Here is a 56,418-nt window from a genome sequence, read left to right on the forward strand (position 1 = left end):
AAAGGCGACTTGATCAGCCTGTCTGATGGGCGCATTCCACATGACAAAAATGGAATCGCCGAGATATTGAACGACCGTGCCGCGGTGGCGCTCGGCAATCTGGTTCAACAGTTCGAAGTAGGTGGACAGGATTTCGACGACGTCTTCGGGCGGGTGCTGTTCGGAGATCGTGGTGAAGTCGCGAATGTCCGTGAACAGGACCGTCACATCCTGCCGAGCCGCCTTCGTCGAGGTGTCGGCAGGGTCGACGATCCGTCGGACCACTTCCCTGGGAACGTAGAGGGCAAACTGAGCTATGGCACGCCGTGAGGCGGCCAGCGCACCTGCGCGCGTATTGATCTCGCTGATCCAGGAAGGCGACGTTCCCTTTCCGGCGAAATCCAGATCCCCGATCTTCCGCGCTTCGGCGGCAAGCTGATAGAGAGAAGCACTGATCAGGCGCGCGAGAACAATAGACGCACCGACGCCCGCGATGACAAAGATCGCAGCCATCACGACGTTGCGTACGAGCTGTCTGTTTGCCTGGCTTACAAGATCGTCGAACGGCACGACGACGGCGACGGAGGTGCCTTTGAACAGGTCCGAGAAGGTGACTGGAGCGATCTCGACAAGATAGGGCTCACCGTCGAGCTCAAACCGGGCCAGGTCCCCGTTTGCAAGCTTGGCGTCCCGGCGGAGCCGGATCACCGTGTCGACAGTTCGGTCCAAGGCCTTTGCCGCTCCATCGTCGGCCTCGCCGCGCTGCGTCCACAGGCCCAGTATCCTGCTCATCATCGCCGGGTCCGAATGTGCCACCAGCCCGTCTTGTTCATCGAGGATGTAGCTGCGGGCACGCGGCGATATCTCGCGCGCGTCGAGCAGTCGGCTAACGGTCTCAAGGTGTATGTTGACGCCGACCGCGATCTGGCCGTTGTCCTTCATAGGCGCTGCGATCGTGAGGGTCGGCACCTTCAATGTTCCGCTGACAAAGGGGCCAACGGAAACAGGCTTCTGATGCTGCAGAACCGCGCGATACCAGGGACGCTGTCGCGGATCGAATGTCGTTCCTTCGGATCGGCGTTCGGTGATGAAGCGGCCCCCGGCATCGAGGAACCTCATGATCTCGATGTTTCCAGCATTTTCATGCGCCACAATTCTGATGGCAAAACCTGTGCCTTCGGGCGCCGAAAGTGTTGTTCGGACATAAGGATTGGCAGCGTTGATTGCCTGGATGTAGGATCCGTCGGGATATCCGGCCAGCATGCTCGTTGCATTCGGAACGTTTCGAAGGACCTCAAGGAAGAACGCTTGCTTTTCTTCCAATTCGAGGGGTGGACGAGAGACGACGTGCTGCAAGGTGGAGGCGACGGCGACGGCCTCGTATCCTCCCGTCAGCGCATACTTGTAACCCTCGACCAGACGCAGGCTCATCTGCCGCATCTGCCTTTCACCTGCCACGATCGCCGCTTCGCGTCCCTGGCTGAACGCCATCCAGATCAGCGGAATCGAAATGCACAGCAGCAGCGTCGCGACCAGGACGCTGAGGTGCAGTCTTAGAGGTTTCGACCAGCGCACGTGATTACCCTCTGAGACCCAAGAGCTCGCGAAATGTACAGCTACTGGAACGCCGCGACCACTCTCGCAGGTGGATATAGGACGATGGAGTATGCGGAGCACAATAGGAGGAGCGTGCCAATCTTCCGATAAGCGGTTGTATGGCCCGCTTTCGGGATTGAGAGGCTGCCAATCCTGCATATCTTTCGCCGGCGTCAAATCAGGCGCCAGTTGGCATTGAGGGTGCTCTGGTTGCTCTGATCCCCGTCTTCTACGGTGTCACTGGTTCGGCCGGTCTTGTCATCAGCTTTGCGCCGAAATGGATGCTGGACCTACCCAATCGCAATTTTCGAACTCAGGAAGGCGAGGGATGTCGACTTCAGGATCGGGCTTGGGGTCGCCTTGGTCCAGGGGCGGTCCAACGGCTGCCCGGGACGACATCATCGATATCGAGAGATCGCTTGTGAGGCAGGGTAAGGGGTAGTCGATGGCTTGCGAGCCTTTGGGTGCGCGCTGTCGACCAGGCGCAGCGGGTTGCCTGGGGCAAACCGTCCCGGTTCCGCGTTTTTGGTATCTGCTATTTCCTGTCGTCGCCATACCGATGATCGACGCAACTGCTTGTTTTTACCGGGCGCCATCCATTTGCCTCTGCCTGCTCAGCCCGGCATTGCGCACGACGTCGGCGATCCGAGTGAACTGCGCCGACAATGGATTGGTCTTTCGCCAGACCATCCCGATCGTTCGGCTGGGGCGGGGGCGGGCAAGCCGGGACACGCCAACCGAAGAGGATCGCGTTTCGGTCTCGATGGCCATCTCGGGAATAAGCGTCACACCTATGCCCGCACCCACCATCTGAACGAGGGTCGAAAGCGAACTGCCTTCCATCACGTCGCGCGTCGATGCCGCGGTGATGTTGCAGACGGACAGAGCCTGATCCCGGAAGCAATGCCCCTCTTCAAGCAGCAACAGGCGCATCTCGTGAAGCCTTTCCGAAGCCGGCACCGGCTTTTCCGCATCTTCCAGCGGCCGCACCAGCACGAACTCCTCGTCAAAGAGGGGGACTTCCTCCAGCGTAGGCTCCGAAATCGGCAACGCGACGATGGCGAGATCCAGTTTCGCCTCTGCCAGGTCCTCGATCAGTCTTCGCGTGATCGCCTCGCGCGGCCGCGGATCGAGCCCCGGATAGAGTTGCGCGAGCGATTTGATGATGCTTGGTAGCAGGTAGGGCGCGACCGTTGGAATGATGCCGAGGCGAAGACGGCCGGCAAGCGGCCCATGGGCCGCCCTTCCGAGGTCTCCCAGTTCGTCGACAGCGTGCAGGATAGCGCGGGCACGGCCAACGAACTCTTCGCCGAGGCTTGTCAGCCGTATGCGGCGCCCACCTCTCTCCACCAGTGGCGCACCGAGCAGTTCCTCCAGTTCCCTTATCTGCACGGAGAGCGCGGGCTGCGAGATGGCGCAGCTTTCCGCGGCGCGGCCGAAATGGCCGATGCGGGCAAGGGCTTCGAAATAGCGGAGGTGTTTCATGGTCAGGCCATTCATAACCTCAGCATATCGGAGTCTTTAGAATATACAATTGGAGTTTATGGAAAGGGCTTGTTACTCATTGGCCACTTGGAAGACACCGACCGGTGGCGCTGACCAAAGAGGTGCGCCCGCGAGGTCCTTCCAGTGGCCGTAGATTGAAGAAAACCCGTTGGAGGACCAAAATGGATACGAAGACAACCCCGACCGGCAAGTGTCCGGTCATGCACGGCGGCGCCACGGCACTCGGCAACTCCGTCATGGAATGGTGGCCCAACGCGCTCAACCTCGACATCCTGCACCAGCACGACAGCAAGACCAATCCGCTGGGCAAGGGGTTCAACTATCGCGAAGAACTCAAGAAGCTTGATGTGCAAGCGCTGAAGGCGGATCTGCGCGCTCTGATGACCGACAGCCAGGAATGGTGGCCGGCCGACTGGGGCAGCTATGTCGGCATGATGGCGCGCGTCACCTGGCACGCGGCCGGCTCCTACCGCGCCGCTGACGGCCGCGGCGGTGCCAACACCGGCAACCAACGCTTCGCCCCGCTCAATTCCTGGCCGGACAATGTCAACACCGACAAGGGGCGCCGCCTGCTTTGGCCGATCAAGAAGAAATACGGCAACAAGATCTCCTGGGCCGACCTGATCGCGCTTGCCGGCACCATTGCCTACGATGTCGCTGGCCTCAAGACTTTCGGCTTCGCCTTCGGCCGCGAGGACATCTGGGCGCCGGAAAAAGACGTCTACTGGGGTAACGAGAAGCAGTGGCTCGCCCCGAGCGACGGCCGCTACGGCGATGTCGCCAAGCCCGAGACGCTGGAAAACCCGCTTGCCGCCGTGCAGATGGGTCTCATCTACGTCAACCCGGAAGGCGTGAACGGCAGGTCCGATCCGCTGGCGACCGCGGCACAGATGCGCGAGACCTTCGCGCGCATGGGCATGGACGATGAGGAAACTGTTGCACTCACAGCTGGCGGCCACACCATTGGCAAGTCCCATGGCAATGGCAACCCGGGCGACCTCAGCCCCGATCCAGAAGCCGCAGGCCCCGAATTCCAGGGTCTCGGCTGGGTCAATACCAAGGGTCGCGGCATAGGCCGCAACACGGTTGTCTCTGGTATCGAAGGCGCCTGGACCTCCGAGCCGACGAAGTGGGACAACGGCTTCTTCGAGATGCTGTTCAAGCATGAGTGGACGCTGACGCACAGCCCCGCGGGGGCTTCGCAGTGGGCGCCGATCACCATCGCCGAGGAAGACAAGCCTGTCGACGTCGAGGATCCCTCGATCCGTACCATCCCGATGATGACCGATGCGGATATGGCGCTGAAGGTGGACCCGATCTATCGCGAGATCTCGCTGCGCTTCAGCAACGACTTCGAAGCCTTCTCGGATGCCTTCGCCCGCGCGTGGTTCAAGCTGACCCACCGTGACATGGGGCCAAAGTCCCGATACCTCGGCCCGGATGTTCCGGCTGAAGACCTCGTCTGGCAGGACCCGATCCCGGCCGGCCGCAAAGACTACGATATCGGCGGCGTCAAGGCGAAGATCGCGGCATCCGGCCTTTCGATCTCGGATCTGGTTGCCACGGCCTGGGACAGCGCACGTACCTTCCGCGGTTCGGATTTCCGCGGCGGTGCGAACGGTGCCCGCATCCGCCTTGCTCCACAGAAGGACTGGGAGGGCAATGAGCCGGCGCGTCTGGCCCGTGTTCTTTCCGTTCTGGAGCCGATCGCCCAGGCATCGGGCGCAAGCCTTGCCGACGTGATCGTGCTCGCCGGCAACTACGGCGTCGAGCAGGCGGCAAAGGCAGCAGGCTTCGAGATCGAGGTGCCGTTTGCCGCAGGGCGCGGCGATGCGACCGCCGAGCAGACGGACGTGGACGGCTTCGCCCCGCTCGAGCCGCTCGCCGATGGCTTCCGCAACTGGCAGAAGGCGGACTATGTGGTGAGCCCGGAAGAGCTGTTGCTCGATCGCGCCCAGCTCATGGGCCTGACGGCACCGGAGATGACGGCACTCGTCGGTGGTCTGCGCGTCATCGGCACGAACCACGCCGGCACAGCGCACGGCGTCTTCACGAGCCACGTCGGTGCGTTGACGACAGACTTCTTCGCCACGCTGACTGACATGGGCTATTCCTGGGTTCCTACCGGCAATAACCTGTACGAAATCCGCGACCGCAAGACCGGCGCTACGAAGTACACAGCGACCCGCGCCGACCTCGTCTTCGGCTCGAACTCCGTTCTTCGCGCCTACGCGGAGGTCTATGCCCAGGACGACAACAAGGAGAAGTTCGTCAGGGACTTCGCAGCGGCCTGGACCAAGGTCATGAACGCCGATCGTTTCGATCTGGCTGCTTGATCACTGGGGCCTCCGTGTCAACGCCTTCCCCCGTCACCCGGGGGGAGGCTCTTTGTCGCCTCGCTGGCAGACGAGGCCGATGTCGCGGACCTCGCCGGAAGCGCGGACGGCCGGATGGTGTCGTTTAGAGCATTTCCGTCAGGAAATGCGTAAGAACAAAGAGATAGAGCGTTTCAGCGATTCCACCTAAGTCGGATACACCCTAGACATTGGCTCATAACTTCGCGAAAGCTACGCCTCTCCAGCCCCAGCCGGCTCGATGAGCGGCGTCAATCAGGGGCGTCTTTATTTCGGTGGTGTTGAAGCGATATTCGTAAACCTTGCCATAGGACAAATCTTCCTTGAAGGCGAAAGCCATGTCGAAGCTTTTTTCCCACTTTCGACCGCGAAACGCATCAGCGCTCACCGTAAGCGTGGGCGCGCCGGCGCGCCATTCGACAGACCATTCTTGATCGACAGCGCGAACTTCGCAATTGGCAGCATCGAATTTCATCAGCACCTTGAACACCCTTTGTAGCCCGGCCTTGGCAAACAGCTCATACCAGCGGGCATCAACGATGTTCCATTCGGCGACGAGATCAACGCCTTCCGGCTTGCCGTCACGAATGATGAACGGCGCGGTCTTCCTGTTGATGGCGAGAAGATCGTTGCGAAGCGCTGCCGTCGATTGGCGGTCCACGCCATTCGGCGCAGGTTTGTATCCCATCAGCCAGTCGAACAATTTCACGGCCGGTTCCTCAATCAGAGTACGGTGAACAATCTCTACAGTGAGACACATTAACAATCGAGATCATGTCCGATCGGGTTCAGCTGTTTGCCAGGCTGGCTGCCAGAACAGATGATGCAGGGACTTCGACCTCTCGGCCGAGGTGGTGCGCGCGGTTGCCGACAAAGCGGTGAGGAAAACAGGATAGGAACAGTCTATCCGGCGACGAATGGCGTGCCGGCGGCGTTCTTGGCCCGCATCGGCTGCAAGTTGTCCCGAAATCGAACTGCTTATCATGTCTGGCATACCTGCGATCGACTTATGCGACAGTTCCGATGCGGGAGATTCCAGGCTCGGCCGCGCAGAAAGCCAGTGCGCGCACCAGATTTCCTCTGGAAAAGAGTAAAAGCATAACTGTTGAATTATGATTTCCACCCCATAATTCATTTTTACATCACCGTTTCGCATGGCAAACTGACAAGCATCAAATTCGGGTTGCTTTGCGATGACGGTGCCGGAACGGGAGTAGACGGTGCCACAGGGAGGAAACATGAAACAGACTATACTGGCTGCGCTTGCGGGCCTGGCAATGAGTGGCGCTGCCTATGCCGATACGATCAAGATCGGTGTCGTCGGACCGTTTTCCGGTCCCTTCGCGCTGCAGGGCAAGAACTTCAAGGCGGGCATCGACGCCTATATGGCGGTGAACGGCAGCAAGGTCGGCGACGATGACATCGAGATCATCTATCGCGACGTGCCGCAGGCCGATCCGGCGCAGTCCAAGGCGTTGGCACAGGAACTCGTGGTGAAGGAAGGCGTGCAGTATCTCGCCGGCTTCTACTTCACACCCGACGCGATGGCCGTGACCCCGCTGCTCGAGCAGGCAAACGTGCCGTTGGTGATCATGAACGCGGCGACCTCGGCGATCGTGACCAAGAGCCCACTGGTGGTGCGGACCTCGTTTACCACCTGGCAGACATCGACGCCGATCGCCAAGGTGGCGAAGGATGCCGGCGTCTCCAAGGTCATCTCTGTTGTCAGCGACTATGGCCCGGGTGTCGATGCGGAAAACGCCTTCAAGGCCGGCTTCGAAGCGGCCGGCGGGCAGGTTGTCGAGGCGATCCGCATGCCGCTCGCGACCAACGACTTCTCGCCGATCATGCAGCGCATCAAGGATTCCGGCGCCGAGGGCGTTTTTGCCTTCCTGCCGTCGGGGCCCACCACGCTCGGTTTCGTCAAGGCCTATAACGAAAACGGCCTGAAGAGTGGCGGCATCAAGTTCTTCGCGCCGGGCGACCTGACGCAGGAGTCCGATCTGCCTGCGCTCGGCGAAGCGGCGCTCGGCATCCAGACGACATTCCACTACGCCGTGTCGCACGATAGTCCTGAGAACAAGGCTTTCGTCGAGGCCGCTTCGAAGGCGATCGGCAATCCGGCCGAACTCTCGTTCCCGTCAGTCGGCGCCTATGACGGCATGCATGTCATCTACAAGATGATCGAGGCCACCGGCGGCGACCAGGACGCGCAGAAGGCGGTCGACGCGGTGAAGGGCCTTGCCTGGACCAGCCCGAGGGGGCCGGTTTCCATCGATGCCGAATCGCGGGACATCACGCAGAACATCTATTTGCGCGAAGTCGCCAAGGCGGATGACGGCACCTACTACAACAAGGAGGTTCAAACCTTCGAGAAGCAGGGCGACCCCGGTCTCGCAGCGCTGAAGTAGGTTCGTTGACAAATGCGGGTGGCGATTGGTCCCGCCCGCACTGCCTGCAGAAAAGCGAAAGCGGACGGTGCGAGCGAGCCGCTCGCCCTGGCATCCGCAGGAAAGTCCGAGGCGGCTTTGCCGTCAGGGAATTCGTTAAAACAGAGACACATTTCCTGGAAAATGCACAGCGGTTTCCATCCGGAAGTGTCTGGCATAGAGAAAGAGATCGTTTCCGCGCCTCCGCGGGAGGCGGATACGATCGAGGTGCAGCTGCCTGCGGGTTCGTCTTGCCCCGCCACTCTGCCCCCGCGATAACGAAAGGCGTTGGATAGCCCCATGCAAACAGTTCTCAGCATCGCGATCGATGCCCTTGCCTACGGCATGGTGCTCTTCGTCATCTCCATCGGGCTTTCGGTGACCATGGGGCTGATGCGCGTCGTCAATCTGGCCCATGGCGCCTTTGCCATGATCGGCGGTTATATCGCCTCCTATGCGGCGCGCGATCTGGGCTTGGCCTATGGTTTTGCCATCGTGCTTGCCGTCTTCGGCACGATCCTGATCGCCATTCCGATCGAGCGCCTGCTTTACCGCCGGATCTACGGTGCCCCGGAACTGACCCAGGTGCTGATGACCATCGGCATCACATTTTGCATCATCGGCATCGCCAATTATGTCTTCGGCCCGACGCTGAAGACAGTGCCGCTGCCGGCGCAACTGCAGGGCTCGGTCGATCTCGACTTCCGCGCCATCGCCACGCACCGGCTGTTTGCGATACTTTGCGGTCTCGCCGTGGCGCTCGCCCTCTGGTACGCAATCGAAAGAACCGCCTTCGGCGTGAAGCTACGCGCCTCGGTCGACAATGCGGCCATAGCCGCAGCGCTCGGGGTGCGCACCGAAATCGTCTACGCCGTGAGCTTTGCTGTGGCCGTCGGCCTTGCCGCCTTCGGCGGGGTTGTCGGGGCCGAGCTGCTGCCGGTCGAACCCTATTATGCGCTGCGCTACATGGTGACATTTCTGGTCGTCGTGTCGGTCGGCGGTGCCGGTTCGATCCCCGGCGCGCTCACAGCCTGCCTGCTGCTTGGCGGCATCGATACGACCGGCCGCTATCTGATGCCCGAGTTCGGCGAATTCTTCTTCTATCTGGCCGTCATCGCGATCATCTGCGTCTTCCCGCGCGGACTTGCGGGGAGAGCCAAGGGATGACCATGACCACCACCAACGAGATGATCGGACAGACATCGGCCAAGCGCCGCTTCGCGGGAGGTGACCTGATCGGCCTTGGCGTCATATTGGCGCTCGCCGTCATCGGCTACTTCCTGTTTCCCAACAATCTGGCGCTGCTGACGCGCATCATCGCGATCGCGCTTCTGGTACTCTCACTCGATCTCGTCACCGGCTATTGCGGGGTGGCGACGCTGGGGCACGCCGCACTCTTCGGCGCCGGTGCCTATGCCGCGGGGATCGCGTCGGCGCACTACGGCATCAACGATCCGATCGGCATGCTCGCCTTCGGCATCGCCGCCGGCGCCATTGCCGGCCTGATCTGTGGCGCCGTCATCCTGCGCGCCCATGGTCTGCCTCAACTTGTGCTGTCCATTGCGCTCATTCACCTCTTCCATGAGTTCGCCAACAAGGCCTCCTCCTGGACCGGTGGTAGCGATGGCCTTTCCGGCATCGCGCCAAGTGCGCTCATCGGTCTCTACGAATTCGACCTCTGGGGGCGCACGGCTTACGTCTTCGGTGTCGTGCTGCTCGTAATTGTCTTCGCCATTTTGCGGCTGATCGTGCGTTCACCGTTCGGCATGCTCTGCCGGGCGATCAAGGAAGATCCGATCCGCATTCGCTCGATGGGCGCATCGCCCAAGGCAGCCTTGATGAAGATGTATGTCATCTCCGGCGCCGTCGCCGGCGTCGGCGGGGCGCTCAATGCGATCTCTACGCAGGTGGTCGGCCTCGACAGCCTGTCCTTCACCATGTCGGCAGAAAGCCTGGTCATGCTGGTGCTCGGTGGGACCGGTTCGCTCTTCGGCGCGCTGACGGGGACCATCGTCTTCATGTTTTTCGAAGATGTGGTCTCCGCCGCAAACCCGTTCCACTGGCTGACCATGGTCGGCGCTCTTCTCATCGCTGTCGTCCTGTTCGCGCCCAAGGGGCTTTACGGAACGGCAGCGGCCTTTCTTTCCCGCCGCCGGGAGGCAAGCTGATGCAGCCGATCTTCGAAGTCCGCAACCTGAAGCGCGCCTTTGGCGGGCTTGCCGTCACCAACGACGTCAGTCTCAGCATGGCGCCGGGCGATCGCGTCGCGCTGATTGGCCCGAACGGCGCCGGCAAGACGACCTTCGTCAACTTGGTGACCGGCAATCTCGCGCCTGATTCCGGCGAAGTCCGCCTTGGCGGCGAGACGGTCACCGGGGTCGATGCCATTGGTCGGGTCAGACGAGGGTTGGTGCGTTCCTTCCAGGTGACGCGCCTGTTTCTCGACATGACACCGGCCGAACATGTGGCGCTTGCCGTGTTGCAGCGAGACGGCCGCTCCGGCCGCCTGTTCGGCAATTTCCTCGCCATGCCCGATGTCATGGACGAGGTCGGGCAATTGCTCGGCAAGCTCGGGCTTCGCGATTTGATGCATCGCAAGGTCAGCGAGATCGCCTATGGCCAGCAGCGCCTGCTAGAAATCGCCGTGGCGCTTGCCTTGAGGCCAAAGGTCCTGCTGCTCGACGAGCCGGCCGCCGGCGTGCCGCAGAGCGACACCGGACGCATCGAGCAGGCGCTTGCCGACCTGCCGGCCGATCTTGCCGTGCTGATGATCGAGCATGACATGGATCTGGTCTTCCGTTTTGCCAAGCGTGTCGTCGTGCTTGCCGCCGGCGCCATCATCTTCGACGGTTCGCCGTCCGACGTCACCCAGGATCCGCGGGTGCGAGAAGCCTATCTGGGGAGCTACGCCAATGCCAGCCACGCCGCTTGAGGTGGAAAACCTGTCGGCCGGTTATGGGCCGACTCGGGTGCTCGAAGACATCTCGTTCTCGGTTCCAGCGGGTGCGCGTCTTGCTGTTCTCGGCCGCAATGGCATGGGCAAGACGACGCTCCTTGCAACATTGGCCGGCCAAACGAAGCGTTATGACGGTCGCATTCGCTTAGGCGATACGGATGTGACGGCGCTGCCAAGCGCCACACGTGCGCGCAAGGGCCTGGGCTTCGTGCCGCAGGCGCGCTGCGTGTTTCCAACGCTGACGGTCGAGGAAAACCTGTTCGTCGGCCTCAAGGACCGGCCGAAGGCCGCACTGCAGGAGGCTTACGACATGTTTCCACGGCTTCACGAACGGCGACGCAACCTCGGCAGCCAGCTTTCCGGCGGTGAACAGCAGATGCTGTCGACGGCGCGCTCGATCCTTGGTCGTCCTTCCGTCCTGTTGCTGGATGAGCCGCTGGAGGGTCTGGCGCCGGTCATCTGCGAAGAGCTGATGAAGGCCTTTGCGGAACTCGCCAGGACCGGCGACATGACGATCGTGCTGGTCGAGCAACGCATCCAGAGTGCGCTCGACTTTGCTGATCAGGTCATCGTGCTGGAGCGCGGACGTGTTGCCTGGGCAGGCACGCCCGAGGCGCTTTCTGGCGACCATGATGCCGTCGAGCGATTGCTCGGCGTTGGCGGGCTTCACTGAGCCAGCGGCGCCGATCTCTCGTCAGGATCGGACCTGCGCCAAAACGGCGGGCGGGACGGGGCGTTATGAAGGCGCCGATCGCAACGGCGAACCCACCTCGGGCATTAACGCGAGGCGGTTCTGGATAGATCGGCAATAGTGCGTTGTTGCCGCTAGACCGACGCCCGCACGCGCTCCCAGGCGTTCATCAGGTGCCGCCCCAACACTTCGGAAAGCTTGACCTTGTCGCGTGCCTCGAGCGCGACGATCATTTCGTCGTGCTCGGCGACGGCAGCTGCCCATTTCTCCGGGCCTTCGTGACCGATGAAGCGAATGCGCTTCAGTCGGGTCTGCAGGACGCCATGCATGTCGGCAAGCGCTGCATTTTCGGCGAGCTGGACGATCGCCGAATGGATCTGCTGGTTGAGCTTGTAGTATTGCAGCCGGTCGCCGATCTTGTAGCGGCGGACCATCTCGTCATGCAGCGCACGCACTTCGGCAATCCCGGCGTCGCTTGCCGCGTCGCAGGCGAGCCTGCCCGCAAGCTCCTCCAGCGTCTGCAGCACGGTCAACATGTCGTGCACGTCCTTGGCGCTGAAGCGCTTCACGACGGCGCCGCGACTGGGCACGAGCTCGACCAGGCCTTCGCTCGCCAGATACTTGATGGCTTCGCGCAAGGGCGTGCGCGAGACGCCGAGCTGCTCGCCGAGCTGGCCTTCATGCAGGCGCGTGCCGGGTGACAGGTCACCTTCAATGATCATGTCGCGCAGGTGGCTGACCAGCGTGTCATGCAGAGCGGTGCGTCTGATCGGGCCGGGGCCGCCGTCGGCGCGTCTCTCCAATGGTGTGATTTCGTTCATCATTTCGCTTCTGCGTTTGGCGGCCGCGTGTCGGCCGTCCGTTCCCCGTGCGTGCCGATTGAATCAGCACTGTCTGATTGAAGCATGGAGGCAGGGCAGGTCGTCGTCAACAGAAAATGCTGCATACAGAATACAAAAGACTTGATGCAGAATTTTGAATAACGTATGACAGCCGTCGAAAAGCATGAAGTGGAGGACATCTCACATGACGACCAATGGTGCTGCCGCGAACGGCGCGCGTCCTGTCATCGCGCTTGCCATGGGCGATCCCGCCGGCATCAGCCCCGAGCTGACTGCACGGCTGCTGGCTCTTCCCGAGATCAAGGAAGCCGCACACATCATCACGATCGGCGATCGCCGCATTCTGGATGAAGGCGCCAAGGCTGCCGGCCTGACGCTCGATCTCGAACCCTCGACGCTGGAGGATCTCGACAAGGCCGGAACGGCACGCCATGTGTTCGTCGACCTCGGCCATCTCGATCCGGCTGATGTCGATCGCGGCGAAGCGACGCTTGCCGGCGGCACGTTTGCCACGCGCAACTTCCGCACGGCGCTTGAGCTGGCGCATGCCGGCAAGGCGGAGGCCGTCTGCTTCACGCCCTTCAACAAGAAGGCGATGCGTTTCGCCTATCCGGGCTATGACGACGAAATCCGTTTTGTCGCCGACGTGCTCGGCTTCACCGGCAAGGTTCGCGAATTCAACGTTCTGGAGAAGGTCTGGAATGCGCGCGTCACCTCGCATATCCCGCTGAAGGAAGTGGCCGACAACCTTTCGATCGAAGGCATCATCGCCGAGCTCGAACTCACCCGCGCCTGCCTCAAGGAAGCGGGTCACGAAGACGCCAAGATCGCTGTTGCCGGTCTCAATCCGCATGCCGGAGACGGCGGCAGCTTCGGCATGGAAGAGATCGACATTATCGAGCCGGCGGTCGCGAAGGCCAAGGAACTCGGCTTCAATGTCGATGGTCCGTTCCCGGCCGACACCGTCTTCGGTCGTGCGCTCAAGGAGGGCTACAACGCCGTCCTCACCATGTACCACGACCAGGGCCAGATCGCGATGAAGCTCATGGGCTTTGACAAGGGTGTGACGATGATGGGCGGCCTGCCGTTCGCGCTCTGCACCCCGGCGCACGGTACCGCCTACGATATCGCCGGCAAGGGCATCGCCGATGTCGGTGCCAGCCGCGAGGCGCTTCTGCTCGCAGTTCGCATGGCGAAGAAAAAGGCTGCCCTCAAGGCTGCCGCCTGAATTCGCACGCTTTCAATCACTACCGGCGCAGGAGGAGGTCTTGCGCCGTATTTCACCCAATGGGAGGACTAGATATGAAGAAATCCGTTTCACTCGCATGCATCATGGCAGCCGCATTCGGCGTTGCTGCTCCGGCCTCGGCTTTCGAGCCCGACCGTCCGGTTGAATTCGTCGTTACGGCCGGCCCGGGCGGCGGCACGGACATCTTTGCCCGCACGATCCAGGCGATCATCGGCAAGTACGAACTGATGAAGGCGCCTGTTGTCGTCACCAACAAGGGCAGCGCCGGCGGCGCCGAAGGTTTCGTCTACACGGCAACCAACAAGGGCGACGCCTACAAGCTCGCATTCGGCACCAACAATGCCTACCTGCTGCCCGTTCGCGCCAAGGTGCCCTACAAGGCCGAAGACCTGACGCCGGTTGCAGCGCTCGCCTCCGACGAGTTCATTCTCTGGGTCAATGGCAAGGCATCGTACGCAACGGCTGCCGACTTTGCCGCCAAGGCCAAGGAAGGCGGACTGAAGATCGGCGGAAGCCAGTCGAAGGACGTCGACCAGATCCTGACCTCGATGATCAACGAGGCGACCGGCGCGACCATCAACTACATCCCGTTCAAGAGCGGTGGCGAAGCGGCTGTCCAGCTCGCCGGCGATCACCTTGACGCTAACGTCAACAATCCGAGCGAAAACCTCGGTCAGTGGCAGGCCGGCATGGTCAAGCCGCTCTGCGTCTTCAAGAGCGTCAAGCTGACGAACGATGCCAAGGTTGCCGGAGACAAGGGCTGGAGCGACATCCCGACCTGCAAGGACTCCGGCATTGCCATCGACAACTACTCCATGCCGCGCACCGTCTGGCTGCCGGCCGGCGTTGAACCCGATGCGGTCAAGTTCTACGCGGACCTGATGCGCAAGGTTTCCGAAACGCCGGAGTGGGCGAAGTATCTTGCCGATACCTCGCAGTCTCCTTCCTACATCGCTGGCGATGACTTCAAGGCCGCCATCGAGATGGACGGCGCCGCAGTCGGCGAAGTTCTGAAGCGCGAAGGCTGGCTCGCCAACTAAAACTGGCGATATATCGAGACGGGCGCTTCTGTAGCGCCGCGCGTCAAGTCTGACGCCTACAGGATGCTTCAGAGCGCCCGTCAACCGGTTTGAAAGGTCACGATCATGAGTGAGAATAGTGCGAATGGGCTCTCCCGCTTCGCGGTGGAGCTTGGCGTAGCCGCGTTGACGGGCATCTTTGGCGCAGCCGTCTGCTATGGCGCCTTCGATATCGGCGCCGGATGGAGCGATTTCGGCCCCGAGGCCGGCTATTTTCCCTTCTACATCGGTGCTCTGATCATCCTGGGAAGCGTCGCGAATGCGATCGGTGCCTTCGTGAAACATCGCGGCACAGGCGACATCTTCATCGACGGTTCCCGTGCCCGCGTCGTCGCCTCGTTCTTCTTGCCACTTATCGCCTTTGCCGGCGTTTCCGCCTGGCTCGGGCTCTATGTCGGCACGGCGCTCTACATCGCCGGCGCGATGCTCTTCCAGGGGCGTTACAAGTGGTGGATCGCGCTGCCGTCAGGCGTTGCCGTTTCGCTCTTCTTCTTCATCGTATTCGAGATCGGCTTCAAGGTTCCGCTTTTGAAGGGACCGCTCGAGGCATGGTTCGGGATCTATTGATCCCGAACCCTTAAAGTTTCCCCGGGAGGAATGACATGGAAAATATCGGTCTTCTGATCGATGGCTTCGGCCACATCCTCAGCTGGAATCACATCCTGCTGATGATGGTCGGCGTCACGCTCGGCATCCTCGTCGGCGTTCTGCCTGGCCTCGGTGCGCCCAACGGCGTTTCGCTGCTGTTGCCGCTGACCTTCTCCATGGATCCGATCTCCGCGATCATCCTGCTCTCCTGCATGTATTGGGGCGCGCTGTTCGGCGGTTCGACGACATCCATCCTGTTTAACATCCCGGGCGAGCCGTCCTCGGTGGCGACCACCTTCGACGGCTATCCGATGGCCAAGGCAGGCCAGGCGAGCCGTGCCTTGACGCTGGCTTTCGTGTCGGCCGGCATTGGTGCGCTCGCCGGCGTCGTCATGATCACGCTCCTGTCGGGCTGGGTCGCCAACTTCGCGCTGCGCTTCTCATCGCCGGAATATTTCGCGGTCTATTTCCTCGCCTTTGCCAGCTTCATCTCGATGGGTGCGCAATCGCCCTTCAAGACACTGGTGTCGATGATGATGGGCTTTGCACTTGCCTCCGTCGGCATGGACACGATCTCAGGCGACCTGCGCCTGACTTTCGATATCCCGACGCTGATCAAGGGCGTCAGCTTCCTGATCGCCGTGATGGGCCTGTTCGGCATCGGCGAACTCCTGCTGACGACGGAAGAAGGCCTGCGCTTCGAAGGCATCAAGGCACGCGTCAAGCTTGCCGAAATCGGCCGCACGCTGGTGGAAATCCCGCGCTACTGGCTGACGATCGCCCGCTCGACCATCATCGGCATCTGGATGGGCATCACGCCCGCCGGCCCGACCGCGGCTTCCTTCATGAGCTACGGCGTTGCCCGTCGCTCGGCACGTGACAAGTCGAAGTTCGGCAAGGGTGATCCGCGCGGTATCGTGGCACCCGAGACCGCCGACCACTCGGCCGGCACCTCCGCACTGCTACCGATGCTGGCGCTCGGCGTTCCCGGCTCGGCCACGGCCGCCGTCATGATGGGCGGGTTGATGATCTGGGGTCTCACCCCCGGTCCGATGCTCTTTACCGACCGGCCTGATTTCGTCTGGGGCCTGATCGCCTCGATGTATCTCGGCAACGTCGTCGCCGTCATCTTGGTGCTTGCCACCGTACCGCTCTACGCCTCGATCCTGCGCGTGCCGTTCTCGATCATCGGCCCGATCATCGTGGCCGTCATCTTCTCCGGCGCCTATCAGGTTGCCAATTCAGTCTCTGATATCTTCATGGTCATCGGCTTCGGCGTGCTCGGCTACGTCTTCAAAAAGCTTGATTATCCGCTGGCGCCGCTGGTTCTGGCCATGGTGCTCGGCGACAAGGCCGAGGATGCCTTCCGCCAGTCGATGCTGCTGTCGAGCGGTTCGCTCAACATCTTCTGGTCGAACGCCCTGGTTTCGTCTCTGATGGCGCTTGGCCTGGCAATGCTGCTGTCGCCTGTCGTCTTCGGACTGATCGGCCTGGTTCGCAAGCGCAAGAGCGATGAGACATCGAAAGACGATGCGACATCGCAGGGCGGCGGTAGCGCGGCGGCTTGACGGAGCCGCCGCACCAAACTTTGAAGACTTGGGGGAACGCCATGGCAAATGCGCCGCGCAAATGGAACCGTGACACCTGGCCGATTGCGGCCGCGATGATCCAGTATCCGAACATTGTGGCCGACGGCCGCTCGGTTCAGGACCAGTCGGTCGAGGAATGGGCTCTGACGCTGGACGACGTCGTCGATGCCGGCTTTACCGAGCTCGACCCGACCGACAGCTGGATCCGGCTTGCGGATCTGCCGCCGGCTCGGCTCGAAAGCTTCGTCAAGCTGACGCGCGATCTCGGCCTGACCATGCCGGGGATCTCCACCGCGCGCCGCAGCGTAATCGATCCTGTCCATGGCGACGAGTACCTCGCCTATGGGCACCGGGTGATCGATACGGCGGCGGCAATTGGGGCAGGCTCTGTTTCCTTCGGCTTCTTCGGTCCGTTGACCGACGCGCAGAAGAAGGCGCTGTGGTTCTGGACCGTCGATGGCGTCAAGAACCCCGATGACGCCGCCATCTGGCAGAAGGGTGTGACGCGCATTCGCGAGCTTGGCCGCCATGCGGAAGAGCTCGGCATCGAGCTGGCGCTCGAAATGTACGAAGACACCTATATCGGCTCGGCCGACAGCGCCGTGCGCTTCGTCACCGACGTTGGCCTTGCCAATGTCGGCATCAACGCCGATCTCGGCAACCTGATCCGCCTGCATCGTCCGGTCGAGCACTGGCAGGAGATGATGGCCAAGGTTGCGCCTTTCGCCAAATACTGGCACGTCAAGAATTACAACCGCACCGAGGACGAGACGTCGGGGCTGATCGTCACCCATCCGGCCCCGCTGGAGTTCGGCGTGATCAACTACCGGACCGCCATTCGCTTGGCGCTTTCGCACGGGTTCCAGAGCCCGTTCCTCTGTGAGCATTACGGTGGCGATGGCCTCTCCGTCAGCGCGACCAACCGGGATTACCTGAGGCGCATTCTGCCTCGCGACTAAGGGAATAAGTAGCGATGACCACGATCTTTGACGCACCGGAAGATTTCGCCGTAACCGCGCTCGCCGGCTTCAGCTCCATCTATGCCCGCAATGTCCGCCTAGTGAAGGGCGGCGTCGTGCGCTCGACCAAGGTGCCGAAGGGCAAGGTCGCGGTCGTGATCGGTGGCGGCTCCGGCCACTATCCGGCCTTTGCCGGCTATGTCGGCCCGGGCCTGGCCGATGCGGCCGTTGCCGGCGACGTCTTTGCCTCGCCATCGACCGCTGCCGTCGCGCGCGTCTGCCGCCATGCCGACCAGGGCGGCGGCGTGCTGCTCGGCTTCGGCAACTATGCCGGCGACGTGCTCAATTTCGGCGTTGCCGCCGAGCGGCTTCGCGCTGAAGGCATCGATGTGCGGATCGTTCCGGTGACCGACGACGTCGCCAGTGCTGCGGTTGACACCGCCTCCAAGCGCCGCGGCATTGCCGGCGACCTCGTGGTCTTCAAGATTGCAGGCGCTGCCGCCGAAGCCGGCCTGTCGCTCGACGAGGTCGAGCGCATCAGCCGCCTCGCCAACGACCGCACGGTTTCGTTCGGCGTCGCCTTCGGTGGCTGCACTCTGCCGGGCGCGAACCATCCGCTCTTCACCGTGCCGAAGGGCGAAATGGCGCTTGGCCTTGGCATTCACGGTGAGCCGGGTATCAGCGAAGAAAAGATCGTATCGGCGACCGAGCTTGCCAAGCTGCTCGTCGGCAAGCTGCTGGCCGAACGCCCGGCCGGAGCCAAGAAGGTCGCACCGGTGCTGAACGGCCTGGGCTCGACCAAGTACGAAGAGCTTTTCGTTCTGTGGGTGGCCGTCGAGAAGGAATTGAAGTCCGCGGGCCTTGAAATCGTCGATCCCGAATGCGGCGAGTTTGTCACCAGCTTGGACATGCAGGGCTGCTCGCTGTCGCTGCTCTGGCTCGATGAAGAGCTCGAAACCTACTGGCGCGCGCCCTGCGATGCGCCGGTGCTGCGCAAGGGCGCGATCATCAGCGCCGAACCGGCGACCGACGTGATTTCCGACGAGGACGGCCCGGCGATCTTCGCGCCTGCCTCGCAGGCGTCGAAGGAAAGCGGCAAATGCATCGCCCGGCTGATCGCCAAGGTTGCCGACGCCCTGAAGGAGGCTGAAGACGAACTTGGCCGGATCGATGCCTTTGCCGGTGATGGCGACCACGGCCAGGGCATGCGCCGCGGCTCGGCTGCGGCTCAGGATGCCGCTGATGTTGCAGCAGCCGCAGGCGCTGGCGCTGCCAGCGTGCTGGCCGCTGCAGGCGATGCCTGGGCCGATCGCGCTGGCGGCACATCAGGTGCGATCTGGGGCCTGCTTCTTCGCTCCTGGAGCAACGCGTTTTCCGACGACGACAAGCCGTCGGATGCGGCTGTTGTCGAAGGCGCGCGCCTGGCGCTCGAAGGCGTCACCCGCCTCGGACGCGCTCGCGTCGGCGACAAGACGCTGGTCGATGCACTCGTCCCGTTCGTTGATACGCTGGAGCGGGAATTCGGGGTGCACAAGTCGCTGAACGCAGCCTGGGAAATCGCGGCCAAGGCCGCGACCGATGCGGCCGATGCCACCTCGAGCCTGACGCCGAAGCTCGGCCGGGCCCGTCCGCTTGCCGAAAAGAGCATCGGCCACCCGGATGCAGGCGCTGTGTCGCTGGCACTGACGGCCCGTGTTGCCGCCGGATTTCTGAAGGAATCCGTCGACGCCTGATAAAGACGTCCGGTTCATTCCTCGCAAAAAGGGCGCGGGTCCTCCCAACCGCGCCCTTTTTGTTGTCTTCGTTTCCGCAAGCCGGCTGTTCAGGCGTAGCGCACCAGAAATTCCTCGGCCGTGAGATCGCGGAAGTCCTCAAGCGCCTTGCGCAGGCGCAGGTGGTCCCAATCCCACCAGGCAAGGCTGTCCATGCGCTCACCGATCCCGGCATTGAAGCGGTCACGGATAAGCTTTGCCGGTACGCCACCGACGATCGTGTAGGGGGCGACGTCCTTGGAGACGACCGCGCCGGCGCCGATCACCGCACCATTGCCGACATTGACGCCGGGCAGAAGTGTTGCACCGTGTCCGATCCAGACATCATGGCCGACGGTCACCCGGTTTGACCGGCGCCAGGCGAAGAGATCGTGGTCGACGTCGGTATCGTCCCAATAGTTGGGCGCGCGGTAGGTGAAGTGGTGCAGCGTCGCGCGCCAGGTCGGATGATTGGTGGCGTTGATGCGGACGGCGGCGGCGATGTTGACGAACTTGCCGACCGTCGCGCACCAGATCGAGCCGTCCTGCATGATGTAGGAATAGTCGCCGAACTCGACCTCTTCCAGGCGCGAGCGCTCCTGGATTTCGGTGTAGCGGCCCAGCGTCGAGTTGTTGACGCTGGCCGTCGGGTGGATGAAGGGCTCGAGCCCGAGTTTCTGGCTCATGCGGCAGCCTTTCGCGGCGAGAATGCCGACACGTCGAGAATGCGATCGGCAACCGCGTCGCGCACTTCCTCGTCGTGGAAGATGCCGATCAAGGCCGTGCCCTTGGCCTTCTTCTCGGCGATCATCTCGACCACCACCGCACGGTTCTTTGCGTCGAGCGAGGCCGTCGGCTCATCGAGCAGCAGGATCTTGTGGTCGGTGATGAAGCCGCGGGCGATGTTGACACGCTGCTGCTCGCCGCCGGAGAAGGTCGCCGGCGGCAATGACCACAGCGCCGTCGGCAGGTTGAGCTTCGACAGAAGCTCGGCGGCGCGGGCGCGGGCGTCTTCGATGGCAACACCGCGCGCCTGCAGCGGCTCGGCGACGATGTCGAGCGCCGACACCCGAGGCACGACCCGCAGGAACTGGCTGACATAGCCGAGCGTTGCGCGCCGCACCTCCAGCACGGTGCGCGGCTCGGCGGTGGCCAGGTTCACCAGCTTGCCGTCGTGCTCCATCAGGATCTGGCCTTCGTCGACGCCGTAATTGCCGTAGAGCATTTTCAGGATCGAGCTTTTGCCGACACCCGAGGGGCCGCCGAGCACGACGCATTCACCGGCTTTTACCGAGAAGGTGACGTTGGCGACGACGGGCAGGCGGATACCGTCGCGCAGGTGCATGGTGAAGCTCTTTGCGACTTCGGAAACTACAAGGGGCGTAGCCATTGTTTACACCTGCAAAATGGAGGAGACGAGGAGCTGGGTATAAGGCTCGCGCGGATCGTCGAGCACGCGGTCGGTAAGGCCCTGCTCGATGACGGCGCCGTCCTTCATCACCATCATGCGATGCGACAGAAGCCGGGCGACGGCGAGATCGTGGGTGACGATGATGGCGGCAAGGCCAAGATCGTGCACGAGACCGCGCACGAGATCGAGAAGGCGCGCCTGGACCGAAACGTCGAGGCCGCCGGTCGGCTCGTCCATGAAGACGAGGCGAGGGGAGGTGACGAGATTGCGGGCAATCTGCAGGCGCTGGCGCATGCCGCCGGAGAAGGCGCGAGGCTGGTCGTCGATGCGGTCGATGCCGATCTCGACCCGTTCCAGCCAGTCGCTGGCGGCCGCACGGATGTTGCCGTAATGGCGATCGCCGACCGCCATCAGCCGCTCGCCGACATTGGCGCCCGCCGAGACGGTCATCCTCAGGCCGTCGGCCGGGTTCTGGTGGACGAAGCCCCAGTCGGTGCGCATCAGGAAGCGGCGCTCGGCCTCGCCCATGCGGGCGAGATCGCGGTACTGACCGTCACGCATATGATATTCGACGATGCCCGATGTCGGCATCAGCCGGGTCGATAGGCAGGACAGAAGCGTCGTCTTGCCGGAGCCGGATTCGCCGACGATCGCCAGCACTTCTCCTGGAAAAAGGTCAAAGGAGACATTCCGGCAACCGATGCGGCTGCCGTAGAATTTCGAGACGTCGTTGACTTTGAGAAGCGGTACGGCACTCATTCTGCGGCTTCCTTTCGGGCAAGCATGTGTCCGGCATGGCCGCAGTCGCGGCGGTCTTCACAATGGTCGGTGTCGGAGCAGACGAACATGCGCCCGCCCTTGTCGTCGAGCACCACTTCGTCGAGGTAGACATTCTCGGCGCCGCAGAGCGCGCAGGGCTTGTCGAACTTCTGCACCTCGAAGGGGTGATCCTCGAAGTCGAGGCTGACGACTTCGGTGTAGGGCGGAACCGCATAGATGCGCTTTTCGCGACCGGCGCCGAAAAGCTGTAGCGCCTCCGACATATGCATCTTCGGATTGTCGAACTTCGGCGTCGGCGAGGGATCCATCACGTAACGCCCCTCGACCTTGACCGGATAGGCATAGGTGGTGGCGATATGACCGTTGCGGGCGATATCTTCGTAGAGCTTCACATGCATCAAGCCGTATTCCTCGAGCGCATGCATCTTGCGGGTCTCGGTCTCGCGCGGCTCGAGGAAGCGCAAGGGTTCGGGGATCGGCACCTGGTAGACCAGCGTCTGGCCCTCGCGCAGGCCTTCCTCCGGAATGCGGTGGCGCGTCTGGATGATGGTGGCTTCCTTGGTCTTGGTCGTCACCGCGACATCGGCGACCTTCTGGAAGAAGGCGCGGATCGACACGGCATTGGTGGTGTCGTCGGCACCCTGGTCGATGACCTTGAGCACGTCCTTGGGGCCGAGGATCGAGGCGGTGACCTGCACGCCGCCGGTACCCCAGCCATAGGGCATCGGCATTTCGCGGGAGGCGAAGGGAACCTGGTAGCCGGGGATGGCGATCGCCTTCAGGATGGCGCGCCGGATCATGCGCTTGGTCTGGTCGTCCAGATAGGCAAAGTTGTATGTGGCGAGGTCGGTCATTCGGCGGCCTCCTTCATACCGTCCTGGCTGCCGGCGCGGGCAGCGTCATAGTCGCGGCGCATGCGCCGGACGAGATCGAGTTCCGCCTGGAAGTCGACATAATGCGGCAGTTTCAGGTGCTCGACAAAGCCGGTCGCCTGGACGTTGTCCGCATGCGAAATGACGAATTCCTGATCCTGGGCCGGCGCGACGATGTCTTCGCTGAACTCGTCGGTGCGCAGCGCACGATCGACAAGCGACATCGACATCGCCTTGCGCTCGCTCTGGCCGAAGACGAGGCCGTAGCCGCGGGTGAACTGCGGCGGCTGCTTGGCCGAGCCCATGAACTGATTGACCATCTGGCACTCCGTCACGCGGACAACGCCGAGCGAGACGGCAAAACCGAGCTCGGGCAGATCCAGTTCGACTTCCACCTCGCCGATGCGCACTTCCCCAACGAAGGGATGGGTGCGGCCGTAGCCGCGCTGGGTCGAATAGGCGAGCGCCAGCAGGAAGCCCTCGTCGCCGCGCGCAAGAGCCTGCAGGCGCAGGTCGCGGGCCATCGGAAACTCCATCGGCTCGCGCGTGAGGTCGCCCATGACGTGGCCTTCGGGCATGCGGCCGTCGCCCTCGATCAGGCCTTCGCCGTCGAGAATGTCCGAGACGCGCATCACATGCTCGCCCGGCTCTTTGACGGCAGGCTGTTCGACCGCGCCATCTTCGATCAACGAGGGATCGAGCAGGCGGTGGGTATAGTCGAAGGTCGGACCCAGCAATTGCCCGCCTGGCAGATCCTTGTAGGTGGCCGACACGCGGCGCTCGACTTTCATGGTTGCGGTATCGACCGGCTCGGAATAGCCGAAGCGCGGCAATGTCGTGCGGTAGGCGCGCAGGATGAAGATCGCCTCGATCATGTCGCCGCGCGCCTGGCGCACTGCAAGGGCTGCAAGTTCGCGGTCGTAGAGCGAGGCTTCCGCCATGACGCGGTCGACGGCAAGGCCGAGCTGTTCGACAACCTGCTGGATGGTGATCGACGGCAACGTGCGGTCGCCGCGGCGGCGGTCTGCAAGGAGACGGTGGGCGTTGGCAATGGCGGCTTCGCCGCCCTTTACTGCAACATACATGGACTATGCCTCCTGTCGGACAAGGCGGGTGGTGCGCGGCAGGCAGAGAACGCTGTCGCCTGACGTCAGCACGAGGTCGATGCCGCGTGGGAAAATCGCGCGGTTGGCGCTCCAGAAGTCGAGGAAGACTTCGGGCAGGCCACGCACGGCGATGATGACATCGTCCTTGATGCCAGGGCCGCGAGCGGTGAGCGGCTCGCCACCGGAAAGCGCTTCGATCTCGACGACGAGCGTCGTCGAGCGATCCGGATATTCCTGCGTGCCGAGCGAGAACTGGTCGAAGCCGGGAACCGGAGCACCTTTTTCGACGAAGGCAAAGCGGGCATCGGTCTTGTTGTCCGTCACCGCCGCGCCGGTGTGGAACGCGATCCACTGCGGAACGGCCGACTTGGCAAGCGCCGGCGTCAACCAGACGGGCGTATCGTGATCGCAGAGCGTCAGGGCGACGGCGCCGGCAGCGGCACTCATCGGTGATGGCGGAACGCTCGACGCTTCCAGGCGCACAATCTGTCCCGGACGGGCAAAGCCATCCATCAGGCTCTTGAAGACGGATTGGGCGGAAAACACCGGGTCAGCGAAGGCGCCGGCGAAGATTTGCGATTGGCTGGCCATCAGTCGTCTCCGCGAACCATGGTGAAAAAGTCGACGCGCGTGGCAGCGGTTTCCTCAGCCGTGCGGCGGTCCTCCGCGTCAATGCGCGAAGCGATCTGCCGGTGAAGTGCCTCGACGGCTGCCCGGTTGGCATCGCGCTGGAAAAGGGCATCGAAGATTGCGGCAAGGCGGGCCCGCTGCTTGTCTGTACCGAGCAGTTGCCCATGGCCGATCTCGCCGGTCGATAGCCGGACCGTGGCGCGGGAGACGGTCGCTTCGCCGAGATTGAAGGCATCGCCGCCGCCGCCGATGCGGCCGCGCACCATGACGAGGCCGGTCTCCGGCCCGCGAACGGGCGAAACATCTGGCTTGTCGGCAAGCGCCTCCCAGGCTGCGTTGAGTTCTTCAAAAGACGCGCGGGCGAGCAGCCGCATGCCTTCCTTGCGTGCCATGTCCGGCGGGCTTTCCTGTTTCAGCTTCGCATCCATCACTTTCACCTCAAATGTCTATTGATCTAGACAAGTGTACATCTTATACCTTTCCTTAGCGGCGGGAAATGACAGGCTTGTGACATGGCAATTCGAAAAGTGGTTGAACGGCAGACAGGTGTCGCGCTCTGGCGCCAGATCGCCGACCGGATCCGGCTGGCGATCAGCAACGGCGATTACGATGCCGCCGGCATGGTGCCGCCCGAAACGGTTCTCGCCGGCGAGTTCGGTGTCAACCGGCATACGGTCAGGAGCGCGCTGGCGGCTCTTGCCGAGGAGGGGCTGGTGCGGGCCGTGCAGGGGCGCGGCACGATGATCGAACGCAAGGAGCGCGTGAGCTATCCGATCTCCCGCCGCACCCGCTTCTCGCAAGGGCTCGGACGGCAGGTGAAGGAGATCGGCACCCGGTTGCTCGGGCATGCAGAACTGAGAGCTTCTGGCGAGATCGCCACGTCGCTGGGCATAGCACCCGGCGACCCGGTGATCGAGCTGCGCACCGTCAGCAGCGGTGACGGCAGGCCGCTCTCGGTCTCCGCAAGCTATTATCCGGCCGCGCGTTTTCCGCGCATGGCGGAGGCGTTCGAGCAATTGCATTCCGTGACCAAGGCCTTTGCCGCCCACGGCCTTGACGACTACGTGCGCGTATCGACCGAAATTGTCGCGCGGCACGCCGACGGCGACGAGCTTTCCAAACTGAAACTGTCGGCCGGTGCGATCGTGCTGGAAACGCACTCGATCAACGCGGATCTCGATGGCAAGCCGGTCGAATATTCCCGCAGCTGTTTCGCTGCGGACAGGATGAAGCTGAAGATCGAGACGTGATCATTCGGGTTGTTGATTTCTCTTTCCGCCCTCTTGGGTTGCGATTATTCTTCGAATCGACCAAAAAGAGAATGTTCCGGGCAGTTTTCTGAAGAGGCGCTTCGTTGATCGGACGTGTCGGCGCAATGGCGCTATTGGGTGCTTTCTTGCTGGCGGCCTTGCCCTCCCGGGCGGAGGACGGTCGCCTTCCGGGACTGTGGCGTGCAGCCGGTTCTACTCTCATCCGCTGCCACGGTTGCCTCAGCGTCGTCAGACACGGCACTGTCCTGACTGTTGTGAGCGAAGCCGGCTGGTCGGCCGTCGTGACCGCTGACAACTATGGCTCCAGCTCCTATGCCAGCGGCACCGGATGGTGGCGTACCGACATCGATGCCGGGCGCGATGCGCCGTTCGCGGTGCATCTCGCCCTTAAAGTTAGCCAGTTGTCCGTCGTGTTCACGTCAGGGAGCGACCGCGATCCGGCATCATATGTGAAGGTCAGCTACGACCGGCGGCCCCGCGGCGATGACGAGGGGCTGGGCGAAGTTCGCAAGATCAACATCAGTGACGAATGATAACGGCATGCCCGCGGTGGAGCGTTAGAGGCGGGCGAAGGGCTTCTCGGTACCCGTAGTTCGCTCAACGGCAAACAGACAGCCAGAGCTAAAGCGGTGGCTGTTCGAGAACTAGGATTGAGCCGCACGCACGGCGGCGGGCCCAAGGCGATGACCAATGGAACGCCTAGCTGGAAGGTGCATGCTCCCTTTGAGGAAGTAAGGCAAGGCGCCGCATTTCCGACGCGTTCTTGCCGCATCACCAAGCCTTGCATCAGGATCCGCGCATTGGGAATTCTCCAGGGAGAATGGAAATGGCGACGTGGCGACCCGATCCTTCCTTCTATCCATCACCGCGCATGGCGGCCAAGGCTCCAAGGGAAACCCTGGCCTATGTCGCGGCGTTCGATCCCGATCGGGCGAAGCCCGATGCGATTGCCGTCGTCGATGTCGATCCGGCATCGCCGCGCTATTCGCAGATTGTCGGGCAGGTCGATATGCCGAATGTCGGCGATGAGTTGCACCATTTCGGCTGGAATGCCTGTTCCTCCTGCCTTTGCCCCAACGCGCCGCACCCGCATGTCGAGCGTCGCTATCTGATCGTACCCGGCTTGAGATCCTCGCGGCTCCACATCATCGACACCAAGCCGGACCCCCGCAATCCGCAGATCGTCCGGGTGATCGAGCCCGAGGAGATTGCCGAAAGGGCGAACTACTCGCGGCTGCACACCACGCATTGCGGCCCGGAAGGCATCTACGTCAATGCGCTCGCGGACCGTGACGGCAACGCGCCCGGCGGCATCTTCCTTCTCGATCACCAGAGCTTCGACGTGCTCGGCCAATGGGAGATGGACCGTGGGCCGCAAAAGCTCGCCTATGATTTCTGGTGGCATCTCGGCCATGACACGATGATCACCAGCGAATGGGGCACGCCCGATACCTTCGAAAACGGCCTGGTTCCCGAGGTTTTGCTCGGATCGAAATACGGTCGCCGGCTGCATTTCTGGGACCTGCACAAGCGCAAGCACCTGCAGGAGATAGACTTCGGAGAAGAGCACCAGCTTGTCTTCGAGCTGCGCCCGGCCCACGACCCGACCAAGGCCTACGGCTTCGTTGGCTGCGTCATCAGCCTCAAGGACCTCTCCGCGTCGATCTGGACGTGGTATCGCGACGGGAGCAAATGGGCAGTCAAGAAGGTGATCGAGATCCCGGCCGAGCCCGCTGATCCCGATCTGCTGCCACCGGTGCTGAAAGGCTTCAGCGCGGTCGCGCCGCTGGTCACGGATATCGACCTGTCGATGGACGATCGCTTTCTCTACGTCTCCTGCTGGGGCACTGGCGACATGATCCAGTATGACGTTTCCGATCCCTTCAGCCCGAAGGAGACCGGCCGGGTGCGGATCGGTGGCATCGTTTCGCGCGCGACCCACCCGAAGGCCAAAAACGGAGCGTTGAACGGCGGTCCGCAAATGGTCGAGATCAGCCGGGATGGCAAACGGGTCTATTTCACCAACTCGCTCTACGGGGCGATCGATCCGCAGTTCTATCCCGAGGGCATCGACGGCTGGATGGTCAAGCTGGATGTCGCTGACGGTGGCGGGATAAGGTTCGACGAGAAGTTCTTCGTCGACTGGCCAAAAGGTCATCGCCCGCATCAGGTTCGTCTCGAAGGCGGCGATTGCTCGTCCGATTCCTACTGCTATCCCTAAGGAGGGGCGACCGTGCAGCCCAGTCTGGGCGAATGACGACCTTTTGGCCCTGGCTCTCGCTCGCTGGCCTCGGCGCCTTTCACGGCGTCAATCCGGCAATGGGCTGGCTCTTTGCCGTCGCGCTCGGGCTTCACCGTCAAAGTCGGCGGACCGTCTGGCTGTCCCTCATTCCCATCGCGATCGGCCATGCCCTTTCCATCGCGACGGTCCTTCTCGTCTTCGCCGCATTCGGCACGGCGCTCGATCCGAACCGTTTCCGAATTGCCGCGGCCGTCCTCATCCTTTGCGTTGCCGGCTACAGCGCAGTTAATGGACATCGCCACCGCGTCCGGGTCGGAATGCAAACCGGTATGGCCGGCCTCGCGGTCTGGTCGTTCCTCATGGCGACGAGCCATGGCGCGGGCCTGATGCTGGTGCCGGCGGTCCTTAGCCTCTGCCTCGCGGACCGTGGTAACGAACTCGCGATCGCCAGTTCGTTACCGATCTCGCTTGCCGCCCTGGCGGTTCATAGCGGCGTCATGCTCGCGGTCATTGCCGCGGTGGCGTTCGCCGTCTTCGAATGGCTTGGCCTCTCGGCCCTGCGCTCCGCCTGGATCAACTTCGATCGCCTCTGGACCCTTGCGCTTGGCGCAACCGGTGTCGCGCTTCTCGTCCAATAAGCGGCTGACCTCGCCCTTCGCCAGAGCGGAGCGAGGACATCAGATGTTGCGGCGCTTGCCCTCGATCAGGTCGAGCACGGCGCGGGCGGCGTCGAGCACATTGGTGCCGGGACCGAACACGGCCGACACGCCATTGTCCATCAGATACTCGTAGTCCTGCCGTGGAATAACGCCGCCGCAGATGACGATGACATCTTCGCCGCCGCGCTTTTTCAGCGCTTCGGCAAGCTGCGGCATCAGCGTCTTGTGGCCGGCGGCGAGCGACGATACACCGATGACGTTGACCTTGCTGGCGATGGCCATGTCGGCGGCCTCTTCAGGGGTCTGGAACAGGGGCCCGGCGAGAACGTCGAAGCCGATATCGCCGAAGGCAGACGCGATCACCTTGGCGCCGCGATCGTGGCCATCCTGGCCGAGCTTTGCCACCATGATCTTCGGCTTGCGGCCGAGCTTGTCCGAGACCTCGCCGAGCCGTTCGGTAAGAATTGCGAGTTCGGGCTCGCCCTCATAGGCCTTGCCATAGATCTTGCTGACGACCTTGGGGGTGGCCGCATGGTCGCCGAACGCGGCACGCATCGCGTCGGATATCTCGCCGACGGTCGCCCGGGCGCGAGCCGCTTCCACCGCTGCCGCCAGCAGGTTGCCGTCGCCGCTGCGCGCAAATTCGGTGATCACAGCCAGTGCCTTTGCCACATCCGCCGAGTTGCGGCGGCGCTTGGTCTCCTCGATCCTGCGGATCTGGGCCGCGCGAACCGCAGTGTTGTCGATCTCCAGGATGTCGATCGGCTCTTCGTTGTCGAGACGGTATTTGTTGACGCCGACGATCACTTCCTCGCCCTTGTCGACGGCTGCCTGGCGCCGTGTGGCAGCCTCTTCGATCAGCCGCTTCGGCAATCCGGCATTGACCGCCTCGGTCATGCCGCCCATCGCCTCGATCTCCTCGATCAGCGCCCAGGCTTTTTCGGCCAGTTCGTTGGTGAGGCTCTCGACATAATAGGAGCCGGCGAGCGGATCGACGACCTTGGTGACGCCGGTCTCGTGCTGCAGGATCAGCTGGGTGTTGCGGGCGATACGGGCCGAAAACTCCGTCGGCAAGGCGATCGCCTCGTCGAAGGAGTTGGTGTGCAGCGACTGGGTGCCGCCAAGGGCTGCCGACATCGCCTCGAAGGCGGTGCGGATGATGTTGTTATAGGGGTCCTGCTCCTGCAGCGAGACGCCCGATGTCTGGCAATGGGTGCGCAGCATCAGCGACGACGCCTTCTTCGGCTCGAACTCGGTCATGATCCGCGTCCACAACAGCCGTGCCGCGCGAAGCTTGGCGGCCTCCATAAAGAAGTTCATGCCGATCGCGAAGAAGAAGGAGAGGCGGCCGGCGAACTCGTCGACGTTCAAGCCCTTGGCAAGGGCGGCGCGCACATATTCGCGCCCGTCGGCGAGCGTGAAGGCGAGCTCCTGCACCAGCGTCGCGCCGGCCTCCTGCATGTGATAGCCGGAGATCGAGATCGAGTTGAACTTCGGCATTTCCCTGGCCGTATACTCGATGATGTCGGCGACCAGGCGCATCGAGGGTTCAGGCGGGTAGATGTAGGTGTTGCGGACCATGAACTCCTTGAGGATGTCGTTCTGGATGGTGCCGGATAGCTTGTCGCGCGAAACGCCCTGCTCCTCACCGGCGACGATGAAGGAGGCGAGGATCGGGATGACTGCGCCGTTCATGGTCATCGACACCGACATTTCCTCGAGCGGTATGCCGTCGAACAGGATCTTCATGTCCTCGACACTGTCGATCGCCACACCCGCCTTGCCGACGTCGCCCTCGACGCGCGGGTGATCGCTGTCGTAGCCGCGATGGGTGGCAAGGTCGAAGGCGACCGAAAGGCCCTTCTGACCGGCGGCGAGGTTCTTGCGATAGAAAGCGTTAGAGGCTTCCGCCGTCGAGAAGCCGGCATATTGCCGGATCGTCCAGGGACGGCCGGCGTACATGGTCGCGCGGGGGCCGCGAAGAAACGGCGCGAAACCGGGCAAGGAGCCGACATGGTCGATGCCATCAAGGTCATCGGCTGTGTAGAGCGGCTTGACGGCGATGCCCTCCGGCGTCTGCCAGGTGAGGCTTTCGGGCGACGCCTTGAGCTCGCGCTCGGCGAGGTTTTCCCAGTCCTTGATGGTCTTCTCGGTCATCGACGTGCTCCGCACTCTGCTTGTCTCAGCCAGCCCCTCATCCCCCTGCCGGGACCTTCTCCCCGTGGGACGGGGCGAAGGAGGATACTGGCACTCTCGGCGCTCAACTTCCCTCTCCCCGCGTGCGGGGAGAGGGGTAGGGTGAGGGGCGAAACCTGGATGGCTTGCCCGGCAGCCCCTATTCGAATTCCATGATCAGTTCGTCGACCGCAAGGCTGGCGCCGGCTGCGACCGCGACACGCTTGACGGTCGCGCGCTTTTCGGCGCGCAGGATGTTTTCCATCTTCATCGCCTCGACGATCGCAAGCGATTGGCCGGCCTCAACGGTGTCGCCTGCCTTGACCGAGACCGAGGTGATGACGCCGGGCATAGGGCAGAGCAGCATCCTCGATGTGTCCGGCGGCAGCTTCTTCGGCATCAGCTTGGCCAGTTCGGCGACGCGCGGGCTTCTGACCCGGGCGACCACGTCGATGCCGCGCCAGCGCAGCCGGATCGCGGTGCCCGTCAGTTCAACCTTCACGCTCATCGGCTGATTGTCGATGTTGAAGGTGGCAAGCGTGCGGCCCGGCGCCCAGTCACCGGCGATCGAGGCGGATGTGCCGTCCTTGAAGCGGACATAGGCGCCGTCGGCCGAGGCACCCGATGTCAGCGGAAAGGTCATGTCGGCGAGCGTGACGACCCAATCGTTGCCAACAATGCGGCGGTGGTTGCCGATGGTGCCGGAAATCTGGCTGGCGCGCTCCTGCAGGTCCTGGTTGATCGCCACCGCGATGGCCGCCAGCTTGCGCGCGGAGGTCTCGTCAGGCGTCACGCCATGAAAGCCGTCGGCGAATTCTTCGGCGATGTAGGCGGTCGTCAGACGGCCTTCGCGAAAGCGCTGCTGCTGCATCACGGCCGAAAGGAAGGGCAGGTTGTGGCCGATGCCTTCGACCTCGAACTGGTCGAGCGCGTCTGCCATGGCTTCAACCGCCGTCAGGCGGTCCGGCCCCCAGGTGCAGAGCTTGGCGATCATCGGGTCGTAATACATTGAGATCTCGCCGCCTTCGAAGACCCCCGTGTCGTTGCGCGTCACCGTGCCGTCGTCATCCGTGCCCTCGGCCGGTGGGCGATAGCGCGTCAGGCGGCCGATCGAGGGTAGGAAGTTGCGATAAGGATCTTCTGCGTAGAGTCGGCTCTCGATCGCCCAGCCATTGAGCTTCACGTCCGCCTGGCCGAAGCTAAGTTTTTCGCCTGCGGCGACGCGGATCATCTGCTCGACCAGATCGAGGCCGGTGATCAGTTCGGTGACCGGATGCTCGACCTGCAGGCGGGTGTTCATCTCGAGGAAATAGAAGTTGCGGTTGCCGTCGACGATGAATTCGACCGTGCCGGCCGAGTGATAGCCGACGGCCTTCGACAGCGCCACGGCCTGTTCGCCCATGGCCTTGCGGGTGGCTGCGTCGAGGAACGGCGAGGGGGCCTCCTCGATGACCTTCTGGTTACGGCGCTGGATCGAGCATTCGCGCTCGCCGAGATAGAGCGTGTTGCCGTGCTTGTCGCCGAGCACCTGGATTTCGATATGGCGCGGCTCGGTCACGAATTTTTCGATGAAGATGCGGTCGTCGCCGAAGGAGTTCTTTGCCTCGTTCTTCGAGGACTGGAAGCCCTCGCGCGCTTCCTGATCGTTCCAGGCAATGCGCATGCCCTTACCGCCGCCACCGGCCGACGCCTTGATCATCACGGGATAGCCGATCGATCCGGAGATCTTGACGGCTTCGTCGGCATCGGCGATCAGGCCCATGTGGCCGGGAACGGTGGAGACGCCGGCTTCGGCTGCAAGCTTCTTCGAGGTGATCTTGTCTCCCATCGCCTGGATGGCGCCAACCGGCGGGCCGATGAAGGCAACGCCTTCCTTCTCCAGCGCTTCGGCGAAAGCGGCATTTTCCGACAGGAATCCATAGCCGGGATGGACGGCATCGGCACCTGTCTTGCGGATCGCCTCGATGATCCTGTCGATGACGATATAGGACTGTGCCGAAGGCGAGGGGCCGATATGGACGGCTTCGTCGGCCATGCGCACATGCATGGCGTCGCGGTCGGCGTCGGAGTAGACGGCGACGGTGGCGATGCCGAGCTTCTTCGCGGTCTTGATGACGCGGCAGGCGATTTCGCCACGGTTGGCGATGAGGATCTTCTTGAACATGCGTCTCTCTTTCAAATCCTGGATGTCGCGTCAGCGTTTGAATTTGCGCCGATAGGGCAGGAGCGCGATGGACGATGCCGCAACAGCGCCGCCGAAGAGCAGCGCGAAGGGCACGACGACCATGGCCGTGGCGAGAATGGGGCTGCTGGAGCGGGCGATATGGGTGCCGACCGCGCCGATGTTGAGCCAGATCAGCACGCCGGCGACCGTTGCCCCGGTCGCGATGCCATAGAGCGCGTTGACGCCCATGTAGCGCAGCATTTCGCGGTGGTCGCGGCGGGCCTCTTCCGGCGTCATGATGCGTTCGCGTTCCGGCTCCATGGTTGCCTCCATCATAGGGGGATCGTGTCGTGCTTGCGCCAGCGGACGTCGACCTGCTTGTTGCGGAGTGATGCGAAGGCTCGGGCGATCCGGCGGCGCGAGGAGTGCGGCATGATCACCTCATCGATGAAGCCGCGCTCGGCGGCCACGAACGGGTTGGCAAAACGCTCCTCGTACTCCCTGGTGCGCGCCGCGATCTTCTCGGCGTCGCCGAGTTCGGATCGGTAGAGGATCTCGGTCGCGCCCTTTGCGCCCATGACGGCAATTTCCGCTGTCGGCCAGGCATAATTGACGTCGGCGCCGATATGCTTGGAGGCCATGACGTCATAGGCGCCGCCATAGGCCTTGCGCGTGATCAGCGTCACCATCGGCACGGTCGCCTGGCTATAGGCAAACAGCAGCTTGGCGCCATGCTTGATGACGCCGCCATATTCCTGGGCGGTCCCAGGAAGGAAGCCGGGCACGTCGACCAGAGTCAGGATCGGGATCGAGAAGGCATCGCAGAAGCGCACGAAGCGGGCGGCCTTGCGCGAACTGTCAATATCGAGGCAGCCGGCGAGCACCATCGGCTGGTTGGCGACGACGCCGACGGTCTGGCCCTCCATGCGGATGAAACCGGTGATGATGTTGCGGGCGAAACTCTGCTGCAGCTCGAAGAAGTCGCCTTCGTCGGCAAGCGCGAGGATCAGTTCCTTCATGTCGTAGGGTTTTGCCGCGCTGTCGGGAATGAGGCTGTCCAGCCGCCGTTCCAACCGCGACGGATCGTCGTGAAATGGCCGCACCGGAGGCTTTTCGCGGTTGTTGAGCGGCAGGAAATCGAAGAGCAAGCGCACGTGCTCCAGCGTCTCGATGTCGTTTTCATATGCCGCATCGGCGACAGAAGATTTTTTCGTGTGCGTGCCGGCGCCGCCAAGCTCTTCCGCGGTGACGATCTCGTTGGTGACGGTTTTCACCACGTCGGGGCCGGTGACGAACATGTAGGAACTGTCGCGCACCATGAAGATGAAGTCGGTCATGGCGGGCGAATAGACGGCGCCGCCGGCACAGGGGCCCATGATCACCGAGATCTGGGGAATGACGCCCGATGCCTCGGCATTGCGACGGAAGACTTCGGCGTAGCCGGCAAGCGAGGCAACACCCTCCTGGATGCGGGCGCCGCCACTGTCGTTGAGGCCGATGACCGGCGCGCCGTTCCTGACCGCCATGTCCATGATCTTGCAGATCTTCTGTGCGTGCGTTTCCGACAGCGAGCCGCCGAGCACGGTGAAGTCCTGCGAGAAGACATAGACCTGCCGGCCGTTGATCGTGCCCCAGCCGGTGACGACGCCGTCGCCAGCGACCTTCTGGCTGTCCATGCCGAAGTCGACGCAGCGATGAGTGACGTACATGTCGTATTCTTCGAAGGAATCGTCATCGAGCAGAACCTCGATGCGCTCGCGCGCCGTCAACTTGCCCTTGCCGTGCTGGGCGTCGATGCGGCGCTGGCCGCCGCCGGCCCTTGCCTCCGCCCGGCGAGCTTCGACCTGTTCGAGTATGGCGCGCATAAATCCCTCCCGGTTTTTCCGTGATTGTGCAGAGGCGTTTGTCGCTTCGCAATAGCGTCGAAGGCCGGATGGTAAAACGGCCGTTCATGTGCAAATGTGAAATAGAGAATATTGCGAAATGTAAATTGCAAAGTTGCGAACATGGCGATCGGCAAACTCTATATAGGCCGCAAGGTCCGGGAAGTCAGGGATGCGAACAAGGCGACGCAGGGGCAGTTTGCCGAGCGCATCGGCATCTCGACCAGCTACCTCAACCAGATCGAGAACAACCAGCGGCCGGTGTCGGCCTCGGTGCTGCTGGCGCTTGCCGAGAAGTTCCAGATCGACATCGCGGAATTGTCGACCGGCGAGGGTGACAGGCTGCTGTCGGCGCTGTCGGAAGCCTTGAGCGACCCGCTGTTCGAGACTTATTCGCCCAGCCTGCAGGAACTGAAGCTGATCACCCAGAATGCGCCAGGGCTGGCGCATGCGCTGATCAGTTGCCACCAGGCCTATCGCCGCAACAGCGAGCAGCTTGCCAGCATCGACGACACCCTCGGCCGCGGCGGCCCATCGGTGGAGACGACGCCCTATGAAGAGGTGCGCGACTTCTTTCATTTCGTCGACAACTACATCCATGACATCGACGTTCTCGCCGAGCGGTTGGCCGGCGAGCTCGGGCTTGGCGAGAGCGACAATCATGCCGCTCTTGTCGCCTATCTCGAGCAGCGCCATGGCGTACGGGTTCTACGCGGTGCTGCCGGCGACGAAGCGATCCGGCGCTACGATCCGCGCGCGCGTCTTTTGACGCTGAACCCCTATGCTCCGGCGCCGACCCGCGACTTTCAGCTCGCGCTTCAGATCGCCCAGCTGCATGCGCGTGAAGAGATCGACCGGGTGGCCGGTGCTGCCGGATTCCGCACCGAGGAAGCCTACGAGATCTGCCGCATCGGGCTGCAGAACTATTTCGCCGGCGCGCTGATCCTGCCCTACCAGGCCTTTCACAAGGCAGCGCGCGAGCTCAGGCACGATGTCGAACTGCTGGCGACGCGTTTCGGCGCGTCACTCGAGCAGGTCTGCCACCGGCTGTCGACGCTGCAGCGCCCAGGGCAGAAGGGCGTGCCGATCTTCTTTGCCCGCATCGACCGGGCCGGCAACATCACCAAGCGCCACAGTGCGGCCAAGCTGCAGTTTGCGCGCTTCGGTGCCGCCTGTCCGCTCTGGAACGTGCATCAGGCCTTCGAGACGCCCGGTCGCATCATTCGCCAGTTGGCCGAGACGCCTGACGGCGTGCGCTATCTCTGCCTTGCCACCCAGATCACCAAGGGTGGTGGCGGCTTTCGCGCCGCGCAGCCGCGTTATGCCTTGGCGCTTGGCTGCGAGATCTCCTACGCCGACGCCTTCGTCTATGCCGACGACCTCGATCTCGGCAACCGCGCGGCCTTCGATCCGATTGGCATTTCCTGCCGGATCTGCGAGCGGACGAAATGCGCCAGCCGGGCCGTGCCGCCGCTCAAACGAAGGCTGATCGTCGACCATGACTTGCGCGGCGCTCTGCCGTATCGTCTCAGCGAGACCTGATGAAGTTAGGAAGGACTCTGTTCGTTTTTGAACAGAACCTGTGAGAAGTTGCACCTGTGACTGTACGGAATTTGGTGTAACTAGCCCCAATCGCCTACAGCGCCGCGCAATTCGGACGCGCAAAGGTCGCTGTGGGATTGTGAGTTGCTGCATGTTTTTCTCCTTTGATCGGGTTCGATGAAAGGAAATATGCAACGGGTATGCGGTCAGGGAGGACATGCATATGGATTTTCGCCTGTCAGAGGAACAGGAAGCCATCCGTCAGATGGCGCTCGATTTTGCGCGCGACGAATTGGCGCCCAACGCCATCGAGTGGGACCAGGACAAACACTTTCCGGTCGACAAGTTGCAGGCCGCAGCCGCGCTCGGCATGGCCGGCATCTATGTGCGCGACGATGTCGGCGGCACGGGCCTGACACGGCTTGACGCCGCGATCATCATCGAGGCCTTGGCAACGGGCTGCCCGGCGGTCGCCTCCTTCGTCTCCATTCACAACATGTGCACCGGCATGATCGACCGCTACGGCAGCGAAGAGCAGCGCCATCGGCTGCTGCCGAAGCTGCTGACAATGGAAACGCTGGCAAGCTACTGCCTGACAGAACCGGGATCCGGCTCCGATGCGGCGGCGCTCAAGACCAAGGCGGTGAAGGACGGCGACAGCTACGTCCTGACCGGACAGAAGCAGTTCATCTCCGGTGCTGGTGTCTCCGGCCTCTATGTGATCATGGCACGGACCGGCGAGGACGGCCCGAAGGGCATCTCGACCTTCGTGGTGGAAAAGGACGCGCCGGGCCTCACCTTCGGGGCGAACGAGAAGAAGATGGGCTGGCATGTGCAGCCGACCCGCGCCGTGATGCTCGATGGCGTGCGCGTCCCCGCTGAAAACCGCCTTGGCGGCGAGGGCGACGGCTTCAAGATCGCCATGGGCGGACTTGACGGTGGCCGGCTCAATATTGCGGCAGCTTCGCTCGGCGGCGCGCAGGCGGCCTTCGATAGGGCGCTTGCCTATGTTCAGGAGCGCCGCGCCTTCGGCAAGGCGATCGGCGAGTTCCAGGCGCTGCAGTTTCGCCTCGCCGACATGGCGACCGATCTCGAGATTGCCCGCACCTTCCTCTGGCGCGCGGCCTCGGCACTCGACGCCGGCGATCCGGAAGCAACCAAGCTCTGCGCCATGGCCAAGCGATTCGTCACCGATCGCTGCTTTGCCGTTGCCAACGACGCGCTGCAACTCCATGGCGGCTACGGCTATCTCGCCGACTACGGCGTCGAGAAGATTGTCAGGGACCTGAGGGTGCACCAGATACTCGAGGGCACCAACGAGATCATGCGACTGATCGTGGCGCGCTCGATCATCGGCCGGAAATAGGAAGGGTCTTTCATGGAAATGCAGGCGGCAGCACCTGAGGTCATCGTCGAGCGCCAGGGCGCCATCGGCCGTATCAGGCTCAATCGCACAAGGGCGCTGAACAGCCTCAACGTTCCGATGATCCGGTTGATCGCCGAAGCGCTGACGGAGTTCGAAAATGACCCCTCGGTCGCAGCCGTCATGGTGACGGGGGAAGGCGAGCGCGGGCTTTGCGCCGGCGGCGATATCCGCATGATCTACGAGAGCGGGCGCGAGCGGCCGGCCGAAGGCGCGCAGTTCTGGCGTGAGGAGTTCGTCGTCAACAGCCGGATCTCCGCCTACTCCAAGCCCTACATCGCCATCATGGACGGCATCGTCATGGGCGGCGGCGTCGGCATTTCGGCGCATGGCAGCCACCGCATCGTCACCGAGCGCACCCGGCTCGCCATGCCGGAAACCGGCATCGGTTATTTCCCGGATGTCGGCGCCACCTGGCTTTTGCCGCAAGCACCTGGCGAATTCGGTACCTATCTCGGTCTCACGGGTCGCGACATTGCTGCGGCGGACGCGATCCATGCGCGGCTTGCCGATCACTATGTGCCGGCCGCCAAGCTCGATGGACTGTTCTCAATCCTTGGTGGACTGTCGGCCTCAGCCAGCGCAGCGGACGTCGATAATGCAATTCGAAGCGTTGCCGAGGAGGCGTCGGCCTCATCGCTGGCGCCTCATCTCAAGGCAATCGATCGTTGCTTTGCCTTCGACACTGTCGAGGAAATCCTTGCGGCTCTGGAGGCCGAAGACAGTGACTTCGGTTGGGAGACACTGGCGCTGCTTCGCTCGCGCTCGGCCTTGAGCATGAAGCTGACGCTCGATCTCCTGCGCGCGGGACGCCGGAGCGCCTCGCTCAACGAATGCCTGGAGCGCGAGTATTCGGCCACGCTCGGCATGCTGTCCAATCCCGATTTCTATGAGGGCGTGCGTGCCGCCGTCATCGACAAGGACCGCAATCCGAAATGGTCGGTCGGCTTATCCGACGTGACGGAAGAGCTGCGCGCGCGCTTTGCCAACCGAGATCACCTGCCCTTGTTTGTCGCCTGAGGGAGCAGAAAGCTCCGATCGGCGCCGGTCGAACTGCAATTCAGGAGGAGTGAAGATGACGAAAATCGCCTTTATCGGGCTCGGCAACATGGGCGGCCCAATGGCGGCCAATCTGGTGAAGGCCGGCCACGCAGTGACCGGCTTCGACCTGTCGGAGGCCTCGCGCAACGCCGCCGCCAAGACTGGCGTCTCGGTTGCAGGCTCGATCGCGCATGCGGTGCGCGAGGCGGAATGCGTCATCACCATGCTGCCGGCCGGTGCGCACGTGCTTTACGTCTGGGATGAGCTGCTCGGCTTCGTCGATCCCGGCACGCTTTTGATCGACAGCTCGACCATCGACGTCGACAGCGCCCGCAAGGCGCATGCACTGGCCGAAAAGGCCGATTGCCGATCGCTGGATGCGCCCGTGTCGGGTGGTACAGGCGGGGCTGCCGCCGGCACGCTCACCTTCATGGTCGGCGGTTCGGACGATGCCTTTTCCCGCGGCAAGCCGTTGCTCGACGCCATGGGCAAGAAGATCGTTCATTGCGGCGACGTCGGTGCGGGGCAGGCGGCAAAGATCTGCAACAACATGATCCTCGGCATCTCCATGGCCGGCGTCTGCGAGGCCTTTGTGCTCGCCGAACGTCTCGGCCTGTCGCATCAGGCGCTGTTCGACGTGGCCTCGACCTCATCCGGCCAGTGCTGGTCGCTCACGACCTATTGCCCGGTGCCGGGACCGGTGCCGACATCGCCTGCCAACAATGATTACAAGCCGGGCTTCGCCGCCAGCCTGATGCTGAAGGACCTGAAGCTGTCGCAACAGGCGGCAAGCACATCAGGCGCCTCGACGCCGATGGGCGCCCAGGCCGCGCAGCTTTACTCGATGTTCGAAAAGCTTGGCCACGGCGGCGAGGATTTTTCCGCGCTCATTCATTTGCTGCGCGGCAATGACGAGGCAAAGCCCGGTTGATCAGATCTTAGAGGAACGGCGCCGCTGCGAAGCGACGCCGTATGTCCTTTGACCCGGTCTCAGGTGTTGGCGCTTAAACCGCAGCCTTGAGCTTGTTGCTGATGTAGCGAAACTCCTGTGTCTTGCCTTCGAAGCCGTAAGCGGCGGCGGAGACTTCATGCACGAGGATGTAGCTTTCCGAGTGCACACTACCGAGCAGTTGCTGGAAGCCGGCAAAGACCGCCTCAAGATAACCCGCCATCTCCTGTTTGGTGTTGGTGCCGTCCACAACCTTGATATCGAGCCAGAAGCTGTTGGCGCCCTGGTCGGCGAGTGAGCGGCCACCGGCGAACCAGTGCACCGGATCGGCGTAGGTGACGACGATTGCCGTGATCGTCGGGTCCTTGTGCAGATGCTTGGCTGTCAGTTCGCTCACAGTGGCAGCTATGCGCTGGGAAAGGGCAGGGTCGGCCTTGCCTGTGACGGTGACATTGATGATGGGCATGGTGGGCTCCGTGTGGTGCGGGTTGGTGTTGACGCCAATGTCGCACTCCTGTTTCTCAATAAAAATCGAATTGTTTTGCATTTATGATTCGATTATCATGAAGTTATGCAGACGCTTGACCCTGACCTGTTGCGCACATTCCTGGCCTTTGCCGAAAGCGGCTCGCTCACGCACGCGGCGGCCGTGGTCGGGCGTACCGCATCTGCCGTCACAGCGCAGATGCAACGGCTGGAGGCCGTTATCGGGGAAGAGCTGCTGGCTCCTTCCGGCCGCGGCCGCGTGCTGACGCCGGCTGGCGAAGATGTCGTGGTGCAGGCTCGCAAGATTCTCGATGCGCATCGCGACGCCTGGCTCAGCCTCAAGGGCGCGCGCACCGACGGCCGCGTTTCACTCGGCTGCACCCAGGATTTTGCCGACAGCACGCTGCCGATGCTGTTGCAACAATTCGCACGCGCTCACCCGCGTGTGCGGTTGGACCTGCGCGTGGGCCGCTCGAAAGAACTCGTGAGCCAGTACGATCAGGGTGCGGTAGACGTGATGATCGTCATGCGGCAAAGCGCGGCGGCTGACGAAGTCGCGGTATTGCGCGAGCCCATGCTCTGGCTGTGCGCATCGCCGAATGTGATGCCCCTCGATGAACAGCTGCCGCTCGCCGTGCTCGATCCGCCATGCGGTTTCCGTTCCGCGGCCATCGACGCGCTTGAGGGAAATCATCGGCCTTACAGGATAGCGGCGACAAGCCCTAGCCTCTCCGGGCTTCGCGCTGCGGTCCGGGCCGGGATCGCGATGACGGCGAGAACGGCGCGCTTTGTCGGGGATGGTGTGGCGATCGCGCCGGAAAGGTTGGCGCTTCCGGCTTTGCCCGACGCCGAATTCAGCCTGCGTCTCAAACGGAATGCGGAAAGGTCCGCGACCACGCTCGCGGACCTGCTTGCCGATGGGCTTTCAAAAGCGGTCGCTGCGCCCTGACCGTCAGTGCCAACGCGATGGGTTACATCTGCACGGTCATGCCACCATCGACCGTCAAGGTGATGCCGTTGACGAAGCTTGAGGCCGGCGAGGCCAGGAAGACGGCAGCGGGGGCTATCTCTTCCGGCCGGCCCCAGCGCTTCAACGGGATGCGGACATCGATGAATTGCTGCAGCACCGGATCGGCGGCAAGTGCCGCGTTGGTTTCCGTTGCGAACCAGCCTGGAGCGATGGCGTTGACCGTCAGGCTGTCGGAGCCGAGTTCGACCGCAAGCGAGCGGGTCAATGCGCCAAGCCCGCCTTTGGCCGCGGTATAGGCAGGATCGCCGGAGCGTGCGGCAAAGGCGGCGATCGAGGTGACGAAGATCAGCCGTCCGGCGTTCGATCGTCGGAGATAGGGCAGCGCCGCCCTGGCCATACCGTAAGCGGCAGTGAGATCGGTGTTGATGAGGGCGGCAAAGCCGGCCGCATCCATGTCGTCGGTACCGCGCCGATCGCGCTCGCCGACGGCGTGAATCAGAATATCCAGCCTCCCGGTGCTGCGTGTCGCCGCGGCCAATATCTCTGCTGCATCCGTGGCGATATCGCCCGGCGCCACCTCGAGCATGATGCCTTCGCTCTCGACCCGATCGCGCGCTGCCTCCAGCGCCGACCGGCCACGACCATTGATCGCCACCGATGCGCCCGCCTTGGCGAGTGCCTTTGCCATCTCGAGGCCAAGTCCACGGCCACCGCCGGTAACCAGTGCGGTTTTTCCGCTGAGATCGAACATATCTTTCCTCGCCACGCCTGTGTGCAGGACTTTGGCCGAATGGGAAAGAGGCGACAAGCCTCGACAGGGGCGCGGCAGCGACGGGGCCGTCGATAACGACGGCCTTACGCCTATTCAGCGCGTCCCGAGCATGACTTTTGACCGACCGTCCAGAATCGCACCGTAGCGAATTCTGTCGTCCCTGCCGTTGGCAGTGAGCACGCGTTCGGCGAGCGAAATCCAGGTCTTCAGATCCTCCTGGCCAAGCCAGTGGATCGACAGGCAGTCGCCGAACTCGAACTCTTCCGCACCGTTCGTTTCGGTGCCGAATTCATCCGCATCGTCACGCCATAGCCATTGCATGCGCCGGATGCTCAGATGAGGAACGTCGATCGCCCGCTCCAGCATCAGATCGCGCAGACCCTCGTCGTCGAGCAGTTCGGCAAGCATCAGCAGCCAGGCGATTTCGACCGGATCGAGACGACCAAGTTCCGGGTCCGACTGACCCTGCGCATTGCCTCTGCGGCTGAGCCAGATTGCCGCCTGTGCCAGGTCACCCTCGAGAAGCGAAATGACACCCAGCAGGAGCCAGGGCTCCGCTACATGGCCGATCCAGGTCGTCAGGTCGTTAAGGGCTGCCTTGGATGCCGTAAGGTCACCACCTGAAAGGATCGCGTCGCGCGCCGATCGCAGCACGGCGGACATCGGGCTGTCGAAGATGACAGCGTCGGCAATCCATGGCGTGCTGGAGGCGGCCTTGACATTTTCGAACGGCCCAAATTTGCCTTGCTGCTGCACAATTTCGCCGGGCTGCAGACGAATGCGGCATTCGAACCAGTCGAGCATATGCGTCCAGGATTGCCGTGTGTAGCGGCTGTGGACGAGGTCGTGGCCCTGCTTGCAGATATAGGAATAGAGATCGGGGCTCCGGGAAATCGCATTTATCTTGATGAAAAGCTCGCGGCCGGAACCGAGCACACAATTCTCAAGATCGACGAAACCGTATTCCTTCAAGGGCTCCGATTCCGGCGCGACGAGGATGGCGCCAGATGCCGGAATCTCCAGATGTTTGCGAACGACATAGTCCATCCGCGTGGTGTCGGCGATGGAGAAATAGCTTTGCGAAATCAGTTGCGAGTATTTCTCGTCACGAACCTCGAAGGGGGATTGGTAGTTCTTGTCATAGCCCGGATGCGGATAGACCAGTGTCGGGAACAGGCGTTGGATCTCTTCCGTCACTTGTGCCCGCCAGGGGTAGAAGGTCGGGAAAAGATGCCCACTGAAAACCGTGACAGGGATGATCTTGTCGAGCTTATAGTCCTGGAATACCGTCGCATCGATGAATTTCGGTAGTATGAATGTGGTGATCTTCGACAGTTCCGGCATCTGCTGAACCTGTTCATTGCCTGGGCAGAAAATCGTGTCGATGCCGTAGCTGTCGAGCATTTGCAAGATCAGCGGCCGCATGGGGTCATGCGGATCACAGTTGAGGTATAGAGCGCGTGGCACATGCGGATGCGCTTGCGCATTCGCTATGTTTAACCGGTGAGGGCGCCCCCAATGGACGGAATCGAAGATCAGGAAATCGGGTTTCAGCTGCGCGTAGACCTCTGCAAAGTCGAAGTCCTGCTCGATGACACTGACGTCGCAATGCAGCGCAAGCGTATGCACCCACTCGTCGATGACCGTCGTCAGGACCGCTGCGGAGTCCGGGTTCGGTCGTGGTCGAACGCAGAGGACCTTGCGACGCGGTGCTGTCTCAGTCATGGCTTACTCTCCGTCAAAAAATGCAAGAACGGCGTCAATGACGCGTTGTTGCTGGTCGACACTCATGCCGGCGAACATCGGCAGCGACAGACCCTGTGATGCGAATTCTTCGGCGACCGGGAAGTTTGACTGCCCAGCAGCGATCTCGAGCAGGCATGGTTGCCGGTGGAGTGGGATTGGGTAGTGCAAGCCCGTCTGGATGCCGTGTCCGTCGAGGTAGGCCTTCAGTTCGTCGCGGCGTTCTGTGCGCACCACATAAAGGTGGTAGACATGGTCGCCGTGAACGATCTCGGGCAGTTGCAGCGACGTAGCCGTCAGAGCGTTCTTGTAACGTGTCGCGATAGCGCGCCGTTGATCCGTCCAGTCGTCGAGGTGTCCAAGCTTGTGGCCAAGGACAAGCGCCTGGATGCCATCCATACGGTAGTTGTAGCCGATCCGTTCGTGCAGGTAGCGTTGTGATTGGCCATGATCCCGGAGCGCCCGCAGCGCTCTGGCATGCTCGTCGTCATTGGTGACGATGAGGCCGCCTTCACCAGCCCCACCGAGGTTTTTACCCGGGTAGAAGCTGAAGCAACCGAGGTCGCCGATCGTCCCGAGGCTGCGACCGCCGTGGCGTCCGCCGATCGCCTGGGCGACATCCTCGATGACGGTCAGGTTGTGACGACGAGCAAACTCCATGGTCGCCGACATATCGGCCGGTTGGCCGTAGAGATGCACCGGGATGATGGCTTTGACGCCGTCGTCGAGCCGGCGTTCGGCATCGGCCAGATCGATGGTGCCGGTCGCGGCTTCCACATCGCAAAAGACCGGGATCGCACCTTCGTAGAGAAGACCCCATACCGTGCCGATGAAGGTGTGCGCAGGCACCAGCACCTTGTCGCCACGACGAATTCCGGCGGCGATGACGGCGAGGTGAAGGGCGGCACTGCCGCTGCTGACAGCCACTGCATGTCGCGCGCCGAGATATTCGGCAATGCGTTTTTCGAACTCCGTGGCCCATGGCCCCAGGCAGAAGGCATTTGCCTCGAACAGTCGCTCAACGTCGGGCATGACGTCGGCACGGATCTGGTTCCACTGGATCGAGAGATCGACGAAAGGTACTGTGGCGTGCGCGTTCATGCGGATGTCCGTTGCGAAGGGGAAGTTGAACCGACGATGCGGGCAGGGTTGCCGGCGACGATAGCGTGAGCGGGCACGCTGCGGGTCACGACGGCACCAGCGGCCACCAATGCGTATTGACCGATGACGAGATCCGGCAGGATCGTTGCGTTGCTGCCGATCGAGGCACCTTTGGAAACACGGGTCGGCAGGCATGTCCAATCGGCTGCCGATTGCAGCCTGCCGTCTTCATTGATCGCTCGCGGGTAGCGGTCGTTGGTGAACATCACGCCGTGCCCGACGAAGACGCCGTCTTCGATCGTGACGCCCGAGCAGATGAAGCAATGCGACTGGATCTTGCAGTTTGCGCCGATCTCCACGTCCGACTGGATCTCGACGAAGGTGCCGATGCGTGTGCCATCGCCGATCGTGCAGCCGTAGAGGTTGGCAAGATCCGGATGATAGATGACGACGTTTTCACCCAGGACAACAGTGTCGGCGATCGGCATCAATTTAATCCTTGTGCCGAAAGCGATGTCTTCAGACCTTCGACGACCATCGTCTGCTCGTCTTGTGTCATGCCGTTGAACAGCGGAAGGATGAGATGGGTGCGGCTGACCTTCTCCGATCGCTCCAAGCCGTCGTTCCGGGCATTTTGCCAAGGCTTTTCAAGATGACTGGACATGATGGCGCGGCGGGTGGCGATGCCCTTGTCCAGCATGGATTGCATGACGCCGTCCCGGTCCGCTGCCTCAGGCACGCCGACGCAGTAGCTCTGCCAGTTCGAACGCGCCCAGCTGGGTTCGGCCGGCACGGCAACGCCGTCGATTTCGCTGATTTGCTCCGCGTAGCGTCGGGCCAAGGCGCGACGCTCGGCAACGATGCTGTCCAGCCGCTTCAGCTGCTCGCGTCCGACCGCCGCCTGCATGTCGGTCATCCGGTAGTTGAAGCCGGTTACGTCGTAGGTTTCCGTCACGACGCGGTTGGATTTGTGGCGTGCCAGATCCGAAACGCTCATGCCGTGCTGGCGGAGCAGTCGGCAGCGTGCGTCGATTTCCGGGTCGTTCGTCGTGATCATCCCGCCCTCGCCCGTGGTCAGGATCTTGCGCGGATGGAACGAGAAGCAGGCAACATCGGAGAACGTGCCGCCGAGCTTGGTCCAGGTACCGTTGGCCTGGATTTCCGCCCCGCTTGCGCAGGCAGCGTCTTCAACCACCCGCAGGCCGTGGGCGCGCGCGACTTCGCATATCGCCGGAAGGTCGCAGGGCATGCCGATCTGGTCGACGCAAAGCACTGCCTTGGTGCGTGGGGTGATGAGGGCTGCGATCGCGTTCGGATCGATGTTGAAGCCGACAGGACCAATATCGGCAAACACCGGCGTCGCACCACACATGTGAATGGAGTTGGCCGTGGCAATGAAACTGTGGCTGACTGTGATGACTTCGTCGCCTGGCCCGACGCCGACGGCAAGCAACGCCAGATGCAGGGCCGTCGTGCAGTTCGATACGGCGCAGGCATGGGACGCACCGGTCATGGCTGCAAATTCGTTTTCGAAGGCAAGAACCTGCGGGCCCTGCGTCAACCAGCCGGAGGCGATCACCGCGGCAACGGCGTCGGCCTCGGCCTGGCCGACAAGAGGGCGCATCAAGGGGATCATTGCGCTGCCTCCATCGAGAGGGCGCGTTCCTGCTGCCACCAGACGACCAGATCGGAAAGCCCCTGCTCAAGACTGATCGTCGCTTCGAATCCAAGCTGTTCTTTTGCCTTGGTCGGGTCGGCGAGACGCCGTTCGACCGGATTGACGCTTCGCGCCGGCATGTATTCGATCGGAAGATCGGTCCGTCCCATTGTCTTCAGTAGCGCATCGGCGAGCTGCTTGAGCGACACCTCCTCGCCCGAGGCAACGTTGTAGACCTGATCGGATGCAGGCGAGAGCGCCGCTGCGATGTTGGCGCGGGCAATATCGCGGACATCGATGAAGTCCATCGTCTGCAGGCCGTCGCCGAAGATGATCGGTGCCTGTCCGGCAGCGATACGTTCCATCCAGCGGATCAGCACCTCGGTGTAGCGACCATGGATATCCATGCGCGTGCCGTAGACGTTGAAATAGCGCAGTGCGCAATAGTTGAGGCCGAACATGTCATTGAACGAGCGAAGCAGGCTTTCGTTGAGCAACTTGAGTCCGCCATAGAGCGTCCGATCGGCATAGGGAGCTGCGGCTTCGGTTGTCGGAAACTCCGGTGCTAGCCCGTAGATCGAGGCCGAAGAGGCGGCGATGAGCTTTTCGACGCGGTGCTTTACGCAGGATTCGATCAGATCGAATGTCGATTGCCCCATCACTTCGAAGGCATGACGGGGTTCGGCAGCACAGTGGGTGATGCGCAGTGCTGCCTGATGGAAAACGACGTCACTGTTGCCAATCAGACCGTCGAGCAGGTCACGATCGCGAATGTCTGCGTTGATGACTTCGAGCCGATCAGGGTGGGCAACTGACGCAAGATTGGCGAGCCTGCCGCGCACCATATTGTCGATGACGACCACCTTTGCGACGTCCTGCTGCATCAACTGTTCGACGATATGAGAGCCGACGAAGCCGGCACCTCCCGTGACCAGGATGCGCTTGCCCTTCAAGGCGTTGACGGTCTCGGACGATGATGTGTTTTGCATTGGTTTATTCCGCGGCTACTGCGTTGATGGAGGCGGGCATGAACCCGCGGACGCGACGAAGGCTGAGATCAAGTGCGGCTTGCGCGCGCTCCAGAGCCCGCACGACGCGAAGCCCAAGGCGCCCATCTGTCTTGCAGGTGACTTGCTTCGTGACGGATTGCCGGAAGTGTTCGATGACATCGACAAGCGGCTCGGACGTTGCAAGCCGCGGTGAGGAAACGGATCCGATGCGGTAGTTCGGCAGGATAAGATCCCGCTCCTGCTTCGAATGGAAAGTGATGCCGGAATCGTAAATTTTCAGCGGCTCGTCGCGATTGAGATCGTCCCAGACGACCATCTGTTCGCTGCCTCCGATAGCGACCCGGCGAAGCTTTACCGGCGACATCCAGCTCAGATTGAGATGAGCCACCATCGAATTGGGATAGTGCAGCGTCAGATAGCTGATGTCAGGCGAACCCTCATTGACGTGGCAATACCCGCTGGCCTCGACATCGACAGGTTCAATGCCGAAGAGGAAATCGAGGATCGACAGATCATGTGGCGCCAGATCCCAGAGAACGTTCACATCCGGCTGGAAGAGCCCTAGATTGATGCGCTGGGAGTCGAAGTAGGAGACGTGGCCGAGCGCGCCGGAATGAACGAGATCCGCCAGCTTCAGCACCGCCGGATGGAATAGGAAAGTGTGATCGACCATCAGAGTCAGTCCGTAGGCCTCCGCCCGTGCGACAAGGTCGCTTGCCTCGGCACTCGACGCGCACATCGGCTTCTCGACCATGACATGCTTGCGTGCCTCCAGAGCCGCTCGCGCCAGATCGTAATGCGAAGACACCGGTGTCGCGATGACAACGGCATCGATTGTTGGGTCGGCCATGACTTCGCTAGCGTCGGCATGGACCACGATGCTTGGATGCGACTGGCGCAGTTTTTCGGCTAGGTCCGGTTTCGGATCGACAACGGCGGCGAGTTCAATGCCAGGGTTGCTTGATAGCACCCGAAAAAGATTTCGTCCCCAATACCCCATCCCGCACAATGCGACCCTGATCATGCTGATTCCTCTCAAGCAACCGCGTAGGTTCATATTGCGAGGAAAGCTTGCTTGGGCCTGACGTGGGTATAACCCGCACTGGCGCGCAATCTTGTCTGTTGTTTCCTTGAGGGAAAAATTAGGGTGCGCGAATTGCGGATTGCGGAGGGGAAGCCCGGTGTTGAATGCTCTGAGAGTGCTGCAAGCTGCTTTGCAGAAGGAGAAGCTTGAAAAGTTCAAGCGACGCGTTTCCCTCGGGGATCTCCTTACCGATCGTTGGGAGAATGCACGTGAGTACGGCTTCGGTGAGGGAACGTCCTGTTACGACAATGTTTTGATCCTCGGCGATGTAAAAGTCGGCGCACACACCTGGATTGGTCCGAACACCATCCTCGATGGATCCGGCGGCCTGATGATCGGCGACCATTGCTCCCTCTCGGCCGGCGTCCAGATCTACTCGCATGACACGGTCCGAAGGAGCGTTACGCTCGGCCAGGCACCGATCGCTTATGCGCCGACGCGCATCGGCCACGGCGTGTATATCGGCCCGAACGCCATAATCGCCAAGGGCGTGACGATCGGCGATGGCGCGGTCATCGGTGCAATGTCCTTCGTCAACAGCGATATTCCTGCCGGAAAGAAGGCATGGGGAACGCCGGCGTGTATTGCTGGGGACGTCGTGGTTGCCGACGGAGTGGAGCAATAGCACTTCCGATTGTGCAAGCGGGAGCGTGGCCGGGGCGCGAATGTGCTAGCGCGATTGCCGGAGTTGCTCAAGGAAGCGCTCATGTGGGACGGCGAAGTTGCCGGTTACGTGACCGCCATCGGGAACGTCGCGCGTGACGACAGCTCCCAGCGTCACCCTCGCGCCCCGCCCGATGCGCAGACCGTTCGAAATCGTGGCATTCGGTCCGATCCGAGCGCCATCCTCGATGATGGCCGAGCCGCCGAGCAGGCAGCAGGCGATAATCTGGCACCCTTCGCCGATGCGAACGTTGTGAGCGACGTGCACCAGGTTATCGACGACGCTGTTGGCGCCAATTTCCGTGTCACCGCCGTAGATTCCCCAATCGACGCTGGTGTTGGTCTTGACGACGGCACCGCGCCGGATGAGCACGCGACCATAATGGGGCAGGACGATCTGGCGACCGTCGATGATCCCGACCTCGAAGCCGTCGCCGCCGATTACCGAACCCGCGCCGATCCGCACACCGTCTTCGATCTCGACGCGCTCGTGGATCACCGCGTTAGCATCGACGATGACGTCGTCGCCGATGATGACGGATGTATCGGATATATGCGCGCGCGGGTGGATCTTTGCGGTTGGAGAAATTCTGCTCGCGAACGGCGCTCGAGCCTCGACGGCTTGGCCGTGGATCATGTAGGCGCGCAGAAAGGCTTCGCGCGGGTTCTCGCAGACGGCAAGGCCGTGGGTCTCGGGTATGGCATCCTGAAGTTCCGCCGTCGTCAGGATGTTGCGCCTTCCGGTCAAGGATGCGAATTGCCGTACGAAGCGGGTGTCGGCATAGTAATGCAGTGAACCTTCTCCTCCCAGAGAGAGCGGTGCGAAACCGGAAACTTCGGCGTCTCGAACGACTGATACCGTGCCGTCACGGAATATCTCAGACAGTTTCATGGGTCGATCCTTGCTTGAGCATCAAAGGGAAGTTCGGACAGGCGGACGAAGCGACCGCCGGTTTTTTGCACCCATTCGATCGCCTGCGCCAAGAATGACGCGCTGCCGGAGCCTGGATGTCGCATCGCGTCGGCCTGTTCTTTCGTCAGGGTCGCAATGTGCTGTTTGTGGCGGAGATAATAGTCGGTATCGGGAATGTTCAGCGCCCACATGAACGGATGGAAATTCAGGATCTTCAAGCCGGCACTTTCGAAGGTCTTTCGATGGGCGGCAAAGTCCCAGTCCAGCCCGAGCAGCCAATGAACATCGTCCTCGAAGAAGACCGGCAATCGATCGACGCCATTCCAGTGTTTGAGAACTGTAATGTTCTCCTGCAGGTGACAGCAGATGTTGCTGTCGAGGCGAATGCCGCGACGTGAAGCTGCCATTGCCACGTGACTGTTGTCGAAGAACGCGTGGCAGCGCAGGGCTACGGGATTGGGGACGAGAGCCAGCACATGATCGAAAATCTCGTCGATCGTACTGCCGTGTGTTGTTCCCGCGAGGAAGTTCGGATGTATGCCGAGTTCGACCTTGCCCTCCTCGGCGAAGCGTTCCAGCATCTTCGATCGGTGGGTAACGAAGAGTGACGGGACGATGCCATGGGCACTTGCGGTGTCGACGTAGCTTTCGATGCAGTATTCCGACGCCCAATCGACATCGCCCGTTAAAACGAAACGCGCCGGGTACTTATGTTCCATCGATAATTCACTCTCGTCATCGCTGTGGCTCGATCGAAGACGGTGCCGGTCGCGCGAAGCCTCTTGGGAGGAACCATTCACACCGATTCTGTCCATGCCGACGAGAGGCCGGCCGCAATCTGCACAGGAATGATGCCGTCGGTGTTGGTTGCGTTGTTTCCGGCCGAGCGTGTCTGCTCCTCGGCTCGTCGTCGACAGCTCAAAACCAGACCCATGCTTGGCAAATGCCGCCGAGCCGATGTGGGCGTTTCCTGGAGTGAACTGAATTGGTCGTGGCGGCGAGGCATCACGCGCTGAATCTCACTCTGAGGCGAACGCAACCCCTGTGTTGCCGATAGCATTTACGCGTTATGAATACTGCTCTCTTAAGTTGTGGTCGAGCCGATTAAGGGCGTCAGGGACGAGAGAGGTGACAAGATGGTTGTTCCAACGCCAAGCAGCGCCCGGTCATCGTAAACCGGAAGGGGAGGGGCGCGTGTCATGATGAGGGATTTCTCGACGTCTGAGATCACCTTTCGGCTTCTCACGGGTGCGGACCTAGAAACTTACCGCTCATGGTTTGCCGATGCGGAGTTAGCCGGCTTCATCGACTATCCGACCGACGACTGGTTCGCGCATGTCACAGGAAGTGACAATGCGCAGTGCTGGGCCGTGGTTGCCCCTGATGGAGTGATGCTTGCCGAGATTCAGGTCGACCGGGATGAGGTCGGCGTCGGGCATATCGAATTGGCGGTGCGGCCGGATTTGCGAGGGAACGGCTACGGGAAACGGATTCTGTTCGCCTTCTTGCGGGGGCCGGGCGGGATCTTCGCGGAGCTTCATGCGCATATCGAAATAAGTAATGTCGCGAGTCTTGCCTGCTTCCAGCGGTGCGACTTTGTCGAAGCGGCCGAGCAGGACGATGACGAGTTTCGTCTGCTCCTCTGGCGTCCCAAAGCTTAGGCCGGCCGCCGTGACGGCGGCCGGTCGCAGTGGGTCTGTCTTACTTCATCGTGTAGACGTCGACAGTGAAGTACTTGTCGTTGATCTTCTTGTAGGTGCCGTCGGCGCGGATTTCGTCGAGGGCCTTGTTGAGCTTTTCGCGCAGTTCGTTGTCGTCCTGACGCACGGCAATGCCGACGCCTTCGCCGACGAACTTCTTGTCGGTGATCGGCTCGCCGATGATTTCGCAGCAGGCCTTGCCGTCATCGTTCTTCGTCACCCAATCCAGAAGCGGCAGCATGTCGCCGACCTGAAGATCGAGACGGCCGTTGACCATATCGAGGTTGGCTTCGTCCTGTGTCGGGTAGAGCTTGATCTCAGCGTCCGGATAGGTGGCGGTGATGAAGTCGGCCTGCGTGGTACCCGACTGCGCGCCTATCACCTTGCCCTTGAGGGCCTCGTTGGTAAACGTGGTGATGCCGGCGCCCTTTGGCGCTACATGCGTCATCGCTGCAAGATAGTAGGGATTGGTGAAGGCGACCTGTTTCTTGCGGTCCTCGGTGATGAACATCGAGGCGATGATGAGGTCGTATTTCTTGGCGAGAAGACCGGGGATGATGCCGTCCCAATCCTGCGCGACAACCTCGCACTCCGCCTTCATGCGCTCGCAAAGCGCCAGCCCGATATCAACATCGAAGCCGCCGATCTTGCCGGCCGAATCGATGAAGTTGAAAGGCGGATAGGCGCCTTCGGTGCCGATCTTGATCTTGTCGGCGGCGCCGGCCGAACTTGCCGTTGCCATGACAGCCAGCGTGATCGCTGCAATCTGTTTTTTCATCGTCGTTCCCCTTGTTGGCGCATCATTCTTGATGCTTCCGGAGAACAGTATGTCCGGTCGTCCTATAAGCGAAATAGATAGGCGCGATAATCGGTATTGTTTCGATTGATTGTGATCGCCGTCAGGCGATCACTTGTAGCGTCCGTAGCGCTGCAGCACTTCGATCTTGTAGCCATCGGGATCGGTGATGAAGAAGAACCGCGCCAGGAGCGCACCGTCGCGATTGAACTCGACGATCTTGTTCGGGTTTAGTCCAGCCTCGGTCAGTCGCCTGTGTTCATTGTCGAGGTCGCTCACCGATAAAGCAAGGTGGCCATAGCCGTCGCCGAGCATATAGGGCTCGGTGCGATCCTTGTTGATCGTCAGCTCGAGCTCGAATTCACTCTCTTCATTCGCAAGGTAGACGAGCGTGAAGGTTTCGAAATCGAGCCGCTCGGCGATATCGAGCCCGAACGCCACTCTGTAGAAGTCCAGCGACTTCTGCTCGTCAAGCACACGGATCATCGAGTGGATTGCCTTGGCCATGTGAGCCTCCTTCAGAGTTGAGACGGGTGCGGGGTATCAGAGCAGGAAGAAGGATGGAACCCTTCCCCTCAAAGTAACGATCGTCAGTGCGCTGTCAGATTTTTCGGGCGTGTCTTTTCAACTGCTGCTCGCGGAAAAAGATGAACAGGCCCGAGGCGACGATCAGGGCGGCGCCGATAATGACGGTCGGGCGCGGCATGTCGCCGAAGAAGAACCAGCCGAAGACGACGGCCCAAAGCAGCAGCGTGTATTGCAGTGGAACCACCGTCGCCGCGTCGGCGAGCTTCAGCGCGCGGTTTACCAGGATGTGCGCGAGCATCGCGACGATGCCGAGCATGCCAAGCTGAAGGACGGCTTCGCCATCGACGGGCGCCCAGCCGGTCGGATTGGCGGCAACGCCGACGAGTGAAAAGACGAGCGCGCCGATGACCTGCCAGAACACCAGTGTCGTATCAGGCGTTGAGCGCAGTGTCCGCCCCAGCATCAGCGCAAAGGCGAAGGCGGCACTGCCGACAAGCGCGATCAGGGCCGGCAGGCTGAACGTGTCCTTCGAAGGCTCAAGCGCGATCACCACGCCGGCAAAGCCGATGAGGATCGCCGTCCACCGTCTCCAACCGACCTTTTCGCCAAGCAGGAACGGCGAGGCGGCGGCAACATAGATCGGCGCTGCCAGCCAATAGGTCATGGTGTCGGCGAGCGGCATATAGGCGACGGCGAAATAGAAGGCCGATGCGTCCACGGCAAAAAGCAGCGAGCGCAGCGCCTGGAGCCACGGCCGCTCGACCTGCAACATCGACCGCAGGCCGCGCTTGAGGATGAACGGCGAAAGCACGAGCAATGCTGCGATGCTGCGGATGACCATCAACTGGCTGACGGAGTAAGTTGCCACCAGCCATTTGCCCATGACGTCGTTGAGCGAAAACATCAGCATGCCCAAAAGCATGACGATGACGCCCGTCCGAGCGGCGTTCGGCGCGGTGGCAGAGGTGGCTATGATGGTCATCGGAGTGGCTTTCAAACGTGGTTCCCGTGCCTTTTGCACATTCCGTCGCGCCGATCCATCGCGCTCTGCGTATGGGACCATAAGTTTTACGAATGAATCCGTCTGGAGCCGCCTCCAACTTGCATCGAGGAATTCAATCGTGGAATGCCAGATCGGCCTGGGAGAGGTGGCGTTGCCTCTTGACGTTACGTGCGGCGCTGCTAGTTATGGGATGATCTCGCCGACCAGACATCGGACCGCGGGATGAACACTGGTGCCGGGCCCCTCTGGCGAGAGTTTTTACGGCGCTCTCGTGATGTCGGTACCGCCAGCAAATTAGCCGGCGGATTAGCTACCATGAAAACTGATCTCATGCCTAACGCATGTGCCCTTTCGGCCGTGCGTGTTTTCGTTTCAAAACCCCACTTCTTCTCGGAACCGGGCGTCGTGCGCTCGAAGGAGGCACGTCGATGACACAGCCTCACACGCACGCAAGCTCGCTCGGCTACTTCAAGTGGGCCTTCATCGTCACTGTGGTCGGCCTGGTGCTCGGCGCCTGGCTCGGCTGGCAGTCCACCGGCACGATCGGTGGCATGGCGACCGTCTTCTTCATCTGCACCGTGTTGGCGGTCCTCGAAATCTCACTGTCCTTCGACAACGCGATCGTCAATGCCAACAAGCTGAAGGACATGACCCCGGAATGGCAGCATCGCTTCCTGACCTGGGGTATCATCATCGCCGTCTTCGGCATGCGCATCGTCTTTCCGCTGCTCATCGTCGTTATCGCGGCAAGCATCGGCCCGATCGACGCCATCATGCTGGCGGCGACCAAGCCGGAAGAATATGCCCGCATCATGAACGATGCGCATCTTCCGATCGCGGCCTTCGGCGGCACCTTCCTGATGATGGTTGGCCTCACCTACTTCTTCGACCATGAGAAGGACGTGCACTGGATCTCCTGGGTCGAGAGCAAGATGGCGCGCTTTGCCACGATCAAGGGCATTGAAATTGCCTTCGTGTTGGCGCTCATCCTCGGATTCTCGAGGCTGCTGGAGCCCGCCGACGCCCATACCTTCGTTTACTCCGGCATCTACGGCCTCCTGACCTTCCTCGCCGTCGAGGTGATCGGCGGGCTGCTCGACGCGTCGCAGCAGACGCTGGACGCCGCGGCAAAGGGTGGCTTCGGTGCGTTCCTTTACCTCGAAGTGCTCGATGCGAGCTTCTCGTTCGACGGTGTTATCGGCGCATTCGCCCTGACGCAGAACCTCTTCATCATCGCCATCGGTCTTGGCATCGGCGCCATGTATGTGCGCTCGATGACGATCATGCTGGTGGAGAAGGGCACACTCAGCGAGTACCGCTACCTGGAACACGGCGCGTTCTACGCGATCCTCATCCTCTCGGTGGTGATGTACTTCCAGACGCTGGTGCATATCCCCGAAGTGATCACCGGCCTCGGCGGCGCTGCCCTGATCGGTATCTCGCTCTGGTCGTCGATCCGCTACAACAAGCGGGAGCGCCAGGCGGAGCTCAACGGCGAAGTGAGCCACGGTCAGGCGCGCGTTGAGGCGTAAGCGGCCTCGACCATACGCTTTCAATGAAGGCCCCGGTGCGCTCGCACCGGGGCCTTTTGCGTTGGGGAACCGGCCATTGCGCCCACACAGATTGCCAAACGACCGTTATCCGGAGATAACCGGTCGATGATTTCAAGCGATCTGACGCGGGTCTTGGAAGAGGTTTACCGAGCGGGCGCCCACAGGGTGCCGGCCGACGACATCGATTGGCCGCAGGAGCTTCACGCGGCAGTCTTTCGCGCCTTGAACATGCAGTACATCACGAGACGAGAGATTGACGGTAGCGTCCGCTTTTCGCTGACGCAGGCGGGATACCGCGCAATTGATGCAGAGGTGCCATGGGGGCGCATTCTGCGGCAGCGCATGCGCGACTTTGTCCGCGCGGCCACGGGGCGCTAGCAAGGCCAAACGCAGAAAACGTAACGGCCCGCCATCTCTCGATGCCGAGCCGTCTCATCCTTGGGAGGATAGACGCCCTGTCGTTATGACGGGCGCTGGAAATCTCTGTTAGCTGCGGCCTGCATCCGGGAAATTGGCCGGGTCGATACCCAGGGTGCGCAGGTCGCTTGCCTTCGGGCGGCGGTGGCCTTCGACAGCAGCGGCAGCAGCGCTAGCGGCGCCGAGAACTGCGAATGCGCGGCCGATGAAACCCTTGCGGTAAGTTGTGGTAGCCATCTCTTTGCTCGCTTTCGTTTTCTCTCTGATGAGCAAAAGATGGGGTTTCCACGGTCTTTTTGCAATGCA

Annotated in this window: 53 protein-coding genes and 1 pseudogene (1 of these 54 cut by a window edge); 25 read left to right on the forward strand and 29 right to left on the reverse strand. The window is 62.0% G+C overall.

Translation table 11 applies throughout. The features are described from left to right. On the reverse strand, window positions 1-1,554 hold the 5' portion of the coding sequence (locus AC07UR_RS08115; RefSeq protein ID WP_209789591.1) for an adenylate/guanylate cyclase domain-containing protein. 363 nt of this gene lie to the left of the window's left edge; the window shows 1,554 of its 1,917 coding nt (coding positions 1-1,554); it begins with the start codon at window positions 1,552-1,554; its stop codon lies off the left edge, out of view. Between the two features lie 266 nt (window positions 1,555-1,820). On the opposite strand from AC07UR_RS08115, the pseudogene AC07UR_RS08120 reads away from it, so the two are divergent. Continuing rightward, window positions 1,821-2,017 (forward strand): annotated as a pseudogene (locus AC07UR_RS08120) (LysR family transcriptional regulator); the annotation flags it as partial. 140 nt (window positions 2,018-2,157) lie between these two features. Here the strand turns inward: AC07UR_RS08120 and AC07UR_RS08125 are convergent. Further along, entirely contained in the window at window positions 2,158-3,075 is a 918-nt protein-coding gene (locus tag AC07UR_RS08125; protein WP_173421844.1) for a hydrogen peroxide-inducible genes activator, read from the reverse strand. A 167-nt stretch (window positions 3,076-3,242) separates the two neighbouring features. Here AC07UR_RS08125 and katG point away from each other — a divergent pair, with 167 nt between their 5' ends. After that, window positions 3,243-5,417 (forward strand): catalase/peroxidase HPI, encoded by a 2,175-nt coding sequence (katG, locus tag AC07UR_RS08130; RefSeq protein ID WP_209789592.1) that lies wholly within the window; start codon window positions 3,243-3,245, stop codon window positions 5,415-5,417. Window positions 5,418-5,631: 214 nt separating this feature from the next. Here katG and AC07UR_RS08135 read toward each other — a convergent pair whose 3' ends face one another. Beyond that, window positions 5,632-6,144 (reverse strand): hypothetical protein, encoded by a 513-nt coding sequence (locus AC07UR_RS08135; protein ID WP_209789593.1) that lies wholly within the window; start codon window positions 6,142-6,144, stop codon window positions 5,632-5,634. Between the two features lie 529 nt (window positions 6,145-6,673). Between AC07UR_RS08135 and AC07UR_RS08140 the strand changes: the two genes are divergently transcribed. From AC07UR_RS08140 to AC07UR_RS08160, 5 genes are all read left to right on the forward strand, one after another. Next, window positions 6,674-7,846, forward strand: a complete 1,173-nt coding sequence (locus AC07UR_RS08140) for an ABC transporter substrate-binding protein (RefSeq protein WP_209789594.1) — start codon at window positions 6,674-6,676, stop codon at window positions 7,844-7,846. A gap of 318 nt (window positions 7,847-8,164) precedes the next feature. Next, window positions 8,165-9,031, forward strand: coding sequence for a branched-chain amino acid ABC transporter permease (locus AC07UR_RS08145; protein WP_494700024.1), 867 nt, complete (start codon window positions 8,165-8,167; stop codon window positions 9,029-9,031). Window positions 9,032-9,033: 2 nt separating this feature from the next. Next, window positions 9,034-10,032, forward strand: coding sequence for a branched-chain amino acid ABC transporter permease (locus AC07UR_RS08150; RefSeq protein ID WP_412728348.1), 999 nt, complete (start codon window positions 9,034-9,036; stop codon window positions 10,030-10,032). After that, window positions 10,032-10,796 carry an ABC transporter ATP-binding protein gene (locus AC07UR_RS08155; RefSeq protein WP_209789597.1) on the forward strand — a complete coding sequence of 255 codons (765 nt, stop codon included), beginning with the start codon at window positions 10,032-10,034 and terminating at the stop codon, window positions 10,794-10,796. The genes AC07UR_RS08150 and AC07UR_RS08155 overlap by 1 nt, the downstream gene beginning before the upstream one ends. Then, entirely contained in the window at window positions 10,777-11,493 is a 717-nt protein-coding gene (locus AC07UR_RS08160) for an ABC transporter ATP-binding protein (RefSeq protein WP_209789598.1), read from the forward strand. The genes AC07UR_RS08155 and AC07UR_RS08160 overlap by 20 nt, the downstream gene beginning before the upstream one ends. Before the next feature lie 152 nt (window positions 11,494-11,645). Here AC07UR_RS08160 and AC07UR_RS08165 read toward each other — a convergent pair whose 3' ends face one another. Further along, a complete protein-coding gene (locus AC07UR_RS08165; RefSeq protein ID WP_173421852.1) occupies window positions 11,646-12,332 on the reverse strand; it encodes a GntR family transcriptional regulator in 687 nt (228 codons plus the stop codon). A gap of 205 nt (window positions 12,333-12,537) precedes the next feature. Between AC07UR_RS08165 and AC07UR_RS08170 the strand changes: the two genes are divergently transcribed. From AC07UR_RS08170 to AC07UR_RS08195, 6 genes are all read left to right on the forward strand, one after another. Continuing rightward, window positions 12,538-13,581: a 4-hydroxythreonine-4-phosphate dehydrogenase PdxA gene (locus AC07UR_RS08170; protein WP_209789599.1), complete on the forward strand. Its 1,044-nt coding sequence runs from the start codon at window positions 12,538-12,540 to the stop codon at window positions 13,579-13,581. Window positions 13,582-13,655: 74 nt separating this feature from the next. Beyond that, a complete protein-coding gene (locus AC07UR_RS08175) occupies window positions 13,656-14,642 on the forward strand; it encodes a tripartite tricarboxylate transporter substrate binding protein (protein WP_209789600.1) in 987 nt (328 codons plus the stop codon). A gap of 105 nt (window positions 14,643-14,747) precedes the next feature. Next, window positions 14,748-15,248, forward strand: coding sequence for a tripartite tricarboxylate transporter TctB family protein (locus AC07UR_RS08180; protein WP_209789601.1), 501 nt, complete (start codon window positions 14,748-14,750; stop codon window positions 15,246-15,248). A gap of 35 nt (window positions 15,249-15,283) precedes the next feature. Continuing rightward, on the forward strand, window positions 15,284-16,837 hold the full coding sequence (locus AC07UR_RS08185; protein ID WP_173421856.1) for a tripartite tricarboxylate transporter permease: 1,554 nt from the start codon (window positions 15,284-15,286) through the stop codon (window positions 16,835-16,837). A 41-nt stretch (window positions 16,838-16,878) separates the two neighbouring features. Then, window positions 16,879-17,817, forward strand: coding sequence for a sugar phosphate isomerase/epimerase family protein (locus AC07UR_RS08190; RefSeq protein WP_209789602.1), 939 nt, complete (start codon window positions 16,879-16,881; stop codon window positions 17,815-17,817). A 14-nt stretch (window positions 17,818-17,831) separates the two neighbouring features. Beyond that, a complete protein-coding gene (locus tag AC07UR_RS08195) occupies window positions 17,832-19,550 on the forward strand; it encodes a dihydroxyacetone kinase family protein (RefSeq protein WP_209789603.1) in 1,719 nt (572 codons plus the stop codon). Window positions 19,551-19,639: 89 nt separating this feature from the next. On the opposite strand, the gene AC07UR_RS08200 is transcribed toward AC07UR_RS08195, so the two are convergent. Genes AC07UR_RS08200 through phnG form a run of 7 tightly spaced genes read right to left on the reverse strand, consistent with a single transcriptional unit; the run spans window position 19,640 to window position 24,795 of the window. Then, the gene (locus tag AC07UR_RS08200; RefSeq protein ID WP_209789604.1) at window positions 19,640-20,254 is read right to left on the reverse strand and encodes a DapH/DapD/GlmU-related protein; all 615 of its coding nucleotides are present in this window, start codon (window positions 20,252-20,254) and stop codon (window positions 19,640-19,642) included. Next, window positions 20,251-20,958, reverse strand: coding sequence for a phosphonate C-P lyase system protein PhnL (gene phnL / locus AC07UR_RS08205; protein WP_176353443.1), 708 nt, complete (start codon window positions 20,956-20,958; stop codon window positions 20,251-20,253). The genes AC07UR_RS08200 and phnL overlap by 4 nt, the downstream gene beginning before the upstream one ends. A 3-nt stretch (window positions 20,959-20,961) precedes the next feature. Next, the gene (gene phnK / locus AC07UR_RS08210) at window positions 20,962-21,738 is read right to left on the reverse strand and encodes a phosphonate C-P lyase system protein PhnK (protein WP_025429075.1); all 777 of its coding nucleotides are present in this window, start codon (window positions 21,736-21,738) and stop codon (window positions 20,962-20,964) included. Continuing rightward, entirely contained in the window at window positions 21,735-22,613 is an 879-nt protein-coding gene (locus tag AC07UR_RS08215) for an alpha-D-ribose 1-methylphosphonate 5-phosphate C-P-lyase PhnJ (protein WP_209789605.1), read from the reverse strand. The genes phnK and AC07UR_RS08215 overlap by 4 nt, the downstream gene beginning before the upstream one ends. Continuing rightward, window positions 22,610-23,716 carry a carbon-phosphorus lyase complex subunit gene (locus AC07UR_RS08220; RefSeq protein WP_209789606.1) on the reverse strand — a complete coding sequence of 369 codons (1,107 nt, stop codon included), beginning with the start codon at window positions 23,714-23,716 and terminating at the stop codon, window positions 22,610-22,612. Before AC07UR_RS08220 ends, AC07UR_RS08215 begins: the two co-directional genes overlap by 4 nt. Window positions 23,717-23,719: 3 nt before the next feature. Beyond that, window positions 23,720-24,328 (reverse strand): phosphonate C-P lyase system protein PhnH, encoded by a 609-nt coding sequence (phnH, locus tag AC07UR_RS08225; protein ID WP_209789607.1) that lies wholly within the window; start codon window positions 24,326-24,328, stop codon window positions 23,720-23,722. After that, window positions 24,328-24,795, reverse strand: a complete 468-nt coding sequence (gene phnG / locus AC07UR_RS08230; protein WP_209789608.1) for a phosphonate C-P lyase system protein PhnG — start codon at window positions 24,793-24,795, stop codon at window positions 24,328-24,330. Before phnG ends, phnH begins: the two co-directional genes overlap by 1 nt. An 84-nt stretch (window positions 24,796-24,879) precedes the next feature. Between phnG and phnF the strand changes: the two genes are divergently transcribed. The 4 genes from phnF (at window position 24,880) to AC07UR_RS08250 (ending at window position 28,518) form a co-directional block, all read left to right on the forward strand. Then, window positions 24,880-25,617 (forward strand): phosphonate metabolism transcriptional regulator PhnF, encoded by a 738-nt coding sequence (gene phnF, locus AC07UR_RS08235; RefSeq protein ID WP_173421865.1) that lies wholly within the window; start codon window positions 24,880-24,882, stop codon window positions 25,615-25,617. 104 nt (window positions 25,618-25,721) lie between these two features. After that, window positions 25,722-26,171, forward strand: coding sequence for a hypothetical protein (locus tag AC07UR_RS08240; protein WP_209789609.1), 450 nt, complete (start codon window positions 25,722-25,724; stop codon window positions 26,169-26,171). Window positions 26,172-26,464: 293 nt separating this feature from the next. Next, on the forward strand, window positions 26,465-27,859 hold the full coding sequence (locus AC07UR_RS08245; protein WP_209789610.1) for a selenium-binding family protein: 1,395 nt from the start codon (window positions 26,465-26,467) through the stop codon (window positions 27,857-27,859). 32 nt (window positions 27,860-27,891) lie between these two features. Next, on the forward strand, window positions 27,892-28,518 hold the full coding sequence (locus tag AC07UR_RS08250) for a hypothetical protein (RefSeq protein ID WP_209789611.1): 627 nt from the start codon (window positions 27,892-27,894) through the stop codon (window positions 28,516-28,518). Window positions 28,519-28,557: 39 nt separating this feature from the next. On the opposite strand, the gene scpA is transcribed toward AC07UR_RS08250, so the two are convergent. From scpA to AC07UR_RS08270, 4 genes are all read right to left on the reverse strand, one after another. Beyond that, a complete protein-coding gene (gene scpA / locus AC07UR_RS08255; RefSeq protein ID WP_209789612.1) occupies window positions 28,558-30,696 on the reverse strand; it encodes a methylmalonyl-CoA mutase in 2,139 nt (712 codons plus the stop codon). 178 nt (window positions 30,697-30,874) lie between these two features. Continuing rightward, window positions 30,875-32,878, reverse strand: a complete 2,004-nt coding sequence (locus AC07UR_RS08260; protein WP_209789613.1) for an acetyl-CoA carboxylase biotin carboxylase subunit — start codon at window positions 32,876-32,878, stop codon at window positions 30,875-30,877. 30 nt (window positions 32,879-32,908) lie between these two features. Continuing rightward, entirely contained in the window at window positions 32,909-33,199 is a 291-nt protein-coding gene (locus AC07UR_RS08265; protein WP_234941692.1) for a hypothetical protein, read from the reverse strand. Between the two features lie 11 nt (window positions 33,200-33,210). Further along, on the reverse strand, window positions 33,211-34,743 hold the full coding sequence (locus AC07UR_RS08270; protein WP_209789615.1) for an acyl-CoA carboxylase subunit beta: 1,533 nt from the start codon (window positions 34,741-34,743) through the stop codon (window positions 33,211-33,213). A gap of 141 nt (window positions 34,744-34,884) precedes the next feature. Between AC07UR_RS08270 and AC07UR_RS08275 the strand changes: the two genes are divergently transcribed. The 4 genes from AC07UR_RS08275 to mmsB all read left to right on the forward strand — a co-directional run bounded on the left by AC07UR_RS08275 (window position 34,885) and on the right by mmsB (window position 39,698). Then, window positions 34,885-36,303 (forward strand): helix-turn-helix domain-containing protein, encoded by a 1,419-nt coding sequence (locus AC07UR_RS08275; protein ID WP_173421872.1) that lies wholly within the window; start codon window positions 34,885-34,887, stop codon window positions 36,301-36,303. A 223-nt stretch (window positions 36,304-36,526) separates the two neighbouring features. Next, complete coding sequence (locus AC07UR_RS08280) at window positions 36,527-37,669, forward strand: isobutyryl-CoA dehydrogenase (protein WP_209789616.1); 1,143 nt, start codon at window positions 36,527-36,529, stop codon at window positions 37,667-37,669. Window positions 37,670-37,681: 12 nt separating this feature from the next. Continuing rightward, the gene (locus AC07UR_RS08285) at window positions 37,682-38,746 is read left to right on the forward strand and encodes an enoyl-CoA hydratase/isomerase family protein (protein ID WP_209789617.1); all 1,065 of its coding nucleotides are present in this window, start codon (window positions 37,682-37,684) and stop codon (window positions 38,744-38,746) included. Between the two features lie 55 nt (window positions 38,747-38,801). Continuing rightward, window positions 38,802-39,698, forward strand: a complete 897-nt coding sequence (gene mmsB / locus AC07UR_RS08290; RefSeq protein ID WP_209789618.1) for a 3-hydroxyisobutyrate dehydrogenase — start codon at window positions 38,802-38,804, stop codon at window positions 39,696-39,698. 73 nt (window positions 39,699-39,771) lie between these two features. Here mmsB and AC07UR_RS08295 read toward each other — a convergent pair whose 3' ends face one another. Further along, complete coding sequence (locus tag AC07UR_RS08295) at window positions 39,772-40,182, reverse strand: tautomerase family protein (RefSeq protein ID WP_209789619.1); 411 nt, start codon at window positions 40,180-40,182, stop codon at window positions 39,772-39,774. Between the two features lie 105 nt (window positions 40,183-40,287). Here AC07UR_RS08295 and AC07UR_RS08300 point away from each other — a divergent pair, with 105 nt between their 5' ends. Then, on the forward strand, window positions 40,288-41,151 hold the full coding sequence (locus tag AC07UR_RS08300) for a LysR substrate-binding domain-containing protein (protein WP_209789620.1): 864 nt from the start codon (window positions 40,288-40,290) through the stop codon (window positions 41,149-41,151). A 22-nt stretch (window positions 41,152-41,173) separates the two neighbouring features. Here the strand turns inward: AC07UR_RS08300 and AC07UR_RS08305 are convergent, their stop codons facing one another. The 7 genes from AC07UR_RS08305 to AC07UR_RS08335 all read right to left on the reverse strand — a co-directional run bounded on the left by AC07UR_RS08305 (window position 41,174) and on the right by AC07UR_RS08335 (window position 48,698). Beyond that, window positions 41,174-41,923 (reverse strand): SDR family oxidoreductase, encoded by a 750-nt coding sequence (locus AC07UR_RS08305; protein ID WP_209789621.1) that lies wholly within the window; start codon window positions 41,921-41,923, stop codon window positions 41,174-41,176. Between the two features lie 114 nt (window positions 41,924-42,037). Then, entirely contained in the window at window positions 42,038-43,669 is a 1,632-nt protein-coding gene (locus AC07UR_RS08310; protein WP_209789622.1) for a glycosyltransferase, read from the reverse strand. A 3-nt stretch (window positions 43,670-43,672) separates the two neighbouring features. Next, window positions 43,673-44,788 (reverse strand): DegT/DnrJ/EryC1/StrS family aminotransferase, encoded by a 1,116-nt coding sequence (locus AC07UR_RS08315; RefSeq protein ID WP_209789623.1) that lies wholly within the window; start codon window positions 44,786-44,788, stop codon window positions 43,673-43,675. Next, a complete protein-coding gene (locus AC07UR_RS08320; protein ID WP_209789624.1) occupies window positions 44,785-45,276 on the reverse strand; it encodes an acyltransferase in 492 nt (163 codons plus the stop codon). Before AC07UR_RS08320 ends, AC07UR_RS08315 begins: the two co-directional genes overlap by 4 nt. Further along, on the reverse strand, window positions 45,276-46,424 hold the full coding sequence (locus AC07UR_RS08325; protein WP_209789625.1) for a DegT/DnrJ/EryC1/StrS family aminotransferase: 1,149 nt from the start codon (window positions 46,422-46,424) through the stop codon (window positions 45,276-45,278). The genes AC07UR_RS08320 and AC07UR_RS08325 overlap by 1 nt, the downstream gene beginning before the upstream one ends. Then, window positions 46,421-47,398: an NAD-dependent epimerase/dehydratase family protein gene (locus AC07UR_RS08330; protein WP_209789740.1), complete on the reverse strand. Its 978-nt coding sequence runs from the start codon at window positions 47,396-47,398 to the stop codon at window positions 46,421-46,423. The genes AC07UR_RS08325 and AC07UR_RS08330 overlap by 4 nt, the downstream gene beginning before the upstream one ends. A 40-nt stretch (window positions 47,399-47,438) precedes the next feature. Then, a complete protein-coding gene (locus tag AC07UR_RS08335; protein ID WP_234941693.1) occupies window positions 47,439-48,698 on the reverse strand; it encodes a Gfo/Idh/MocA family protein in 1,260 nt (419 codons plus the stop codon). Between AC07UR_RS08335 and AC07UR_RS08340 the strand changes: the two genes are divergently transcribed. Then, window positions 48,670-49,164, forward strand: a complete 495-nt coding sequence (locus AC07UR_RS08340; protein ID WP_234941694.1) for an acyltransferase — start codon at window positions 48,670-48,672, stop codon at window positions 49,162-49,164. The two genes, AC07UR_RS08335 and AC07UR_RS08340, sit on opposite strands and share 29 nt — an antisense overlap. A gap of 45 nt (window positions 49,165-49,209) precedes the next feature. Here AC07UR_RS08340 and AC07UR_RS08345 read toward each other — a convergent pair whose 3' ends face one another. Together AC07UR_RS08345 and AC07UR_RS08350 are read right to left on the reverse strand one after the other, a co-directional pair. Next, window positions 49,210-50,094 carry a DapH/DapD/GlmU-related protein gene (locus tag AC07UR_RS08345; RefSeq protein ID WP_209789627.1) on the reverse strand — a complete coding sequence of 295 codons (885 nt, stop codon included), beginning with the start codon at window positions 50,092-50,094 and terminating at the stop codon, window positions 49,210-49,212. After that, window positions 50,091-50,834: a polysaccharide deacetylase WbmS family protein gene (locus AC07UR_RS08350; protein ID WP_494700025.1), complete on the reverse strand. Its 744-nt coding sequence runs from the start codon at window positions 50,832-50,834 to the stop codon at window positions 50,091-50,093. Before AC07UR_RS08350 ends, AC07UR_RS08345 begins: the two co-directional genes overlap by 4 nt. Before the next feature lie 480 nt (window positions 50,835-51,314). On the opposite strand from AC07UR_RS08350, the gene AC07UR_RS08355 reads away from it, so the two are divergent. Next, window positions 51,315-51,776: a GNAT family N-acetyltransferase gene (locus AC07UR_RS08355; RefSeq protein WP_209789629.1), complete on the forward strand. Its 462-nt coding sequence runs from the start codon at window positions 51,315-51,317 to the stop codon at window positions 51,774-51,776. A 40-nt stretch (window positions 51,777-51,816) separates the two neighbouring features. On the opposite strand, the gene AC07UR_RS08360 is transcribed toward AC07UR_RS08355, so the two are convergent. From AC07UR_RS08360 to AC07UR_RS08370, 3 genes are all read right to left on the reverse strand, one after another. Further along, window positions 51,817-52,593, reverse strand: a complete 777-nt coding sequence (locus tag AC07UR_RS08360; RefSeq protein ID WP_209789630.1) for an ABC transporter substrate-binding protein — start codon at window positions 52,591-52,593, stop codon at window positions 51,817-51,819. A 129-nt stretch (window positions 52,594-52,722) separates the two neighbouring features. Beyond that, window positions 52,723-53,118 carry a VOC family protein gene (locus tag AC07UR_RS08365; protein WP_209789631.1) on the reverse strand — a complete coding sequence of 132 codons (396 nt, stop codon included), beginning with the start codon at window positions 53,116-53,118 and terminating at the stop codon, window positions 52,723-52,725. 94 nt (window positions 53,119-53,212) lie between these two features. Continuing rightward, complete coding sequence (locus AC07UR_RS08370) at window positions 53,213-54,121, reverse strand: DMT family transporter (protein ID WP_209789632.1); 909 nt, start codon at window positions 54,119-54,121, stop codon at window positions 53,213-53,215. A 449-nt stretch (window positions 54,122-54,570) separates the two neighbouring features. Between AC07UR_RS08370 and AC07UR_RS08375 the strand changes: the two genes are divergently transcribed. Beyond that, on the forward strand, window positions 54,571-55,674 hold the full coding sequence (locus AC07UR_RS08375; protein WP_209789633.1) for a DUF475 domain-containing protein: 1,104 nt from the start codon (window positions 54,571-54,573) through the stop codon (window positions 55,672-55,674). Between the two features lie 507 nt (window positions 55,675-56,181). Here the strand turns inward: AC07UR_RS08375 and AC07UR_RS08380 are convergent. After that, the gene (locus AC07UR_RS08380; RefSeq protein ID WP_173421891.1) at window positions 56,182-56,349 is read right to left on the reverse strand and encodes a hypothetical protein; all 168 of its coding nucleotides are present in this window, start codon (window positions 56,347-56,349) and stop codon (window positions 56,182-56,184) included. Between the last annotated feature and the right edge of the window lie 69 nt (window positions 56,350-56,418).

It is taken from the genome of Ensifer sp. GW821-FHT05G01, from assembly GCF_059419585.1.

Coding starts and splice junctions, on each gene's coding strand:
- AC07UR_RS08125 (WP_173421844.1), bottom strand. CDS start 3,075: ATGAATGGCCTGACCATGAAACACCTCCGCTATTTCGAAGCCCTTGCC.
- katG (WP_209789592.1), top strand. CDS start 3,243: ATGGATACGAAGACAACCCCGACCGGCAAGTGTCCGGTCATGCACGGC.
- AC07UR_RS08140 (WP_209789594.1), top strand. CDS start 6,674: ATGAAACAGACTATACTGGCTGCGCTTGCGGGCCTGGCAATGAGTGGC.
- AC07UR_RS08145 (WP_494700024.1), top strand. CDS start 8,165: ATGCAAACAGTTCTCAGCATCGCGATCGATGCCCTTGCCTACGGCATG.
- AC07UR_RS08150 (WP_412728348.1), top strand. CDS start 9,034: ATGACCACCACCAACGAGATGATCGGACAGACATCGGCCAAGCGCCGC.
- AC07UR_RS08155 (WP_209789597.1), top strand. CDS start 10,032: ATGCAGCCGATCTTCGAAGTCCGCAACCTGAAGCGCGCCTTTGGCGGG.
- AC07UR_RS08160 (WP_209789598.1), top strand. CDS start 10,777: ATGCCAGCCACGCCGCTTGAGGTGGAAAACCTGTCGGCCGGTTATGGG.
- AC07UR_RS08165 (WP_173421852.1), bottom strand. CDS start 12,332: ATGAACGAAATCACACCATTGGAGAGACGCGCCGACGGCGGCCCCGGC.
- AC07UR_RS08170 (WP_209789599.1), top strand. CDS start 12,538: ATGACGACCAATGGTGCTGCCGCGAACGGCGCGCGTCCTGTCATCGCG.
- AC07UR_RS08175 (WP_209789600.1), top strand. CDS start 13,656: ATGAAGAAATCCGTTTCACTCGCATGCATCATGGCAGCCGCATTCGGC.
- AC07UR_RS08180 (WP_209789601.1), top strand. CDS start 14,748: ATGAGTGAGAATAGTGCGAATGGGCTCTCCCGCTTCGCGGTGGAGCTT.
- AC07UR_RS08185 (WP_173421856.1), top strand. CDS start 15,284: ATGGAAAATATCGGTCTTCTGATCGATGGCTTCGGCCACATCCTCAGC.
- AC07UR_RS08190 (WP_209789602.1), top strand. CDS start 16,879: ATGGCAAATGCGCCGCGCAAATGGAACCGTGACACCTGGCCGATTGCG.
- AC07UR_RS08195 (WP_209789603.1), top strand. CDS start 17,832: ATGACCACGATCTTTGACGCACCGGAAGATTTCGCCGTAACCGCGCTC.
- AC07UR_RS08200 (WP_209789604.1), bottom strand. CDS start 20,254: ATGAGCCAGAAACTCGGGCTCGAGCCCTTCATCCACCCGACGGCCAGC.
- phnL (WP_176353443.1), bottom strand. CDS start 20,958: ATGGCTACGCCCCTTGTAGTTTCCGAAGTCGCAAAGAGCTTCACCATG.
- phnK (WP_025429075.1), bottom strand. CDS start 21,738: ATGAGTGCCGTACCGCTTCTCAAAGTCAACGACGTCTCGAAATTCTAC.
- AC07UR_RS08215 (WP_209789605.1), bottom strand. CDS start 22,613: ATGACCGACCTCGCCACATACAACTTTGCCTATCTGGACGACCAGACC.
- AC07UR_RS08220 (WP_209789606.1), bottom strand. CDS start 23,716: ATGTATGTTGCAGTAAAGGGCGGCGAAGCCGCCATTGCCAACGCCCAC.
- phnH (WP_209789607.1), bottom strand. CDS start 24,328: ATGGCCAGCCAATCGCAAATCTTCGCCGGCGCCTTCGCTGACCCGGTG.
- phnG (WP_209789608.1), bottom strand. CDS start 24,795: ATGGATGCGAAGCTGAAACAGGAAAGCCCGCCGGACATGGCACGCAAG.
- phnF (WP_173421865.1), top strand. CDS start 24,880: ATGGCAATTCGAAAAGTGGTTGAACGGCAGACAGGTGTCGCGCTCTGG.
- AC07UR_RS08245 (WP_209789610.1), top strand. CDS start 26,465: ATGGCGACGTGGCGACCCGATCCTTCCTTCTATCCATCACCGCGCATG.
- AC07UR_RS08250 (WP_209789611.1), top strand. CDS start 27,892: ATGACGACCTTTTGGCCCTGGCTCTCGCTCGCTGGCCTCGGCGCCTTT.
- scpA (WP_209789612.1), bottom strand. CDS start 30,696: ATGACCGAGAAGACCATCAAGGACTGGGAAAACCTCGCCGAGCGCGAG.
- AC07UR_RS08260 (WP_209789613.1), bottom strand. CDS start 32,878: ATGTTCAAGAAGATCCTCATCGCCAACCGTGGCGAAATCGCCTGCCGC.
- AC07UR_RS08265 (WP_234941692.1), bottom strand. CDS start 33,199: ATGGAGCCGGAACGCGAACGCATCATGACGCCGGAAGAGGCCCGCCGC.
- AC07UR_RS08270 (WP_209789615.1), bottom strand. CDS start 34,743: ATGCGCGCCATACTCGAACAGGTCGAAGCTCGCCGGGCGGAGGCAAGG.
- AC07UR_RS08275 (WP_173421872.1), top strand. CDS start 34,885: ATGGCGATCGGCAAACTCTATATAGGCCGCAAGGTCCGGGAAGTCAGG.
- AC07UR_RS08280 (WP_209789616.1), top strand. CDS start 36,527: ATGGATTTTCGCCTGTCAGAGGAACAGGAAGCCATCCGTCAGATGGCG.
- AC07UR_RS08285 (WP_209789617.1), top strand. CDS start 37,682: ATGGAAATGCAGGCGGCAGCACCTGAGGTCATCGTCGAGCGCCAGGGC.
- mmsB (WP_209789618.1), top strand. CDS start 38,802: ATGACGAAAATCGCCTTTATCGGGCTCGGCAACATGGGCGGCCCAATG.
- AC07UR_RS08295 (WP_209789619.1), bottom strand. CDS start 40,182: ATGCCCATCATCAATGTCACCGTCACAGGCAAGGCCGACCCTGCCCTT.
- AC07UR_RS08300 (WP_209789620.1), top strand. CDS start 40,288: ATGCAGACGCTTGACCCTGACCTGTTGCGCACATTCCTGGCCTTTGCC.
- AC07UR_RS08305 (WP_209789621.1), bottom strand. CDS start 41,923: ATGTTCGATCTCAGCGGAAAAACCGCACTGGTTACCGGCGGTGGCCGT.
- AC07UR_RS08310 (WP_209789622.1), bottom strand. CDS start 43,669: ATGACTGAGACAGCACCGCGTCGCAAGGTCCTCTGCGTTCGACCACGA.
- AC07UR_RS08315 (WP_209789623.1), bottom strand. CDS start 44,788: ATGAACGCGCACGCCACAGTACCTTTCGTCGATCTCTCGATCCAGTGG.
- AC07UR_RS08320 (WP_209789624.1), bottom strand. CDS start 45,276: ATGCCGATCGCCGACACTGTTGTCCTGGGTGAAAACGTCGTCATCTAT.
- AC07UR_RS08325 (WP_209789625.1), bottom strand. CDS start 46,424: ATGATCCCCTTGATGCGCCCTCTTGTCGGCCAGGCCGAGGCCGACGCC.
- AC07UR_RS08345 (WP_209789627.1), bottom strand. CDS start 50,094: ATGAAACTGTCTGAGATATTCCGTGACGGCACGGTATCAGTCGTTCGA.
- AC07UR_RS08350 (WP_494700025.1), bottom strand. CDS start 50,834: ATGGAACATAAGTACCCGGCGCGTTTCGTTTTAACGGGCGATGTCGAT.
- AC07UR_RS08355 (WP_209789629.1), top strand. CDS start 51,315: ATGATGAGGGATTTCTCGACGTCTGAGATCACCTTTCGGCTTCTCACG.
- AC07UR_RS08360 (WP_209789630.1), bottom strand. CDS start 52,593: ATGAAAAAACAGATTGCAGCGATCACGCTGGCTGTCATGGCAACGGCA.
- AC07UR_RS08365 (WP_209789631.1), bottom strand. CDS start 53,118: ATGGCCAAGGCAATCCACTCGATGATCCGTGTGCTTGACGAGCAGAAG.
- AC07UR_RS08370 (WP_209789632.1), bottom strand. CDS start 54,121: ATGACCATCATAGCCACCTCTGCCACCGCGCCGAACGCCGCTCGGACG.
- AC07UR_RS08375 (WP_209789633.1), top strand. CDS start 54,571: ATGACACAGCCTCACACGCACGCAAGCTCGCTCGGCTACTTCAAGTGG.
- AC07UR_RS08380 (WP_173421891.1), bottom strand. CDS start 56,349: ATGGCTACCACAACTTACCGCAAGGGTTTCATCGGCCGCGCATTCGCA.